Annotated in this window: 34 protein-coding genes and 2 pseudogenes; 11 read left to right on the plus strand and 25 right to left on the minus strand. The window is 70.7% G+C overall.

Features of this window, described 5'->3' with window-relative positions; translation table 11 throughout:
- Positions 1-45: 45 nt before the first annotated feature.
- The 4 genes from ACWIF2_RS21985 to ACWIF2_RS22000 form a co-directional block, all read right to left on the minus strand.
- Positions 46-2664 (minus strand): PA14 domain-containing protein, encoded by a 2619-nt coding sequence (locus ACWIF2_RS21985; RefSeq protein WP_454362323.1) that lies wholly within the window; start codon positions 2662-2664, stop codon positions 46-48.
- Positions 2665-2766: 102 nt separating this feature from the next.
- Positions 2767-3987 (minus strand): glucose-1-phosphate adenylyltransferase, encoded by a 1221-nt coding sequence (gene glgC / locus ACWIF2_RS21990; RefSeq protein WP_454362324.1) that lies wholly within the window; start codon positions 3985-3987, stop codon positions 2767-2769.
- Between the two features lie 51 nt (positions 3988-4038).
- The gene (glgA, locus tag ACWIF2_RS21995; protein ID WP_454362325.1) at positions 4039-5190 is read right to left on the minus strand and encodes a glycogen synthase; all 1152 of its coding nucleotides are present in this window, start codon (positions 5188-5190) and stop codon (positions 4039-4041) included.
- Positions 5191-5229: 39 nt separating this feature from the next.
- Entirely contained in the window at positions 5230-5985 is a 756-nt protein-coding gene (locus tag ACWIF2_RS22000; RefSeq protein WP_454362326.1) for a (2Fe-2S)-binding protein, read from the minus strand.
- A gap of 210 nt (positions 5986-6195) precedes the next feature.
- Here ACWIF2_RS22000 and ACWIF2_RS22005 point away from each other — a divergent pair.
- Positions 6196-7021: pseudogene (locus ACWIF2_RS22005) on the plus strand (DMT family transporter); the annotation flags it as partial.
- A gap of 801 nt (positions 7022-7822) precedes the next feature.
- Here the strand turns inward: ACWIF2_RS22005 and ACWIF2_RS22010 are convergent.
- Positions 7823-9115 (minus strand): transglycosylase family protein, encoded by a 1293-nt coding sequence (locus ACWIF2_RS22010; protein WP_454362327.1) that lies wholly within the window; start codon positions 9113-9115, stop codon positions 7823-7825.
- A 348-nt stretch (positions 9116-9463) separates the two neighbouring features.
- Between ACWIF2_RS22010 and gndA the strand changes: the two genes are divergently transcribed.
- Positions 9464-10903 carry an NADP-dependent phosphogluconate dehydrogenase gene (gndA, locus tag ACWIF2_RS22015; RefSeq protein WP_454362328.1) on the plus strand — a complete coding sequence of 480 codons (1440 nt, stop codon included), beginning with the start codon at positions 9464-9466 and terminating at the stop codon, positions 10901-10903.
- Between the two features lie 451 nt (positions 10904-11354).
- Here gndA and ACWIF2_RS22020 read toward each other — a convergent pair whose 3' ends face one another.
- Both ACWIF2_RS22020 and panD read right to left on the minus strand, forming a co-directional pair.
- Complete coding sequence (locus ACWIF2_RS22020; RefSeq protein ID WP_454362329.1) at positions 11355-11699, minus strand: GNAT family N-acetyltransferase; 345 nt, start codon at positions 11697-11699, stop codon at positions 11355-11357.
- A gap of 30 nt (positions 11700-11729) precedes the next feature.
- Entirely contained in the window at positions 11730-12149 is a 420-nt protein-coding gene (gene panD / locus ACWIF2_RS22025; RefSeq protein ID WP_454362330.1) for an aspartate 1-decarboxylase, read from the minus strand.
- 301 nt (positions 12150-12450) lie between these two features.
- Here panD and ACWIF2_RS22030 point away from each other — a divergent pair, with 301 nt between their 5' ends.
- Entirely contained in the window at positions 12451-13071 is a 621-nt protein-coding gene (locus ACWIF2_RS22030; RefSeq protein ID WP_454362331.1) for a hypothetical protein, read from the plus strand.
- An 81-nt stretch (positions 13072-13152) separates the two neighbouring features.
- Here ACWIF2_RS22030 and ACWIF2_RS22035 read toward each other — a convergent pair whose 3' ends face one another.
- The 3 genes from ACWIF2_RS22035 to ACWIF2_RS22045 all read right to left on the minus strand — a co-directional run bounded on the left by ACWIF2_RS22035 (position 13153) and on the right by ACWIF2_RS22045 (position 16575).
- A complete protein-coding gene (locus ACWIF2_RS22035) occupies positions 13153-14118 on the minus strand; it encodes an SMP-30/gluconolactonase/LRE family protein (protein WP_454362332.1) in 966 nt (321 codons plus the stop codon).
- A 155-nt stretch (positions 14119-14273) separates the two neighbouring features.
- Positions 14274-14984, minus strand: coding sequence for an MmyB family transcriptional regulator (locus ACWIF2_RS22040; RefSeq protein WP_454362333.1), 711 nt, complete (start codon positions 14982-14984; stop codon positions 14274-14276).
- Positions 14985-15198: 214 nt separating this feature from the next.
- On the minus strand, positions 15199-16575 hold the full coding sequence (locus ACWIF2_RS22045) for a mucin-1 (protein ID WP_454362334.1): 1377 nt from the start codon (positions 16573-16575) through the stop codon (positions 15199-15201).
- A gap of 208 nt (positions 16576-16783) precedes the next feature.
- Here ACWIF2_RS22045 and ACWIF2_RS22050 point away from each other — a divergent pair, with 208 nt between their 5' ends.
- The 4 genes from ACWIF2_RS22050 (at position 16784) to ACWIF2_RS22065 (ending at position 21181) form a co-directional block, all read left to right on the plus strand.
- Positions 16784-17803, plus strand: coding sequence for a LacI family DNA-binding transcriptional regulator (locus tag ACWIF2_RS22050; protein ID WP_454362335.1), 1020 nt, complete (start codon positions 16784-16786; stop codon positions 17801-17803).
- Between the two features lie 97 nt (positions 17804-17900).
- Positions 17901-19244: an ABC transporter substrate-binding protein gene (locus ACWIF2_RS22055; protein WP_454362336.1), complete on the plus strand. Its 1344-nt coding sequence runs from the start codon at positions 17901-17903 to the stop codon at positions 19242-19244.
- A 94-nt stretch (positions 19245-19338) separates the two neighbouring features.
- Positions 19339-20331, plus strand: a complete 993-nt coding sequence (locus ACWIF2_RS22060) for a carbohydrate ABC transporter permease (protein ID WP_454362337.1) — start codon at positions 19339-19341, stop codon at positions 20329-20331.
- A gap of 7 nt (positions 20332-20338) precedes the next feature.
- A complete protein-coding gene (locus ACWIF2_RS22065; RefSeq protein WP_454362338.1) occupies positions 20339-21181 on the plus strand; it encodes a carbohydrate ABC transporter permease in 843 nt (280 codons plus the stop codon).
- A gap of 128 nt (positions 21182-21309) precedes the next feature.
- Here the strand turns inward: ACWIF2_RS22065 and ACWIF2_RS22070 are convergent, their stop codons facing one another.
- The 4 genes and pseudogenes from ACWIF2_RS22070 to ACWIF2_RS22085 form a co-directional block, all read right to left on the minus strand.
- Complete coding sequence (locus ACWIF2_RS22070) at positions 21310-21591, minus strand: hypothetical protein (RefSeq protein WP_454362339.1); 282 nt, start codon at positions 21589-21591, stop codon at positions 21310-21312.
- Positions 21588-22013, minus strand: a complete 426-nt coding sequence (locus ACWIF2_RS22075) for a hypothetical protein (RefSeq protein WP_454362340.1) — start codon at positions 22011-22013, stop codon at positions 21588-21590. Before ACWIF2_RS22075 ends, ACWIF2_RS22070 begins: the two co-directional genes overlap by 4 nt.
- Positions 22014-22019: 6 nt before the next feature.
- Positions 22020-22772, minus strand: coding sequence for a hypothetical protein (locus ACWIF2_RS22080; RefSeq protein WP_454362353.1), 753 nt, complete (start codon positions 22770-22772; stop codon positions 22020-22022).
- Positions 22773-22897: 125 nt separating this feature from the next.
- Positions 22898-23524, minus strand: a pseudogene (locus ACWIF2_RS22085) (glycoside hydrolase domain-containing protein); the annotation flags it as partial.
- A gap of 144 nt (positions 23525-23668) precedes the next feature.
- Between ACWIF2_RS22085 and ACWIF2_RS22090 the strand changes: the two are divergent.
- Both ACWIF2_RS22090 and argB read left to right on the plus strand, forming a co-directional pair.
- Positions 23669-24325, plus strand: coding sequence for an isochorismatase family protein (locus ACWIF2_RS22090; protein WP_454362341.1), 657 nt, complete (start codon positions 23669-23671; stop codon positions 24323-24325).
- A 167-nt stretch (positions 24326-24492) separates the two neighbouring features.
- Positions 24493-25311 (plus strand): acetylglutamate kinase, encoded by an 819-nt coding sequence (argB, locus tag ACWIF2_RS22095; RefSeq protein ID WP_454362352.1) that lies wholly within the window; start codon positions 24493-24495, stop codon positions 25309-25311.
- Here argB and ACWIF2_RS22100 read toward each other — a convergent pair.
- The 3 genes from ACWIF2_RS22100 to ACWIF2_RS22110 are packed head-to-tail and all read right to left on the minus strand — an operon-like array spanning position 25298 to position 27648.
- Positions 25298-25816 (minus strand): GNAT family N-acetyltransferase, encoded by a 519-nt coding sequence (locus ACWIF2_RS22100; RefSeq protein WP_454362342.1) that lies wholly within the window; start codon positions 25814-25816, stop codon positions 25298-25300. The two genes, argB and ACWIF2_RS22100, sit on opposite strands and share 14 nt — an antisense overlap.
- A gap of 36 nt (positions 25817-25852) precedes the next feature.
- Positions 25853-27427 carry an amidohydrolase gene (locus ACWIF2_RS22105; protein ID WP_454362343.1) on the minus strand — a complete coding sequence of 525 codons (1575 nt, stop codon included), beginning with the start codon at positions 27425-27427 and terminating at the stop codon, positions 25853-25855.
- Between the two features lie 8 nt (positions 27428-27435).
- Positions 27436-27648 (minus strand): MbtH family protein, encoded by a 213-nt coding sequence (locus tag ACWIF2_RS22110; protein WP_382486091.1) that lies wholly within the window; start codon positions 27646-27648, stop codon positions 27436-27438.
- A 94-nt stretch (positions 27649-27742) separates the two neighbouring features.
- Here ACWIF2_RS22110 and ACWIF2_RS22115 point away from each other — a divergent pair, with 94 nt between their 5' ends.
- Entirely contained in the window at positions 27743-28852 is a 1110-nt protein-coding gene (locus ACWIF2_RS22115; protein WP_454362344.1) for an alpha/beta hydrolase-fold protein, read from the plus strand.
- A gap of 76 nt (positions 28853-28928) precedes the next feature.
- Here ACWIF2_RS22115 and ACWIF2_RS22120 read toward each other — a convergent pair whose 3' ends face one another.
- The 8 genes from ACWIF2_RS22120 to ACWIF2_RS22155 all read right to left on the minus strand — a co-directional run bounded on the left by ACWIF2_RS22120 (position 28929) and on the right by ACWIF2_RS22155 (position 48967).
- A complete protein-coding gene (locus ACWIF2_RS22120) occupies positions 28929-30629 on the minus strand; it encodes an ABC transporter ATP-binding protein (protein WP_454362345.1) in 1701 nt (566 codons plus the stop codon).
- Complete coding sequence (locus ACWIF2_RS22125) at positions 30619-41529, minus strand: amino acid adenylation domain-containing protein (RefSeq protein ID WP_454362346.1); 10911 nt, start codon at positions 41527-41529, stop codon at positions 30619-30621. The genes ACWIF2_RS22120 and ACWIF2_RS22125 overlap by 11 nt, the downstream gene beginning before the upstream one ends.
- A 57-nt stretch (positions 41530-41586) precedes the next feature.
- Entirely contained in the window at positions 41587-43374 is a 1788-nt protein-coding gene (locus ACWIF2_RS22130; protein ID WP_454362347.1) for an ABC transporter ATP-binding protein, read from the minus strand.
- The gene (locus ACWIF2_RS22135; RefSeq protein WP_454362348.1) at positions 43375-44436 is read right to left on the minus strand and encodes an iron-siderophore ABC transporter substrate-binding protein; all 1062 of its coding nucleotides are present in this window, start codon (positions 44434-44436) and stop codon (positions 43375-43377) included.
- 102 nt (positions 44437-44538) lie between these two features.
- The gene (locus ACWIF2_RS22140; protein ID WP_454362349.1) at positions 44539-45387 is read right to left on the minus strand and encodes an ABC transporter ATP-binding protein; all 849 of its coding nucleotides are present in this window, start codon (positions 45385-45387) and stop codon (positions 44539-44541) included.
- A 38-nt stretch (positions 45388-45425) separates the two neighbouring features.
- The gene (locus ACWIF2_RS22145) at positions 45426-46487 is read right to left on the minus strand and encodes a FecCD family ABC transporter permease (protein WP_382486105.1); all 1062 of its coding nucleotides are present in this window, start codon (positions 46485-46487) and stop codon (positions 45426-45428) included.
- Positions 46484-47545 (minus strand): FecCD family ABC transporter permease, encoded by a 1062-nt coding sequence (locus tag ACWIF2_RS22150; protein ID WP_454362350.1) that lies wholly within the window; start codon positions 47543-47545, stop codon positions 46484-46486. The genes ACWIF2_RS22145 and ACWIF2_RS22150 overlap by 4 nt, the downstream gene beginning before the upstream one ends.
- 66 nt (positions 47546-47611) lie before the next feature.
- Complete coding sequence (locus ACWIF2_RS22155; RefSeq protein ID WP_454362351.1) at positions 47612-48967, minus strand: lysine N(6)-hydroxylase/L-ornithine N(5)-oxygenase family protein; 1356 nt, start codon at positions 48965-48967, stop codon at positions 47612-47614.
- Positions 48968-49214: 247 nt separating this feature from the next.
- Here ACWIF2_RS22155 and ACWIF2_RS22160 point away from each other — a divergent pair, with 247 nt between their 5' ends.
- Complete coding sequence (locus ACWIF2_RS22160) at positions 49215-50162, plus strand: methionyl-tRNA formyltransferase (protein WP_382486110.1); 948 nt, start codon at positions 49215-49217, stop codon at positions 50160-50162.
- Positions 50163-50204: the final 42 nt, after the last annotated feature.

Here is a 50204-nt window from a genome sequence, read left to right on the forward strand (position 1 = left end):
GATCAGGGCGCTCATGGTGAAAGGACCCCTATGGTGCATGTGCCGTCAGTCCAGCACAGGTTGCGGCGCCGGGCATCCCGTGGGAGTCACCCGGGAGGCGTCACGTATCAACGCCTGGTGCGCCGCCTTGAGCCGGGCCGTGTCCGGTTTCAGGACGGCTCGGTCGTAGGTGAGGAAGCCGTTCAGCTCACCCTCGACGTCCGCGATCTGGGTGTACACGGCACCGTTGCCGCCCTTGCAGACCAGGGCCCGGACCTCGTCGAGCTTCGTCAGGTAGTCCTCGGTGTAGGTGGCCGGGTCGACATCGACGTAGGACTGCTGCACCGACCAGGCGTGGCCGGGCACCGCAAGGCCGAGGCCGCCGTACTCGCCGCTGACCAGGGCACGCTCGCCGTCCGGGCGCGGCGGCAGGGCCGGGCTCGGATAGCCGTGCTCGTCCATGAGGTCCCCGGTGCCGCCGTCGGCGCCGAGGTTCAGCCCGGACTGGCCGTTGACCAGCCGGGTGGGGTCCCACGCCTTGGCCTGCTCGGCGACCCGGCCCACGTCGTACTGGCCCCAGCCCTCGTTGAAGGTCACCCACATGACGACCGACGGGCTGCTGATGTGCTCGTCGATCATCTCCTTCATCTCGCGCTCGTACCGCGCGCGGGAGGTCGCGCTCGGGTTCACCCCGGCCGTCATCGCGGGCATGTCCTGCCACACCAGCAGCCCGAGCCGGTCCGCCCAGTAGAACCAGCGGTCCGGCTCGACCTTGATGTGCTTGCGGACGGAGTTGAAGCCGAGCCGCTTGTGCGCCTTCAGGTCGTAGGCGAGGGCCTCGTCGGTGGGCGCGGTGTGCAGGCCGTCCGGCCAGAAACCCTGGTCGAGGGTGGCCATCATGAAGACCGGCTCGCCGTTGAGCACCGTGCGCGGGACGCCGTTCACCTTCTCGACGGCGATGGAGCGCATCCCGAAGTAGCTCCCGACCCGGTCGGCGCCGACCTTCACCTTGAGCTTGTAGAGGAACGGGTCGTCGGGCGACCAGAGTCGCGGGTCGCGGACGGACAGCGTCAGCGGGCCGCCGGTGCGGCCGCTCGCCGTGGCCACCTCGCGCTTCCCGTCGTACGCCGTCGCCGTGATCGGTACGCCGTCCCGGACACCGCGGGCCTCCACGGTCAGCTTCTCGCCGGCCACGTCCGGGGTGAGCTTGAGGGAGTCCGCGTGGTCGCGGGCCACCGGCTCCATCCAGACCGACTGCCAGATGCCGGAGGAGGGGGTGTACCAGATGCCGCTGGGGTCCAGGCGCTGCTTGCCGAGCGGCGGGTTCTCGCCGGATGCCGCGTCGGTCGGGTCGTAGACGCCGACGATGAGCTCCTGGGTGCGGCCGGGCTTCAGCGCGTCGGTGACGTCGGCGCTGAACTTGTCGTAGCCGCCCTCGTGCTCGGCGACCTTCCTGCCGTTGACGTACACCTCGGACCGCCAGTCGACGCCGCCGAAGTTGAGCTTGAGCCGCTTGCCGGAGCCGATGTCCCAGTCGCGCGGGACCGTGAAGGTGCGGCGGTACCACATGCGGTCCTCGTGCCGTTCGATGCCGGAGAGCTGGGACTCCACCGGGTACGGGACGAGGATGCGCTCCTTCAGGTTCTTGCCGACGGGCGGCTGCTCGCCGGGCTCGGCGGCGGCGAACTGCCAGCGGCCGTTGAGGCCCTGCCAGGCGTCCCGGGTCAGCTGCGGGCGCGGGTACTCGGGGTGGGCGTTGTCCGGCCCGACCTCGTCGGCCCAGCGGGTGCTCAGCTGATGCGTGGAGCGGTTGGGGCCGCTGCTCCAGAACTCACTGACAACGTTGCCGTCGGTGTCGGAGAGGCCGCCCTGACCGTCGTAGCGGATGTCGGCGGTGCCGCGGGCCGTGCCGGTCTTGTTGCCGACGACCGGCTCGTCGAGGGCGACCAGGAGGGACGTGGGGTCGGACGGGTCCGGTCGGGCCGCGCCCACGGGCCACTCGGCGCCGCCGATCACCGCCTTGAGGTGGTCGGTGAAGCCCGCCGGGGGTGCGGCGAGGGGCTGGGCGAAGTCGAGCTTCAGGGTGCGTCCGGTGGACTGGACGGTGGCCGCGAGCGCTCCGTCGTAGTCGAAGCCGTCGGGGAGGCGGAACGCCGACTGCGGGACCGGCTCCTTGGCGCCGCCGGGCTGGGTCCAGCGGAGGTGGAGGTTGGAGCCGCCGTAGTGCTCGAAGTACTCGACCTTGATGTCGTAGGCCTTGCCCGCGGTCAGGTCGACGGGCTGGGCGGTCTGTTCGCGGTCCCAGTCGTCCACCCAGTGGTCGATGACGGGCTTTCCGTCGATCCAGAGGCGGAAGCCGTTGTCGCCGATGACCGAGAAGGTATGGGGGCCGGTCTTCTCCGGGACGATCTTTCCGGTCCAGCGGACGCTGACGTCGTCCGACCGGCCGGTGGTGAAGTTCAGGCGCGGTTCCAGGTTGTCGAAGTCGAGGTCCTGGTCGAAGGTCGTCGCCTTGAGGGTGTGGAAGTCGAAGGTGCCGGGGGCGGAGTGGGTGAAGTACTCGCCCTTGAGGCCGTGGATCTCTGCGGGGTCGTCCGCCAGGGCGGGGGCCGCGGTCAGGCCGGTGAGGCCGAGGAACGCGGCGAGCAGTAACGCGAGCCGGTTTCTGAGGGGTCCGGTACGCACGGAACCTCCGTTTACAACGATGTCATATCCGGGCGCAGGCATGACAACACGGATTCCGCTCTTCGTCCAGAGGCAGGACAAAGTCCCCCGGCAGAGACCGCCTCAGGTGACCAACTGGTCCTTCCCCAGGGCGATGACGCCGCCCTTGGACACCGTGTACAGCTCGGCGTCCCGCTCCGGGTTGACGCCGATCGTCGCGCCCGGCGGCACCTCTACGTTCTTGTCGAGGACGGCGCCGCGCACCACCGCACCCCGGCCGATGTGCACGTTGTCGTGCAGCACGGAGCCCTGCACCACCGCCCCCGGGTCCACCACGACACCCGGCGACAGCACGGACCGCGTGACCTGGCCGCGCACCAGGCAGCCCGCGCTGATGATGGACTCGCTGGCGATGCCGCCGGCGTTGAAGCGGGCCGGCGAGAGCTGGTACGAGTGCGTGTAGATCGGCCAGTCGCGGTTGAACAGGTTGAAGGCGGGGCGCTCGGCGATCAGGTCCATGTGGGCCTCGTAGTAGGCGTCCAGCGTGCCGACGTCCCGCCAGTAGCCCTGGTCGCGGGTGGTCTCGCCCGGCACGTGGTTGGCGCTGAAGTCGTACAGCGCCGCCTCGCCCCGGTCGGTGAGCTGGGGCAGGATCGAGCCGCCCATGTCGTGCACGGAGGCCTCGTCCTCCGCGTCCCGCCGGAGCGCCTCGATGAGGGACTTGGTGGTGAAGATGTAGTTGCCCATGGAGGCGAAGACCATGTCGGGGTCGTCCGGCAGACCGGGCGGATCCGTCGGCTTCTCCAGGAAGCGCTCCACCGTCTGGCCGTCCGAGCCCGGCGTGATCACACCGAAGGACGAGGACTCGGTGCGCGGCACCCGGATCCCGGCCACCGTCACGCCAGCGCCGCTGTCGATGTGCTGGGCGAGCATCTGGCGGGGGTCCATGCGGTAGACGTGGTCGGCGCCGAAGACGGCGACGTACTCGGGGCGCTCGTCGTAGATCAGGTTCAGCGACTGCAGGATCGCGTCGGCGCTGCCCAGGTACCAGCGCGGGCCGAGGCGCTGCTGGGCGGGCACGGGCGTGACGTAGTTGCCGAGCAGGTTGGACATCCGCCAGGTGGTCGTGATGTGCCGGTCCAGCGAGTGCGACTTGTACTGCGTCAGGACGCAGATGCGCAGGATGTCGCCGTTGACGAGATTGGACAGCACGAAGTCGACCAGGCGGTAGGTACCGCCGAAGGTGACCGCGGGTTTGGCGCGGTCCGTGGTCAGGGGCATCAGGCGTTTGCCCTCGCCGCCGGCCAGCACGATTCCCAGGACCGAAGGACCACCACGACGCATGGCCGCTCCCCTCACGCCGATTTCCCGATGCCTGCCCCTGTGCGGGACGCGCTAAGCCTGTTTCTGGATCTCCTCGTAGAGCCGGACCGTACGGCGGGCCACCGCGTCCCAGCCGAACTCGCCGACCGCCCGCTCCCGCCCGGCCACGCCCATCCGCCCGGCGGTCTCCGGGTCGCCCAGGACGGTGTCCATGGCCCGGGCGAGACCCGCCTCGAAGTCGTCACCGGCCGGGACGAGCAGACCGGTCCTGCCGTCGTCCACGACCTCGGGGATGCCGCCGACCGCCGAGGCCACCACGGGCGTGCCGCAGGCCATCGCCTCCAGGTTCACGATGCCGAGCGGCTCGTACACCGAGGGGCAGACGAACAGCGCGGCGTGCGTGAGGAGCTGGATCACCTCCGGGCGCGGCAGCATCCGCGGAATCCAGAACACTCCGTCGCGTACCCGGCTCAGCTCCCCGAACAGCTCGCGGAACTCCTGGTCGATCTCCGGCGTGTCCGGTGCTCCCGCGCACAGCACGACCTGCGCGGCCGGGTCGATGTCCCGCACCGCGCGCAGCAGGTGGGGCACGCCCTTCTGCCGGGTGATCCGGCCGACGAACAGCACGTACGGACGGGAGCGGTCGAGTCCGATCCGGTCCAGGGCGTCCGTGCCGTGGTCGGGCCGGTAGAGGGCCGTGTCGATGCCGTTGTGCACGACGTGGACCCGCTCCGGGTCCAGTGCGGGGTAGCAGCCGAGGATGTCCTCGCGCATGGCCCCGGACACCGCGATCACCGCGTCCGCCGCCTCGATCGCGGTGCGTTCGGCCCAGCTGGACAGCTCGTAGCCGCCGCCGAGCTGCTCGGCCTTCCAGGGGCGCAGCGGCTCCAGGGAGTGGGCGGTCATCACGTGCGGGATGCCGTACAGCAGCTTGGCGAGGTGGCCGCCGAGGTTGGCGTACCAGGTGTGGGAGTGGACCAGTTCCCGGCCCTCCAGGGCGGCGGCCATGGCGAGGTCCACGGAGAAGGTGCGCAGCGCGTCGTTGGCGCCGTCGAGCGTGGACCAGGGCCGGTGGCGCCGCACGCCGTCGGCGCGGCCCTCGCCCCAGCAGTGCACGTCCAGGTCGACCAGGGCTCTGAGCTCCCGGGCGAGGAACTCCACATGGACGCCCGCACCGCCGTACACATCCGGCGGGTACTCCCGGGTCAGCAGTCCCACTCGCACCCGCAACTCCCTGCTCTCAGCGGCCGTTCCCTTTCATGGTCACCCAGATGGGGCGTGTGGGGAAGACCGAGGCGGCTGCGTGAAGCAACAGTCGCCGCAGACGCCCCCGCCGGGCACCCGGTAGTACAGACAGCAGCTGCGGCGCCGGAAGGCCGTGCCGGTGAGGGTTCCGGAGCCCGCCAGCAGGGGGTGCGCGAGGAGTTCGGCGGCCAGGGAGCGGGCCCGGGCGGCGGTGTCCGTACGGTCGTGCCGCCGGGCCCAGCGGTCGAGTTCGCGGGCGGCGCCGGCCAGCGCGGAGGCGGCGTTGCCGCGCAGCAGGCCGGGTGCGAGGCGGTAGTGGGCGCGCAGGGCCGCCGCCAGGGGTTCGAGGTGGCCGAGCAGGACGGTGTCCGCTACGGTCGCCGCGTCCCCGGGGAGCGGTCGTACGCCGGTCAGCCACAGGTCGTCGGGGGCGCTGCCGTCGGCGTCCCAGCGCAGCAGCCGGGCGTCGAGGTCGGGGGCGCTGCCGTGGAGGACGGCGCAGCCCAGCGCGACGGACCACAGGCGGGCCGCGAGCCCCTGGTGCGTGATGGACGCCGCGACGCGCAACTCCGGGGCGTGCAGGGCGCCGGCCACCTTGTGGACGCGAAAAATCAGGGGATTTCCGCACACGTCCGGTGACGTTTCGCGGTAGGCCTGTGCGAGAGTGGGAAGAGGCCTGGCCGCCGCTCCTTCCGTGCGCAGCACGAAGAAGCCGCCGAGCGGGCGGAGCGCGGCGAGGGCGGGGTCGAGGTCCACGAAGACCAGTAGTACCAAGGCCCCTAGGGGATGCGACCCGGTGGCCCCCGACCATGGTCGCCCACCCTGGGGATGACGGTGCTCCCCTCGTACTCCATCGGCAGTAGGACCCAATGAGTGCTCAGGGACGACGACGGGAAGACCTGGACACGGCAGGGTGTTGGACATGAAAGCCGACCTTTCGCCGCGCCGGGTATATAGCCCCCGCCTGACGCAGAGGAGCAGCCGATGAGCGCCCTCGCGTTGTCCGTCCTGCTGTCCCTCGTGTCCGCCGTCGCGTACGCGGGCGGGGCGATCGTGCAGGAGCGGGTGGCGGAGTCCTCGCCGGGCGAGGAGTACGCGCCGCTGCGCCGGCCGGGCTGGTGGGCGGCGGTCGGGCTCAACGGTCTCGGCGGAGTGCTGCACGTGGTGGCGCTGGCATACGGTCCGCTGAGCCTGGTGCAGCCGCTGGGCGCGCTGACCATCGTGGTGGCCCTGCCGATGGCGGCGCTGTTCGTCGGCCGCAAGGCGGGCGCCACGGCCTGGCGGGGCGCGATCATGGCGACGGTGGGTCTCGCCGGTCTGCTGTCCCTGGTCGCCGCGTCCGACGCGCGGTCGCTGGACACGGCCCAGCGGGTGGCCGTGGCCGTCGTCACCGCGGGTGCGGTCGTGGCGCTGATGATCGCCGCCCGGGCCGCGCACCGGCACCCGGCGGTCCGCAGCATGCTGCTGGCGACGGCCTCCGGTATCGCGTTCGGCATGTCCTCGGTGTTCACCAAGACCGTCGCGGTCGACTGGACCGGCGGTGTGTCGGCGGCCGACGTGCCCTCGCTGGCCGTGATCGGTGTCCTCGCCACGGCGGGCATGCTGCTGTCGCAGGCCGCGTACCGGGGCGGCGGCCTCACGGCCCCGCTGGCCACGCTGACGGTCGTGAACCCGGTGGTGGCGGCCGCGGTCGGCATCACGATGTTCGGAGAAACCTTCCGCTACGGCACGACGGGTACGGCGCTCGCCCTGAGCTGTGGCGTGGTGGCGGCGGGCGGCCTGATCCTCCTGACGACGGAACGGCTCGCGCAGGCCCAGCCGGAGAGCCCGGGGACGGGCCTGGAGGTCGCGGGCACGGGCCTGGTCCCCGTCGACACGGGCCTCGGGACGTCGGGGACGGTGCCCCAGCCTGCCCGGAGCGGACAGGGCCGGCCGGAGCCGGTGGGTGCCGGGTCCGCGAGCACGAGCGCTCCGGTCGGGGCGGTGGGCAGTCTGCCCGGAAGCAGGGGCGCGCTGCCCGAGACCGTGAAGGCGTCGCCTGTCGAAGTGGGCGGCCTGGCCGGGGCGGTGAACGGATTGCCGGAGCCCCGAAACGCGCCGCCCGAGACGGTGCGGGCCGCGCCCGCCGGCGTGGGCGCCCTGGCCGAGGTGGCGTGCGGCGCGCCCGGGCCCCGGAGCGCATCGGCCGAGATCGGCGCACCGCCCGAGGCCGTGCGGGCGTCGCCCGTCGGCGTCGGCGTGGGCGTGGGCGTGAGCAGCCTGGCCGACGCGGTGAACAGTTCGGAGGAGCCCCTGGGCGCACTGACCGGGACCGTGGGGGCCCCGCCTGTGGCCGTGGGTGTGCTGCCCAAGGCGCATGCCGGGGCAGGGGACCGTGGCGCGGTCGAGCGTGGCCGGTCCGGGGACCGTGGCGCGGTCGGGCGTGGCCGGTCCGGGGACGAAGCGATGCCCCTGGCCGCCGCCGAACCCGAGGCCGCGCCGGACGTGGTGTACGAGAGCGGGGCACCGTCGGTGGCCTCAGGCCCCGGCGAACGCCGCCCGCTCTCCTACGTGCCCTTCTACGCCATCCCGTACGTCCCGCTGCCCACGGTCGACCGGCACCGCACGCGCGTCAGATCGTGACGCCGCCGGCCCTGAGATAGGCCACCGGGTCGACGTCCGAACCGAAACCGGGCCCCGTCCGCACCTCGAAGTGCAGATGCGGGCCCGAGCTGTTGCCGGTGGAGCCGGAGCGGCCGATGCGCTGGCCTGCGGTCACCGTCTGCCCGTCCCGCACGGAGATCGCCGACAGGTGGGCGTACTGGCTGTAGCGGCCGTCCCCGTGCCGGACCACGACCTGGTAGCCGAACGAGCCGCCCCAGCCCGCGCTGACGACACTGCCCGCCGCGACCGACCTGATGGACGTGCCCGTGGGCACCGGGAAGTCGACGCCGGTGTGGTAACCCTTCGACCAGGACGAGCCCGCCTTGCGGTAGGGCGTTCCCAGGGAGCCGCTGACGGGAGCGACAAGGCCCTGCCGGGCGGACGTGGACCTTCCGGCGCGTTCCTTGCCCTCGTCCTTGGAGCGGTCCTTGGTGTGGTCCTTCGCCTGTTCCTTCGCCTGTTCCTTCGCCCGTTCCTTCGCCCGTTCCTTCGCGCGGTCAGGCTTCTTGGGCGACGGCTTGGCCGCCGGGGCCGGCTTGTGCGCGGGACGCGTCTTCGTGGCGCCCTCACCGCTCAGCGCGAGCCGCTGACCGGGCACGATCAGGTCGGGGTCGGCTCCTATGGCCGAGCGGTTCGCGGCGTACAGCCCCCGCCAGCCGCCCCTGACCTCCTGGTCGGACGCGATACCGGAGAGGGTGTCGCCGCGGACCACGGTGTACATCTCGGCGCTGCCCGCCCGGGACTGCGGCGTGGACTGCGGCCGCACGTCCTCGATGGACGTCTTCGCCCTCTTCCTCGTGTCCTTCTTCGCGTCCTTCTTCGCGTCCTTCTTCGCGTCCTTCTTCGTGCTCTCGGCGGCCGGCCGGATGTCGGGCTCGCCTCCGCCCCTGGTCAGTCCGGCCCGTACCGAGCAGACCGGCCAGGCGCCCGGGCCCTGCCCGTCGAGCACCTTCTCGGCGACGGCGATCTGCTGGTCCTTGGTGGCCAGGTCCGCGCGTGCCGCGTAGGTCCGGCCGCCGTACGCCTCCCAGGTGGACTGGGTGAACTGCAGACCGCCGTAGAACCCGTTTCCGGTGTTGATGCTCCAGTTGCTGGTGGACTCGCAGGCGGCGACCTTGTTCCAGGTGTCCACGTCCGCCGCCTGGGCGGCGCCGGTGCCCATGAACGGCAGTGCCATGCCCGCGCCACCCGCCGTGACGGTGAGTGAGGCGCGGTTGATCCTGTTCGGCTGATACCGGCGGTGCCGGCCGCGTACGGCCATCGATTGCCCCCCTAGACATGCGTCAGGAGGGGCAAAAGTAAGCGCTGCGAACCGGCCAGAACAAGACGGCTATCGGCCGCCCGGGAGTCCAAATGGCCGGTATGAGGCCCCTGTTGCGCGACGTGCGCCACGGAGGTGCACCGTGTACGCCACCCGGTGCGCGTGTGCGACGTGCGCGGGGACGCGTACATCGACTGAGCGCGAAGGGGCTTTCGTGCGTATCACGCTGCGCGACGTCGTACGACCCGCGCGTGCGGACGAAGTAGGGGCACGTCAGGATGGTCGACGGGGGCATGCTGGTGGACACCACCCGCAGCACCGATACCGAGGTCTTTAGGAGCCAACCGAATGAGCAGTACAGCGCAGATCGGCGTCACGGGTCTCGCGGTCATGGGCCGCAACCTCGCCCGCAACTTCGCCCGCAACGGCTACGCGGTGGCGGTGCACAACCGGACGCCCGCGCGCACGCACGCCCTGGTGGAGGAGTTCGGCGGCGAGGGGGAGTTCGTCGCGTGCGAGAGTGCCAAGGACTTCGTCGCGGCGCTGGAGCGGCCGAGGCGCCTGGTCGTGATGGTGAAGGCCGGTGACCCGACGGACGCGGTGATCCAGGAGTTCGCCCCGCTGCTGGAGCCCGGCGACATGATCATCGACGGCGGCAACGCGCACTTCGCGGACACCCGGCGCCGGGAGCGGGAGCTGCGCGAGCAGGGCATCCACTTCGTCGGCATGGGTGTCTCCGGTGGCGAGGAGGGCGCGCTCAACGGGCCGAGCATCATGCCGGGCGGCCCGAAGGAGTCGTACGACTCGCTGGGCCCGATGCTGGAGAAGATCTCGGCGAAGGCGGCCGACGGTTCGCCGTGTGTCTCTCACGTCGGTCCGGACGGTGCCGGGCACTTCGTGAAGATGGTGCACAACGGCATCGAGTACGCGGACATGCAGCTCATCGGCGAGGCGTACCAGCTGCTGCGTGATGTCGCCGGCTACTCCCCCGCGCAGATCGCGGAGATCTTCCGCACCTGGAACCAGGGCCGTCTCGACTCCTACCTGATCGAGATCACGGCCGAGGTGCTGTCGCACGTCGACGCGGAGACGGGCAAGCCGTTCGTGGACGTGGTGGTGGACCAGGCCGAGCAGAAGGGCACCGGCCGCTGGACGGTCCAGATCGCCCTCGACCTGGGCGTTCCGGTGTCCGGCATCGCCGAGGCCGTCTTCGCCCGCTCCCTCTCCGGCCACGCGGCGCTGCGGGAGGCCTCGCGCGGGCTGGCCGGCCCGAAGGCCAAGGCGCTCAGCGAGTCCGAGGCGCAGGCCTTCGCCGACCGGGTGGAGCAGGCGCTGTACGCGTCGAAGATCGTGTCGTACACGCAGGGCTTCCACGAGATCGACGCGGCCCGCGACGAGTACGGCTGGGACATCGACCTCGGCGCGGTCTCCGCGCTGTGGCGTGGCGGCTGCATCATCCGCGCGGCGTTCCTGGACCGGATCCGCTCCGCCTACGACACCCGCCCGGACCTGCCGAGCCTGCTGTCGGACGCGACGTTCGCCCAGGAGATCGCGGACGCCCAGGACGACTGGCGCGAGGTGCTGATCGCCGCGACCCGCGAGGGCGTGCCGACCCCCGGCTTCGCCGCGGCGCTCGCCTACTACGACGCCCTGCGCGCGGAGCGGCTGCCGGCGGCGCTGACGCAGGGGCAGCGGGACTACTTCGGCGCGCACACGTACCGCAGGGTGGACCGGGACGGGTCGTTCCACACGCTGTGGGGCGGGGACCGGTCGGAGGTCGAGGCGTAGGCGCTCGCCGCTGAGGGAATGGTGAGGGGCCGGTGGACTGTCTGTCCACCGGCCCCTTCTCGTTCCCGTTCTGGTGTGGTTCCCGTTCTGGTGTCCTTCAGGACAGCGGCGGGCCCGGCTCGGGGTTCGGTACGGGTTCCGGGCCCGGGGGGATCGGTGACGGGTCGGGACCCGGCACGGGGTCCGGCCCCGGGGGCGGGGTCGGGGACGGGGGCGGCGGGGTCGGCTCCGGGCCAGGCGGTGGCTGCGGATCCGGCACCGGGTCGGGGCGCGGCTCCGGTTGCTGGGGATCCGGGCCCGGTGTCGGCCCCGGGTGCACGGGGTCGGGAAACGGATTCGTCATGAGGCCCTCCAGCCAGTCGATCGACTCCGGCTCTGGACTACTCCCCCGCCTACCCGGCACCTGCTTCCCCAGTCACTCCGGCGCGGGACGGGAAGGGGGCCAGGTGGGTCAGAAGCGGCCGGGGTGGGCGGACAGCCAGTCCTTTGCCGCCGTCAGCAGTTCTGGATCGGCCGGGCGGGCCTCGTCGGGGTGGCGTTCGGCCCATCGGGTGACATAGGGGCACAGCGAGGCGACCGCGCTGTGCTCGCGGCCGGCGACGGCGTACAGCTCACGTGCCAGCGACCCCGCGATGCCCTGGCCCTCGTGCGCCGGCTCGACGATCGTGTGCACGGGCACGATCGCTCGCTCGGGGCTCTCGAGGACGAAGTACTCGACGCGGCCGACGACTTCACCGCCGGTCAGCGCCTCCAGGCGGCCGGCGGCCCGGTCGTCGCGGATCTCCAGGTCCTTCATACGGACGTGCTCCTGTCCCGTTGAGTCCGGTCAGGCCCCGACGGCCTGCGGGCTGCGCTGCTGGTCCGAGCCCGGCACCGGCTCGGACGGGTCGGCTCCCAGGGCCACGATCCTGTTGTCGCGGTCCACGTGCACGACCCTGGGGGTGAGTGCCCGCGCCTCGGCGTCCGTCACCTGTGCGTAGCTGATGATGATCACGAGATCGCCGGGGTGCACGAGATGCGCGGCGGCCCCGTTGATCCCGACCACCCCGGATCCGCGCTCGCCCTCGATGACGTACGTCTCCAGCCGGGCGCCGTTGGTGACGTCCACGATGTGCACGAGTTCGCCGGGCAGCAGATCGGCGGCGTCGAGCAGGTCGGCGTCGATGGTCACCGATCCCACGTAGTGCAGGTCGGCCTGGGTGACGGTGACGCGGTGGATCTTGGACTTGAACAGAGTACGCAGCATTTGGACTCCTGGAAGACGGCTCCCTGCCTGCTTTGTGCAGGTCAAGGGCGGTATTCACTCTACAACTGGCAAGCGCCCGACTCGAAGAGTGTGAGGAACATCGCTCCATGCCGACGAGCAGGCTCCACCATCACCTGTCCCGGGTTCATGATGATCGTCGGGAGGTGAACTTGGCCGTCAACATCGCCCAGGCCACGCCACGACGGCATGCTGAGGATGATGACCGTCGGCCTCGCGCGGATGACCCTTTGATGGCAGAGCCGAACGCTACGAGAAAAAAGCGGCAGAAGGGCACGACCCCATGGAATTGGAGCCACTTCTGTGGCGCTTGGCCGACAAGTACGCGCCCGCCCCGCCGGCCTACTCCGTCGCGTCCAGGCCCACGTGGTTCGACCACGCTGGTGATCTCGTCGTGGTGAACAGCCCGGTCACCTGGGAGACCCCGTGGCGCACCGAGGGCGGGTTCAGCCATCGAATCCCCGCCGGCAGCCATCCGGTGTACGTGGGCTCCTGCGCCTACGCCCCGCACGGCGAGGACGCCGAGGGACTCTGGCTCACCGTCACCATGCTCGTGATGCCGCTGGCCGAGTCCTCCCGGATCGAGGCGGCTGACTGGAACGTCCCGGGCTACCACGACGTCCACCTGATCGAGGACTACGCCGTCCTGTGGGGTGAAGAGGCCATGCGCGCGTCGCTCCCGCACGTGGACGGCTTGCCTTCCTTCGTCCGCGATGCGCGAAGTGACATTCGAGCCAGAGGGCCGCGTCACCGGCCGGACAACTGGACGAAGACGGTGTTGGACCGGGAAACCGGTGCGAACGCCTTCGTCTTCCCCGTACACGACGCGGAGTACGTCACCGGATACGAGATCGTCGACGACCACAGCAACCTGCTCTGCCTGGTATTGGCCGCGTGCGAATAGAGAACCGGGCAGGGACTCCGAGTTGGCATGCCGCTCCGGGATCGCCGGCGCACGACCGCGGGAATACCGCGCCCGCGCCGCTCAGCTCTCCAGTCGGAGGCGGATCAGATTGGGGTCCTCGGCGGTCAGGTACGCGGCGCTCGTGACATAGACAGTGTCCCCGCGCACGGCGACGGACGTGGGGTTCTGCAGCCCATCGGCCTGGGTCAGCACGACGGAGTGCCCACCGTCGGGCTTGACCAGCGCGACCTGACTCGTGCCGTTCAGAGTGGCAAGCAGCTGCTCGCCGCGGCCGGTGAAGGCGAAGTCGTCGATCCCCTGTAGCCCGGTAGCCTCGGTCCCCACCCGGCCGGCACCACCGTCCGGGCGGATGGGGATGCGCAGGATGGTGCCCTTGTCGAGGTTGGTGGCCCAGACCGCACCGTTGTGGATCTTCAGGCCGTTGACGCCGAGGAAGCCGGTGGAGGCCAGTTCGGGTGCGGCGGACCAGACGGCGGGGGTGCCACCGGTGGTGGGCACGCGCGAGATGGTGCCGAGTACGGAGTCGGTGATGTAGAGCGTGCGCGTGCGCGCGTCCAGGGCCAGGCCGTTGGGCAGCCCGCTCGCGGGGAGCGCGGCGATCCGCTGCGGCTTGCCGCCGGGGCGCAGGCGCCACACGCCGGTCAGGTCGGGCGTGCCGGTGGCGTAGAGGAAGTACAGCGTGCCGTCGTGCGCGCGCACGATGCCGACCGTCAGCGGGAAGCCCAGCACCGGGGTGTGGATGCCACCGTCGGCGGGCTTGGGCAGGGTGGCCAGTATCCGGGTGGTGCCGTCGCGAGAGACCTTGGCGACCTGTCGGCCTGCGGCGAAGGTGACATAGGCGTCCCCGTTGGGTGCCAGGGCTATGTTCTCTGGTGTCTGGCCCTTGGCCAGGTCGAAGTGCACGGACACCCGCGGGACGCTGTGCGGCGGGGTTGTGGTCGAGGCCGAGGCCGCCGGGCTGAGCGCGGCGGTGGCCGCGAGGAGGACGGCTGAGGCCGCCGTGAGAGTGAGAAGCTTCTTGGGCATGGTTCCTTCACTGGATGTGGCCAACGCACGTGTTGGCTGGGCTGGGGAGGGCATGCCGGACCGGACAACCACGCAGCTACGGGTCTCCGGCGGCTGGTGTTCGGTGCCCGCTGGTCCGGACACGCGCGGGTGCGCGGTCGCTGTGTGTGCGGGTCTCAGTCGGTGAGCATCTGAGATCTCGGCTGCGCCGAGCCGCGGAGGGGGTCCGGCGAGGTGGGCCGGGTGGTGGACGGTGCGGTGGCCTGGGCGAGCAGGGTCAGTGCGGCACGCGAGGGTGAGCCCGTCTCCGTGGTGGCAACGACGACGACGGGGCCGGACCCGTGGCTCAGGGTCTGCTGGATGACGGTGAGAGCGCCGACCAGCGGGTGCCGCATCTCGTATGCGGCGACGGTGCACGGCTTGACCCGGTGGTCGGCCCACATCGACGCGAACTCAGTGCTATTCGAGCCCAGTTCGCCCACCAACGCATGCAGCGCGCTGTCCTGCGGGTGCTGCCCGGCCACGAGCCTCAAGTTCCCCACAACGGCCCTGGCCTTACTGGGCCAGTCCACGTACAGCCCGCGGGTGTGATGGTCGAGGAACACCAGTCGGGCCATGTTGGGCCGCCCACCCGCACGCTGCGGGGCATCGGGGTCCAAGTGTCCGGCGAACAACGCGTGGCCCGATCGGTTCCACGCCAGAACGTCACTGCGTCGGCCGAGCACGACCGCGGGAACGTCACCCAAGCCCTCGGCATCCGCCGGGTGATGGCGGACGGTGACCGCCCGGTGCGACACCTCACGGCGGCAGTCGCCTGTCCGGCCGCCGACGTCGCGCGTCGCGTCGCGCCGCGTTCGGTGCCTACCCGGCGGCCAGGTTCTGACCACGGCTTCTCCTCAACCGCTGTTCCCCATAGCGACTCCCTCGCAGGACCGGCGGAAGGGCTGTTGCGGGAGGCGCGCCTTCCGCTCTTCGCGGTCCAGGGGACCATCGAGGACGCAGACACGGCGGATGGCGGACCTGCGACTGGTGAGAAAGCAGCCCGCGCGCATCCCGTGTGTTCGACGCCGTTTCCGCCGCGCTCGGTCATCGGCGCCGTCTTCACCGCCGGGCGGCAGGGGCCGCCGCGGTCGTCGCAGCCGCCCCGGGCCACACGGCCGAGGCGTCGTCCCGGTGCGGGTCGGGCAGGCGGATCGGGCGGACGGGGACCGGTCGGGCGCCGCCGGCGGTGACCGCCGTCCACGGGACGGGCCGACCGGAGTAGCACAGAGCGGTCAGCGTGAAGACGCCGTCGGCGTAGACCTCGACGTACTCGCCGACCGTGAGGACGCGCAACACCGAGGGGAGACTCGGCAGGACGGTCTGTGCCAGTACCCCGCCGCCGGGCCCGGTGACCCGGAGGTCGTTGCCGTCGCAGACCACGGCGAGGGCGGCACGGTCGTCGCCCGGGTCTTCGGCGCGCAGCACGACCTCGGTGGGGCCACTGACATCCACGTCGCCGACCGCGTGCGGCGCGGGGCCGCGGGTCTGCTCCTCGAGCCAGGGCTCCAGGCCGGTCCACCATGCGAGGTGGGGCGCCTCGCCCGGCGGTGCGACCAGCGTCTTGGGCTGGGCGAGCATGCCGCGGCAGCGGTCGCCGGTGTCGGTGAGGCCGACGCGGCGGGGGGTGGTGTGCAGTACGACGCGGGAGCCGTCGGGGGCGGCGACGACACGTGGGGCGTACGCGCCGGTCGGCCCGAGCGGGCCGCGGCGGGTCCAGGGGCCGCGCAGGCGCGGCGCGGTCCACGCCTCGAAGCCTCGGGTGGCGCCGATGGAGCCGAGCAGCAGCCAGCTGCCGTCGTCGAGGCGTTCGAGGACGGGGCACTCCAGCTCGTCGACGTCGCCGGGAGAGATCAGCGGCGGGTGGACGGTCCAGTGCTCCAGGTCGTCGGAGGTCGCCCAGGCCACGCAGCCGCTGACGTCGACCGGCAGGGAGGCGTCGGCGGCGCAGATCACCATGACCCAGCCGTCGGACTCGTCGTCGGGTACGACGAACGGGTCGCGCCAGCCCATGCGTTCACCCGTGCGGTACCACCGCGGGTCGGCCTCGGCGACCGGCCCCGTGCCGTGGCGGCGCCAGCCGGTGCCGTCGGTGCGCTCGGAGTGGGCCAGGCCGACCGACTGCAGGGGCCAGCCGTCCGGGGTGAGTCCGGAGACGGCGGTGTAGAGCATCGCCATGCCGCTGCCGTGCGGGAAGGCGTGCATGGTCCACACCGCCTGCTGGTCGAAGCGGCCCGGCAATCCGTTGCCGAAGGCGGTGCCCTGCGGCTCCCAGTGGACCAGGTCGGCGGAGGTGGCCCGCCCGTAGGAGGTCTCCATGCGCAGATGGTCGAACTCGGCCGTCCACGGGCCCTGCAGGTGCAGCACCGAGTAGGTACCGTCCGCGTGGCGCAGAAGGTCGAAGTCGTTCACGCAGAGGCCGGGCGGCGCGTATCGCATGGACGGGTCCTGTCTGCCGACAGCGGCACTCAAACGTGTGCGCTGTGCTCTTGCTGGTGAGGGTTCCTCTGAGAGTCAGCCGAAGTAAATCCGAACGCAAACGCTTGCGCAACTGGGTGGGCGGGTTTACGGTCTCGTCACTCCCCCCGCACGCCGACGTGCTGCCGGACCCCGGCCACGCGGTGTGCACCCGATCAAGGAGCGTTTCGTGACGGTCAGCATCACCGATGTCGCCGAGGCCACCGGGGTCTCGGCGTCCACCGTGTCCCGCGCCCTGCGCGGCCGTCCCGGAGTGTCGGAGGAGATGCGGGCACGGATCGTCGCGGCCGCCGCCGACCTGGGCTACACCGCGTCCCGTTCCGCCTCCAGCCTCGCCAGCGGGCGCACCTACACCATCGGCGTCGTCGTCCCCTACGTCGGCCGCTGGTTCTTCGGCACCGTGCTGGACGCGGCCGAGAAGGTCTTCAGCACCGCCGGTTACGACGTCCTGCTGTACAACCTCGGCACACCGGAGGCACGCAAGCGCTTCTTCACGAAGCTCCCGATCCGCAAGCGGGTCGACGCCGTGCTGTCCCTGCTGATCCCGGACCCGGAGGAGGCCGCCGCCCTGCGTTCCCTGGACGTGCCGCTGGCGACCACGGTCGGCGGCGCCCGGCCCGGCTTCACCGTTGTCGGCATCGACGACCGGGGCGGGGCGGAGAGCGCCGTACGGCACCTGGTGAACCTCGGCCACCGCCGGGTCGGCATGATCTCCGGCGCCAGCGAACCGCTGCACTGGACCACGCCCCTGGATCGTCGGCAGGGCTATCTGGACGTGCTGGCCGACGCCGGGATCGAGCCCGACCCCGCCCTGGAGGCAGACGGCGGTTACACGGTCGAGGGCGGCGAGCGGGCCATGACCGAGCTGCTGGCGCTGCGCCACCCGCCGACCGCCGTGTTCGCGCAGTCCGACGAGATGGCGATGGGCGCGCTGCGCGCCCTGCGCCGGCACCGGCTGCGGGTACCGGAGGACGTGTCCGTCGTCGGCTTCGACGATCACGAGCTGTCCGAGGTCGTGGGGCTCACCACCGTGGCCCAGCCGGTCGCGGCACAGGGCCGGGAGGCGGCCCGGCTGCTGCTGGCGCAGCTGGACGAGCCGGACGCCGGGCCGCCGCGGCCCGTCGAGATGCCCATCCGCTTCATCCTCCGCGAGACCACCGCTCCGCCGCACAGCCGCCGGCAGCGGTAGCCCACCCATCTCCTCGACACCCACCCCCCGGAGGGCCGTTCCCGCCCTCGGCCCCACCGTCCGCGCACCCACCGCACACCCGCTCGGAGGCACCACCATGATCACCGGAATCGCAAGACACCGTCGTACGGGCCTGACGGCCCTCGCTCTGCTGCCCCTGGCCGCGCTGGCCGCCTGCGGCGGCGGGGGCGGCGGCAGCGACACCTCCGCCGAGGAGGGCAGCGGCAAGGGCACCATCAGCGTCTGGGCCCACCAGGGACAGGCGAGCGAGGCGACCGCGCTGCAGAACGCGGTGAAGTCCTTCAACTCCTCGCAGAGCGCCGTCAAGGCCGAGCTGAAGCTGATCCCCGAGAAGGACTACACGAAGACCATCACCGCCACCGACGCCGCCGAACTGCCGGACGTCCTGGAGTTCGACGGCCCGACGATGGCCAACTTCGTCTACAACAGCAAGCTCGCCCCGGTCGACGGCCACGTCTCCGCCAAGACCCTCGGCAATGCCACCGACGCGATCAAGGCGCAGGGCGAGATCGACGGCAAGCACTACGGGCTGGGCATGTTCGACGCCGGGCTCGGTATGTACGCCAACAAGAAGCTGCTGGACGCGGCCGGCGTGAAGTACCCGACGAGCGTGGACGACGCCTGGACGGCCGAGGAGTTCGGCAAGGCCCTCAAGGCGCTGAAGGGCAAGGACTCCGACGGCAAGGTCCTCGACATATCGGAGCAGTACGGCCTGGCCTCCGAATGGGGCACCTTCGGATTCTCCCCGGTCCTCTGGTCGGCCGGCGGCGGCCTGCTGAAGGACGGCAAGGCCGAGGGCGCCCTGGACAGCCCTGAGACCGTCTCCGCGATGAAGACCTTCCAGTCCTGGAAGCCCTACGTCGACCCCAACACCGACGGCAACGCCTTCGCCCAGGGCAAGGTGGCGCTGAGCTGGGTCGGCCACTGGAACTACCCCGCCTACAGCGAGGCCCTCGGTGACGACCTCGCCGTGCTGCCGCTGCCCGACTTCGGCAACGGTCCCAAGACCGGCCAGGGTTCGTGGGCGTGGGGCATCGGCGCCGACAGCAAGAACGGCAAGGCCGCCGGCGCCTTCCTGGACTACCTGCTGAACGACACCAACGTCGGCGCGATGACCAAGGCCAACGGTGCGGTGCCCGCCACCAGGACCGCGCTGGCCAAAAGCGAGCTGTACAAGAAGGGCGGCCCGCTCCAGCTCTTCGCCGACCAGCTGGCCAAGCCGTGCGGCGACAGCGAGATCACCTCCTCCTGCGTCGCCGTCACCCGCCCGGTGACCGCCGGATACCCCACGGTCACCGCCAAGTTCAACACCGCCCTGAACTCGATCTACGGCGGCGCCGACCCCGAGGAAGCCCTGCAGAAGGCCGCCCGGGCCATCGACCGGGACTTCACCGACAACGCCGGCTACGAGATCCCGTAACCCACAGGACGTATCGGCCGGGGCGGGCCGTCGACGACACGACGACGCAGCGGTGTACCGACCCGCCCGCCCCGCCGGAAAGAAGGACCCTCCCGTGAAAACCGTGGAATCCGCGCCCGCCGCGCCCCCTGGCCGGGCACAGGCCGCCTCGTCCGCACGCCCCGCGAAGCCGTCGCGTCCCTCGCGCGGCAACCGCGACCGGCTGCACGGGCTGCTGATGTCGGCACCGGCCGTCGGCGGGCTGATCGCCTTCGTCGGCATCCCGTTCGGCTACGCCGTTGTGCTCTCCTTCTACAACGTGCGTCTCGGCTCCCCGCTGGAGCCCCGCTTCTTCGGCGTGGAGCACTACCGGCGGCTGTTCACCGACCCCGACCTGTCCGGCCCGTTCCTGCGGGCGCTGCTGAACAACCTGACCTTCGCCGCGGTCGTCGTACCGCTCCAGACGGGTCTGGCGCTGGCGCTGGCGATCCTGCTCAACCGCAAGCTGAAGGCGATCGGGCTGTTCCGGTCCTTCTTCTTCATGCCGGTGGTCTTCCCGATGGCGCTGGTCGCGGTGATCTGGCGGCTGATCCTCGCCCGCAGCGAGCAGGGCATGCTCAACTCCCTGCTGGACACAGTGAGTTTCGGCAACTGGGGCGCCTTCGACTGGCTCGGTGACGGCCTCACCGCGATGGGATCGATCATCGTGCTGTCGGTGTGGCAGGGCGTCGGCTTCCAGATGGTCATCCTGCTGGCCGGCCTCCAGCAGATCCCGGGCGAGCTCTACGAGGCCTCCGAGCTGGACCGGGCCTCGCGCTGGCAGCAGTTCCGGCACGTCACCCTGCCCGGCATCCGCGGCACCCTGGTGTTCGTCGCGATGCTGACCTCGGTGCTGTCCTTCCGGGTGTTCGACCAGGTGTACATCCTCATCCGGGGCGGCGGTCTGGACGAGGACGCCACCCGCACCGTGATGTACCAGGCCGTCACCACGGCCTTCGACCAGAACGACATCGGGCAGGCCTCGGCCGTCACGGTGGTGTTCTTCCTGATCGTCGTCGCCCTGACGATCGTCCAACGCCGCGTCGTCCGGCCCGACAACGAGGACTGACTCCACCATGGCCATGACCCGCACGCCCGTACGCCGCGTCCTCGACTACACCGTCCTGAGCGTCCTCGCGTTCGTCTTCGCCCTCCCCGCGCTCTACCTCTTCCTCGGCAGCCTCAAGCCGTCGGACGAGGTCCTGAACGGCCTGTCCGGCTTCCTGCCCACCCACCTCTCCTTCGACAACTACGCAGCCGTCCTCGACAGCCTGAACTCCGACAGCACCGGCTACTTCTGGCAGTTCATGGGCGTGTCGGTGCTGCTGTCGTTCGTGGTGGTGACGGGCGGGTTGATCGTCAACTCGATGGCGGCGTACGGGCTGACGCGGCTGAAGTGGCGGGGGCAGAACGCGGTGTTCACCCTCGTCCTGCTGCTGATGCTGATCCCGTTCGAGTCGGTGGCGGTGCCGCTGTTCTACATGTTCAACGGCCAGCGCAACACCCTGTTCATCCAGGCCCTGCCGTTCGTCGCCAACGCCTTCGCGATCTACCAGTTCCACACGTTCTTCAAGAAGATCCCGACGAGCATCGAGGAGGCGGCCCGGCTGGACGGCGCGGGTCCCTGGCGCACCTTCTTCGCGATCATCGTGCCGATGTCCAGGCCGGTGTTCGCCTCGGTCGCGATCCTCACCTTCCTCATCCAGTGGGGCTCCTTCCTGTGGCCGGTGCTGATGGTGTCCGACCCGTCGGTGCGTCCCCTCCCCCTGGAGATGAGTGTCTTCCAAGGACAGCAGCCCCCGGACTGGGGACAGATCCTCGCCTTCGGAGTCCTGCTCGTCCTGCCCGTCCTGGTCGTCTTCGCCTTCTTCCAGCGCTGGTTCGTCGAAGGGGTCGCCAGTTCCGCCGTCAAGGGCTGATCACGGGGCGATCGGGGTGTCGGGCGAGGGCATGCCGGTGGGCACGCCCAGCGGGAAATCCAGGGGCAGGTCCGGACAGGTCGCAGGTGACCGAGAAAGGGGCTCGGCCACCTGCCTGTGCCGTGTGATCAGGCCGCCTGCTTGCCGGCCAGTTTCTTCGCCGCTGTGATGCGCTTGGGGTCTTCGATGTTCTGGGTCCCGGCTCCCTTGCCGGGAGTGAGTCTCCATTGCCGGAGGGTCTCCGCGACCTGGGCGAGCTTTGTCGAGCCCGGTGAGACGTTCCACGAGTTGTCAGCGGCTTGGGCGGCGAGAGGGGTGAGAAGGCCTTCCCCGGTGGTGAGCAGTGCCGCTCCGGCCATGACACCGGTGAATCGCTTGAGCACGGTGCGGCGCGAGAACTTGGCGTTCATGAAGGAGCTCCAGGAGATTGTCCGACACGCTTGCGCAGGAATACGGAGGTGCCGGCCGAGACGACGGCGGAACACGCCAACAGGCACACCACCACGTTGACCGACATCGAGACGTACTCCACGGTGGTTCCGTCGGAGTACAGGCAGGCACTGCGAAGGGGCCAGTACTGTTGCTTGATGGCTGCCAGTTCGGCTCCGGCGTCGTTCTTGCTCTCGCACAGTTCGGGAAAGGGGCCTCCCAAGCTGACCGAGAACCAGCCGTAGCAGTACAGCGCCACCGCCAGGGAAAACAGGATCAGAGCGATGAGCGCGTAGATCTTCGGCAGAGGCAGCGGCGGATGGCTCAGCAGTATGAGGATCACTACGACGCCCACTGCCGCGGTGACCCCGCTCACCACAAGCAACGCGCCCATCAAAATCATGTGAAACTACCCCTTCTCCGCCTTCTGCGCGGCGAGGAACTTCGCTCGGCGGGCCACCTGCTGATCGATGAGGTTCTGCAGCGTCTCGGTGAAACCCGCGTAGAACTCGCTCATGACGGAGTCGGACTCGTTCCACGGTTCCTTGCCCAGCGGGCAGTTCCTCTGGATCAGGAGCGCACGGGTGGAGGACAGCAGCGTGTCATCGATCTGGTCCACCAGGAACGCCTTCGCCGTCGTGCCGATGTTGCTCGTGACACCGCCGAACCGGTAGAGCTTGAAGTCGCTGAACCGTGTGAGATGGCCCGTTCCGATGAGGATTCTCTTCAGTTCGTCGACGATATTCGTGCTGCCATTGTTCTTCAGACGCTCAGCGACCAGGAAGCCGTCGATGTCCTCGATGAGGTCGCCCAGCGCGAAGGTCGACGCCACATCGGGCCGGCACAGCGTCTTGCGGCAGAAGTCCAGTGGGGACGCGTTGTCCGAGCGACTCCACTCGCCGTAGAACGTGAGCAGATCACCGCCCCAGCTCGCCAGTTCGGCGCGGTTCGCCTTGCCCACTCCGGCGTTCCCCTTGAGGAAGTACCCACTGGCGCTCGCCACCAGGTGGTCCGGATTGACGATGACACCCATCGACGGGTCCGCGTACGCCATGTCCCTCGACCGGCCGATCCCCCGGCCGGAGGCATAGGTGATGAACGCGTCGTCGACCTCACCGAACAGCGCTCTCCACCGGGAGTCGGTGTACTTGTCCCAGCGCATGAACTGCAACGAGAGTTCGTTCGGATCGCCCTTACCGTAGGAGACTCTTCGACCGGTGAGGTGCCCGTGTCGTTGACCGACTTCTGCCCGAAGTCGGATCCGGGGCGGTGCGCCACCCGGTCCAGCCCGAAGGAGTCCGAACCACTGGTGAAGTCGAACTCCTTGATCTGGTTGAACGTCCAGTTCTGGGGCAGCGGGAAGCCGAGGTTGCCGGAGAAGCCGTAGGACATGCCGGAGACGTACGCGTACGGCACGTAGGCGCCACCGGAAACGCCGGCGCACACGTTTCGTGAGCCGTAGACGCCGACTATGTACTTGCTTCCGTTGCTCTTGAACGCGTCGTTCACACCGGAGAAGTAGTCGATGATCCGGTCCATGTCCGCCGCGGTGGCGTCGTAGTCGACCTCGAAGTAGATGACCGTGCTCCTGTTGAAGCCGTACCCCTCGGCCCGGCCGTGCGCCAGGCTGCCGTGCAGATAGCCGTTGGTGTACTTGAAGTCCGCGAGACGCCCGGCTGGATCTCCTTGTTCAGGGTGCTTCCGGCCGGCTCGTCCAGGTAGCGGCCCACGGCGCGATATCCCGCGTCGTAGAGGGCCGCTGCCCGCTGGGCGGTGATGGTGAACCGGGTGTCGCAGGCGTTGACCGGGCGATCCGGGTTCCCGTAGGAGACGAGCAGCTGCGCCCAGGTGTCGAAGTCGGCCTTGCCGGTCTGGCTGATCGCGGAGAAGCGAGAGTGTCATGACCATGAACATTGCTTGATCTAGACCGGCATGCCGTGCGGCCAGGGGCGCGTGTGCGTCAACTCCAGCCCCACAGAGCTCAATTTAGGTTAGGCTAAGCTAAATTTCTCGTGTTGGGTCCGGACCGCGTCGCGTGATCGGGGGGAGAGAATCACCATGGGCTTGCCGGCCATCGGCTCCTATCCCATGCCGGATCGCTCCGCGATCCCCCGGTCGCACGTCTCCTGGCGGATCGACCCGGCGCGTGCCGCGCTTCTGGTCCACGACATGCAGAACCACTTCGTCCGGGCCTTCCCCGCCGACCGTGCCCCCGTGGTGGAACTCGTCGACAACATCGCGGCGCTCAGGGAACTCGCCGACACCCTGGACATGCCGGTCGTCTTCAGCGCGGAGCCCGCCGGGCAGCCGCCCGCGCAGCGGGGGCTGGTCGGTGACATGTGGGGGCCGGGGATAGGGGACGAGCCGGATGCCGCGGCGATCATCGCGCCCCTCACCCCCCGGCCCGGCGAGCATCTGCTGGCGAACGTGCGCCACAACGCCTTTCTGCGCAGCCATCTCGGCAGGCTGCTGCGCTCGCAGAACCGGGACCAGCTGATCATCTGCGGGGTGCACGCGCACCTCGGTGTCCTGCTGACCGCGGCGGACGCCTTCATGAACGACATCCAGCCGTTCGTCGTCGCCGACGCGGTCGCCGACTTCTCCGCCGAGGAGCACACCCTGGCGCTCCGGTGGGCCGCGCGGACCGGCGTGGTCTGTACGACGGACGGTCTGCTGCGCGCCCTGCTCCTGCACCGGGAGCGGAGGAACGCGTGACGCCCGCGGCGCGGAGCACCGGTGCCTTCCTCGACACACCCTCGAATTGGAGTGACTCCGTGAGCGTGACCCAGGCCGACCCGGTCGCGACAGGCTCTCCCCGCCTTCCCCAGCCCTCGGGGGAACTCCTGGGCAGCGCGGTCGTCGTCAAGTTCGGCGGCAACGCCATGGTGGACGCGAGTCTGCAACGGGCCTTCGCCCAGGACATGGTGGAGCTGTGGCACGCGGGGCTGCGCCCGGTCGTCGTGCACGGCGGCGGGCCGCAGATCAGCGCGATGCTCGACCAGCTGGGCCTGGAGACCCGTTTCGAGGCGGGTCTCAGGGTCACCACCCCGGAGGCCATGGACGTGGTGCGCATGGTGCTGACGGGCCGGGTCCAGCGGGAGCTGGTCGGCCACATCAACGCCCATGGTCCCTTCGCGGTGGGCCTGACCGGCGAGGACGCTCACACGATGACCGCCGTACGACGACCGGCCCTGGTCGACGGCAAGCCGGTGGACATCGGGCTCGTCGGCGACATCGTGGACGTGAACCCGGCGATGGTGCGCGCCCTGCTGGAGCAGGGGCACATCCCGGTCGTCTCCCCCGTGGCGCGCGGCACGGACGGGGAGGTCTACAACGTCAACGCCGATCTCGCGGCGTCGGCCCTCGCCGTCGCCCTAGACGCCGAGCGCCTGGTGATGCTCACGGATGTCGAGGGGCTGTACGCGGACTGGCCGCGCAGCACCGAGGTGATCGGACGGCTGACAGCCGGTGCGCTGGACGCGCTGCTGCCGGGGCTGGCGAGCGGGATGCTGCCGAAGATGGAGGGCTGTCTGCGAGCCGTTCGCGGCGGCGTGCGCAAGGCACATGTACTGGACGGCCGGGTGCCGCACGCGGTGCTGCGTGGCGTTCTCGCCGAGACCAGCCCGGGAACGACCGTGGTTCCGGATGTGGTTCCGGCCGTGGTTCCCGAGGCGGTTCCCGGCGTTGTCACCAAGTCCTGACCAGCACCCGGGCGTTACGCCGCGGGTCCAGGGACTGCGCCCAGGCCCGCGGCGCCAGTCGGGGGGTCGTGGGCGTGAAGCCGTAGCGGAGGAACAGTCCGCCACCGCCGGTGGTCGCCGTGTACAGGGCGTCGAGTGATCGGGCGCGGGCCATGGCCAGGACCGCGCGCAGCAGCCCTGCTCCCGCTCCGCTGCCCTGCTGGTGCTCCGCCACGCAGAAGTTGTAGACGACACCCGCGGGTCCGACGCCCTCACTCCCTTCGGGATATGCCCGCATGCCCACGCAGCCCTCCAGGGTGCCGTCCCGTGCCTCCAGCACGAGGAAGTCCGCGGCCTGGGCGGTGTAGAGGGAGACGGGGCGTTCGCGCAGCGCGCCGGAGCGTACGAAGGGCAGGGACAGGGCGGCGAGCGCGGCGGCGTCGTCCGGGCGGGCGGTGCGCACCGAGGGCGACGGCGCGAGAAGTGCGTGCGGCAGCGCGGCAGGGCGCGGCGTAGCCGTGGTCAAGGGATTCCTTCCTCGGTACCGGGCGCGGGCCCGGGATCAGACGCGCGGGCGGCTCGGGCGGCCGTCGACGTAGGTCTCGACCACCTCGATGTCGCCTATACGGGAGGTGTCGACGCGCCGGGGGTCGTCGCCGAGCACGACCAGGTCGGCGCGTTTGCCGGGGGTGAGACTCCCCAGGCTGTCCTCCCAGTGGCAGGCGTGGGCGCCGGCGACGGTGTACGCGTGCAGGGCCTCGTCGACGGTGATGGCCTCGTCCGGGCCGATGAGCTGTCCCGAGGTCGAGGCGCGTTCGACCATGAACTGGACGGCCCGCAGGGGCGATCCGTTGGCGACGGGCCGGTCGGAGCTGCCCACCAGCGGAATGCCGTGGTCGAGGAACGCCCTGCCCCGGTACAGCCACGGGGCGCGTTCCGCTCCCATGATCGACGCGTAGTCGTCGCCGAAGTACCGCAGGAAGTTGGGCTGGATCACCGCGCTGACGCCGAGTCGCGCGAAGTGCGGGAGCTGGTCGGGCCGGATCAGCCCGGCGTGTTCGATGCGGTGACGGGCCTCGGGCCGGGGCCGGAGGCGCTGAGCGCGGTCGAGGGCGTCCAGGGCCACGTCGGCCGCTCGGTCGCCGATCGCGTGCACTGCGAGCTGCCAGCCGGCGAGGTGGCCGTCCACGATGAGGTCCGTGAGCGCCTGCGGGTCGTCCTGCAACTGCCCGGTGTGGTCGAGCCCTTCGTACGGGTGGCTCAGCGCGGCCGTACGGGCCATCATGCCGCCGTCGGTGTAGATCTTCAGCGCGCCCACGGAGAGCCGGTCGTCGCCGAAGCCGGTGCGCAGGCCGAGGTCGAGGGCCCTGGGGATGCCGTCGGTCTCGTGTGCCGACACCGGGCGCAGCCGGTCCCCGGACACCATGAGCTGTACGCGCAGGGGCAGCAGCCCCTTGTTCCGGGCGAGTTGGTAGGCGCCGAGTTCGACGGGGCTGTGGCCGAAGAGCGTGCCGCCGATGCCCGCTTCGGCGCAGGCGGTGACGCCCTCCGCGAGGCAGGTGCGGGCCGCCCTGCCGACCGCCTCGGCCAGGTCCTCCTGGGAGTGCGGCAGACGCAGGGCGCGGGCGGCGCCCATGGCCCGCTCGGCGAGGAAGCCGTTCTCGTGCGGGATGTCGGCGGGCAGCAGGTCCAGGACGGCGGTGTTGACGACGCAGCCGTGGCCGGAGTCGTGCAGCAGGAAGATCTTGCGTCCGTCGCTGACTTTGTCGAGGTCGGCGGCGGTCAGATGGCGGCCGAGAGCCCGCTGGTCGTAGCCGGCGATGCTCACCCAGTCGCCGGGCGCGCGGGTGCGAGTGACGGCTTCCGCCACGACCTCGAGTACGTCGTCGATCCGGGTGCGGCCGGCGATGCTCGGGGTGTTCTGCTTGAACCCGGTCCAGGCGAGGTGCACATGGGCGTCGATGAACCCGGGGAGCACGGTGGCGCCCTGCAGGTCGATCACCTCGCGGGCGGGCAGAGAGGTCACCGCCTCGTCGAGGCCCGCGATCCGGCCCTGCCAGATGCCCACGTCATGGGCGACCGGATGGTCCGGGTCCATGGTGAGGAAGCGGGCGTTGGTCAGCCTGGTGCACAGCATCGGTGAGGTCAGGCGTCCATCGTCGCGGCGAGGGACCGGGGGCGCAGGTCCGTCCAGTGGGTCTCGACGTACTCCAGGCACGCTTCCCGGGTGTTCTCGGCGAAGGCGATCGTCCAGCCCCCGGGCACCTCGGCGAACGACGGCCAGAGTGAGTGCTGGCCCTCGTCGTTCACCAGGACCAGGAAACGGCCTTCGTTGTCGTCGAAGGGGTTGGTGCTCATGCTCGATGCCTCCTTGGAGGGCCAAGATTAGGTTAGGCTCGCCTAATTGACTGGAGCTTAGCCTTTGTCCCTTCCCTCTCACAAGGAGACGTTCATGCGCCTGGTCGCGGCCGACATGGAGGACGCCGACGCCTTCGCCGGATTCGGGCTGCCCGGCGCACCCGGCACCGAGGAGTTCTGGGCCGCCGTGGGCGCACCCGCCTCGAAACCCGCCGAGGGCGGCGGTTGGACGACCCTGTTCCTGTGGCGCGGGTCGCAGGCGAGGGTGGGCTTCGAGAGCTGGTCGGAGCCGGTCCCCCTGAGCCGTTGGGCCGACTCGGACTGCTGGTATGCCGAGGTGCGCATGCCCGAGCGGCTGCGGGTGACCTACCAGTTTCTGGTGGACGACGCGGCGTACGCCGACCCGTTCAACCCGGCGGGTGCGGGCGGTGACCGGTCCATCGCGGCGACGCCGGACGCACCGGAGCAGCCGCACTGGCCGGTTGTCGGTGCCGACGAGGTGCTGCCCCTGCCGCTCACGCGGATTCGCTGGGCCAGTCAACGGCTCGGGGGGCGGCGGACCGTGCGGGTCCATCCGGTGGGCGGCGGCGGGCCCGTGGTGCTGCTGCTCGACGGGGACGACTGGCTGTATCTGCACCCGGCCATGACCGCGTTCGAATCGGCCGTGGCCGCGGGTGAGTTGCCGCCGGTGACGCTGGTCTTCCTGCCGGCCAAGGACCGGGCCGAGGAGTTCACGTGCCGGGCCGGGTTGTGGGAGGCGGTGCGGGACGAACTGCTGCCGCTGGTGGCGGAGTCGGGGGTGCGTGCCGATCTCGGTCGGCTGGTGGTCGCCGGGCAGAGCCTCGGTGGGCTGAGCGCGGTGTACGCGGCGCTGGAGTTTCCCGAGTTGGTGTCGCGGGTTGCTTGTCAGTCGGGGTCGTTCTGGTGGCAGCCGGGTGCGATGGGGGCGGCTGATCCGTTGGGAGGACCGGTCGGGGGTGTGATCGCCGAGCGGTTGCGGGAACAGCCTGATCTGTCGGGGCTGCGGGTCGCGTTCGATGTCGGGGAGCATGAGGCGCGGATGTTGCCCCACTGCGAGCTGGTCGAGGCCTTGGCTGCGCAGGGTGGTGCGAGTGTGCGGGTTTCCCGGGCGGCTTCCGGGCATGACCGGGCCGGGTGGCGCCATGCCCTGCTTCGGGATGTGGGCTGGGCCCTCGGTGAGTAGTCGTCCGCGGGGCGGTGGGGGCTGGTCGCGCAGTTCCCCGCGCCCCTAAAAGCCAGCCCCCGGGCCCCTCAGAGGGTCACCGCGCCACCGCCAGGCAGTACGCCTCGTCGTTGGCCAGCAGGTTTCGGTGGGTGTCCTCCGCCGTGATGACGCCGTCGGCCAGGACCAGAACTCGGTCGGCGGCGTCCAGGAAGGCCGGGCTGCTGGTGATCACTACCGTCGTGCGGCCCCGGCGCAGTTTCGCCACGTTGCGGGCGATGAGCTGTTCGGTGACCGCGTCGACGGCCGTCGTCGGGTCGTGCAGGACCAGGACGTCCGTGTCGGCCGCCAGCGCCCGGGCCAGGGACAGGCGTTGGCGCTGGCCTCCGGAGAGGTTGGCGCCGCGGTCCCGGACGCCGTAGTCGAGGCCGTCGCGGTGCAGGGCGACGACGTCGGTCAGCATGGACGCCTCGACGGCCTCGGGGACCGAACCGCTGGTGCCCGTGGGGTCGATGTTGGTGCGCAGGGTGCCCGCGAAGATCTCCCCGTCGTACGGGTTCACGAGGATGTGCTCGCGGACCGCCTCGACCGACAGGTCCGCCAGCTCCTGCCCGCCGACCCGGACGGCTCCCTCGTACGCGTCGGGCGGGACGTTCACGGCGAGGACGGCCGCCAGGTCGGCCGCGGCGCGCGGCTGGTAGGCGGCGATGGCGACGAACTCGCCGGCCGCCACCTGGAACCTCACCTTGTTCAGGGTCCCGTGGCGGACGCAGTCGATGTCCAGGTCCGAGCCCGGCGCCGGTCGCCCGGAGCCCGGGGTCGTGACCGGCGGAGCCGACAGCACCAGAGCCATCCGCTCGGCCGACGCGCGCGCGATCATCACGTACTTGGGCATCTCAGAGAACAGCTTGAGCGGTTCCATGATGAACTGCGCCAGGCCCACGGCCATGACGAGTTCCCCGATGGTGATCCGGCCGTCGAAGGCCAGCCAGCCGGCCGTCAGGGTCACGGCCCCGGCCAGGACCGCGTTGAGGGCCAGCGCGGTGCCCGCGTACACGCCGTTCACCTTGGCGACGACGATGGACTGGTGCCGCGCCTCGGTGCTGACCTTGCGGTAGGAGCCGAACGCCGCGTGGTTGCCGCCGAATCCGTGCAGCGGGCGCAGGCCGGTGATCAGGTCGGCGACCTTCGCGCCGGCCCGCGCCACCCTGGCCTGCTGTTCCTGGGTGCTGCTGCCGATCCGCCGGGACATCACGCTCAGGATCGACAGGATCGCGACGGTGCCCACGATCACCAGCAGGCCGAGCCGGATGTCGGCGAGGCCCAGCGCGACCGCCGCGACCAGCACCGCGACCAGTGAGCTGATCAGCAGCGGCACCACTTCGATGATGTCGGCGGTCTGGTCGGCGTCCTCGGTGGCGATGGTCAGGACCTCGCCGGACTTGAGGTCGACGTCCCTGGCCACCGGTTGCAGGCCGCAGGCCGCGACCTTGACCCGCCAGCGGTGTGCCTCGGTCGTGTTGGCCTTCTGCAGGATCCGCATGCCGAACCGCCATGACAGCGACACGGTCGTGATGATCACGGCCAGCGCGGCGATCGACAGGGCGAGCGCGCCGAGGCTCCGGTCGCCCCGCATCGTGTGCTCGACGATCATGCCGAGCGCGATGGGGAAGGCCGTCTCGCCGGCCTGGTAGAGGCCCATGAGGACGGTGCCGCCGGCCATGGCGCCGAGGTTGCGGCGCAGGGCCGTGCGGAGGATGGCGGCCCCAGGGCGGGGCCGCTGCGTGTCAGTTGTCATCGAGGTGGCGGGCAATCGCTTCGGGGGTTCGCAGGGTGAACAGGTCTCGGATGGTGATCATGGGGCCGAACTCGCGGCGGAGCAGCCCGATCAGGCGTACCGCCAGCATGGAGTGTCCCCCGAGGGACACGAAGTCACTCACCGCGCTCACCTCGTCGTCGTCCAGGTCCAGTGCCTCGGCGAAGTACTCGCAGACCACGGTCTCGGTCTCGGTCTGCGGGCCACGCTCCCCCACCGTGGTCAGCGCGCCGAGCGGTTTGGCCTCGGGCAGCGCCTTGGTGTCTGCCTTCCCGTTCACCGTCAGCGGGATGCTGTCGACCTGGGCGTAGTGCGTCGGCCGCAGGAAGTCCGGCAGTCCGGCGCCCACGTCGGCGGCGACCGCCGCCAGATCGGCACCGTCCAGCACGAGGTAGGCGGCCAGCCGGTAGGCGCCGTCGACCTGCGGGTCGGGCTGGGCGACGGCGGCGGCGAACCGGACCGCCGGGTGCGCGGCGAACACGGCCTCGACCTCGCCGAGTTCGACCCGGTGCCCCCGGATCTTGACCTGCTGGTCGGTGCGGCCCAGGTACATCAGGTTGCCGTCGGGCCGGCGGACCACCAGGTCACCGGTGCGGTACATGCGCTCCCCGGGCTCGCCGAACGGGCAGGCGACGAAGCGGTGCGCGCTCTGGGCGGGCTGCCCGAGATAGCCGCGCGCGATGCCGATGCCGGACACGTACAGCTCGCCGGGAACCCCGTCGGGCAGCGGTCGCAGCCACGGATCCAGCACATACACGTCCGTGTTGTCGATCGCGACGCCCACCACCGGGTCCTCGCACTCGAAGGTGCCGACGCCCAGGGTGTTGATGGTGTACTCGGTGGGCCCGTACAGGTTGTAGCCGACCGTGCCCTCGGTCTCCGCGAGGCGCTGCCACAGCGTGGGGGTGACGGCCTCGCCGCCCAGCAGCACCAGCGCCGGCCGGCGTTCCGGATTGTCCAGCAGACCCTCGGCCACCAGCTGCTGCGCGTATGTAGGGGTCACGTTGATGACGTCGATCCCGTGCTCCAGGCAGTACTCCACCAAGGCGGGCGCGTCGCGGCGCAGCTCCTCGTCGCAGATGTGCACCTCATGGCCGTCGGCGAGCCACAGCAGCTCCTCCCACGACATGTCGAACGCGAACGACACGGTGTGCGCGATCCGGAAGATCCGGTGGCCGTGCTCCGCCAGCACCGGCTCGAAGATCCGGCGCTGATGGTTGATCAGCATGTTGGTGAGCCCGGCGTACTCGGTGACCACGCCCTTGGGCTTTCCGGTCGACCCTGAGGTGTAGATCGTGTATGCGGGGTGCCGCAGCCGGTCCGGGTCGTCCGGCGCGAACGTCACGTACGGCTCGGCCTCGGGAAGAGGCCGGTCCAGTTCGATGAGGTCGCCGGTCAGCCGGGGCGAGACGGCACTCACGGTGAGGATCACGTCCGGGCGGGCGTCGTCGACGATCGCGGCGATCCGCTCGTCCGGGTGGTCCAGCTCCAGCGGTACATACGCGGCTCCGACGCGCAGGACGGCGAACAGCGCCGCGATCCAGTCGAGGGAGCGGGGGATCGCGAGACCCACGGTCGTCTCGGGCCCGATGCCGCGTCCCGCGAGCACACCGGCGACCGCGCGGCTGCGGTCCCGGAGCTCGGCGAACGTCATCGTCGCTCCGTGCGCGACGAGCGCCACCCGCTGCGGATCGCGGTCAGCGGCCTGGTCGAACCGGTCGACGACGGTGTCCGTGCCGACGTCGGTACGCTCCTCCCGCACCGGCGCCGGTCCGAGCCCCCGCAGCGCGCCCACCGGCCCGGTCGACCGGGCCAGGTCCTGGAGCACGCTGAGGTAGTCGTCGAGGAGACGACGGGCACCCGCGGTGTCGCCGTCGCGGTACTCGAGCTTGACCGTGAGGCGGTCGCCGGGGGTGACGACCCAGGTGAACGGGTAGTGCGTGGAGTCGTCGGCCTTCACCGAGGTGATGCCGTGCCGGGCGTTCATCTCGGCGAACGCTTCCATGTCCAGGAAGTTCTGCAGCACGAACAGGTTGTCGAACAGGGTGTCGTGCCCGCTGGCCCGCTGGATCTCGCCGAGCCCCAGGTGCTCGTGCTCCATCGCCTCGACCCGTGCCGTCTGTACGGCCGACAGGTACTCACGGACCGACTGCTCGGGCCGGGCCCGCGTCCACGTGGGCACGGTGTTGAGCAGCACGCCGACGATGTCGTCCAGGCCCTCGCCGTCACGGCCGGAGACGGTCACGCCGAACACTGCGTCGCTGCGGCCGGTGTACGCGCCGAGCAGCAGGCCGAACGCGCCGGTCAGCACCGAGTTCAGCGTGACACCGTGCACCCTGGCCGCTTCCCGCAGCCTCTCCGAGTGCTCGGCGGACAGCGTGTGCACGAGTGCGCGCGGCAGGTCGTCCGAGAGGGCCGGCGCCGGTCCGGCGAGCAGCGTCGGGCCGGGGAGGGCCGCCAGGTGCTCCGCCCAGAAGCGTTCCGATACGGCGGGGTCCTTGGCGTCGAGCGCCCGGGCGTACTCCTCGAAGCTCGGCGTGGCCGGCACCGGGTCGAGCGGCTCGCCGGCGAGGACGGCACGGTAGGCGTCGAACAGGTCCCGCAGGACGATCTCGCGGGACCAGCCGTCCCACAGCAGCAGGTGATAGCTGAGCAGCAGGCCGTCGCGGTCGTCGGGCAGCCGCACCACGGTCAGCCTGATCAGCGGCGGCTCCCCCGGGTCGAATCCGGTGTCGCGGTCCCGGGCGCGCAGGGCGTCGACCTCCGCGTCCGTCGACAGGGCGACCGTACGGACATCGACCCGCCGGCCGGCCTTGAGGACCTGGACGGGGTTTCCGTCGTCGTCCGTGCCGAAGCCGGCGCCCACGACCGGGTGCCGTGCGATCACGTACGCCATCGCCTCGGCCAGCGCGTCGGTGTCCAGGCGCCGGTCGAAGGTGAACCAGCTCTGCGCGACGTAGTGTCCGGCCGTGCCCGCCAGCTGGGCCTGGAAGAACAGGCCGCGCTGGAGCGGGGTGACCGGTGCGGTGCGCTCGGCTGTCGTGGCGGCGTCGGCGATGTGCTCCAGCGCTCCGCGCCAGTGCGCGGTGATCTCGTCGGGGATGCCCTCGGCGAGGGTGAACTCGGCGAGCAGGCTGCCGGTCGCCTCGTCGGTCCAGGCGTTGACCTCGACGGCGTACGGGCTGCCCTGGTCGCCGCCGGTGAGGTGCAGCGCCTGGGACTCGCTGCCCCGGCCGAGGTAGTTGAACAGCACCTGCGGGCGGGCGGTGAGCAGCGGGGCCGTCTGCGGTTCGAGGTACCTGAGCTGACCGTAGGCGACGTGGGCGCGCTCGTCCGGCTGGCGTTCGGCGACCTCGCGGGCAGCGGCGACCGGGTCGGTGTGCGCGGTGAGCCGTACGGGTGCGATGGAGGTGAACCAGCCGACGGTACGGGTGTAGTCGTGCTGTTCGAGGACCGGGACCCGGCCGTGCCGCTCCAGTTCGATCGCGAGATCGGTGGGCGACGGCTGGACGCGGGTCAACGCGGTGCGCAGGGCGCCGCACAGCAGCTCGGTGAGACCGACGCCGAGTGCGGCGGGTGCGGTGCGGATGAGGCGGTCGCTCACGTCGGGGGCGAGCACGACGGTGGTCTCGCGCAGTCCGCCGACCGTGGGCAGCAGTTCGGGTGCCTGGAGCGTGGTGGTCCAGTGGCCGAGGTCGTCGAGTGCGTGGGTGGAGTGGAGCGTCAGTGCGTCCGCGTACTCGGCGTACGACGTGGTCGGCGGGGCCAGGGACTCGCCGCGGAGGGCCGCGGCCAGGTCGTCCAGCAGGATCAGCCAGGAGACCGAGTCGACGGCGAGGTGGTGCACGGTGACCACGAGGGTCCGGCTCGCCTCCAGCCACGCGAAGGCGATGACGTTGCCGGACTCGGGGTCGAGCTGTGCGGCGGCCTTGTTCGCCACGGCCGTGGCGTCGGTGGTGTCCGGGCGTACGACGGTGACTTCGTGGGGCGGTTCGGTGCGCAGGGCCCATACGCCGTGCGTGGTGCGGAGGCGCAGTCGCAGGGTCGGGTGTGCTGCGACGACCGCGTTCGCTGCGCGCCGGGCGTCCGTGAAGGTCGTGCCTTCCGGGGCCTGGAGGGTTCTGGCCTGGGCGAATCGGGTGAGGGAGCCGCCTAGTTCGCGCTGGCGCAGGATGATCGGGGTGGGGGTGAGGGGGCCGTCCTCGCGGTGGGTGGGGGCTGCTGTCTGCGGTGTGCTCGTCGGCAGGTTGTCGGCCAGTGCGCGGGGGGTTTTGAGGAGGAAGACGTCCCGGGGTGAGATCTGCAGGCCGAGGGTTCGGGCGCGGTTCACGACCGAGATGGCGACGATGCTGTCGCCTCCGGCGTGGAAGAAGTCGGTGTCGGGGTCTATTTCCGAGCCGGGCAGTGTTTGGGTGAAGATCTCGATGAGGGTGGTGACTGCTGAGTTCTTGTCTGCGGGTGCGTGGGGGCTGGTCGCGCAGTTCCCCGCGCCCCTGAGGGGCATAGCCGCACGCTCGGTCAGGATCTTCCGGTCCAGCTTGCCGTTTACCGTCAGCGGGAGGGCGTCGGTCGTGAGGAACCGGCCCGGGACCATGTGCACGGGCAGCTTCCTGGACAGCAACTCGACGAAGTTGCCCGGCACTTCGCCCACCACATGGGCGACCAAGTGATCGCCGGTGTCCGCCACCGTGACGGCCACGTCCACCACACCGTCGAGTTCCCGTACGGCGGACTCGACCTCGCCCAGCTCGATGCGGAAGCCCTTCAGCTGTACCTGGTCGTCGGCGCGGCCGGTGAACTGCAGTTCGCCGTCGAGGGTGCGGATGGCCAGGTCGCCCGTGTGGTACATGCGGGAGCCGTCGTCCGCGAACGGGTTCGCCACGAAGCGGCCGGCGGTGAGGCCGGGCCTGCCGAGGTAGCCGAGCGACACCTGGTCGCCCGCGACGTAGATGGCGCCGACCTTGCCGGGCGGCACCGGGCGGAGGCGGTCGTCGAGCAGGTAGGTGACCAGGCCGGGGATCGGGCCGCCGATCGGGCTGACGTCGTCGCCGGGTCCGAAGTCCTCGTCGGTGAGCACCCGGTGGGTGACGTGCACGGTCGTCTCGGTGATGCCGTACATGTTGACCAGCTCGGGCACGCCCGTGCCGTGCCGCTCGACCCAGCCGCGCAGCCGCCCGAGGTCCAGGGCCTCGCCGCCGAAAATGATCCGGCGCAGTGCGGGCAGCGGCTCGCCTGCGATTCGGTCGGCCTCGATGAACTGGTAGAACGCCGACGGGGTCTGGTTGAGCACGGTGACTCCGCGCTCGCGGACGAGCCGGTGGAAGTCGACCGGGGAGCGCGTCAGCCCGTACTCGGGCACCAGCAGCTCACCGCCGTACGCCAGCGCGCCCCACAGCTCCCAGACCGCGAAATCGAAGGAGAAGGAGTGGAACTGGACCCACACGTCCCGCGGGCCGAAGTCCATGTCGGGCTGGGTGTTGGCGAGCAGCGAGACCACGCTGGAGTGCGGGACGGCGACGCCCTTGGGCCTGCCGGTCGATCCGGACGTGTAGATCACGTAGGCGGGGTTGTGCCAGCTCACCTCGGGCTCGGTGGCGACATCGGCCACCGGCAGCTCGTCGCCCTGGACGAGCACCCGTGCCGGTACGTCCGCCCTGGCCAGCAGCCGTGTGAAGCGGTCGCGCTGCTCGCTGTCCACCAGTACGACCTGGGGGGCCGCGTCGGCGAGGATGTACTCCAGCCGGTCGTCCGGGTACGCCAGGTCGAGCGGGACGTACGCGCCGCCCGCGCTGACGATCGCGACCAGGGCCACGACCTGCTCCAGGGAGCGCGGGACAGCGACCGCGACCCGCTTACCCGGGCCGACGCCGACCGCACGCAGGGCGGAGGCCAATTGGTTCTTGGTGTCGGCCAGTTCGCCGTAGGTCAGGGACCGGGTGCCGCCGTCGAGGCCGCACTGGGTGACGGCGGTGGCGGCGGGGTCGCGGCGGGCGGCGGCGTCGAACAGTCCGCCCAGCGTGGTCGGGGTGATCGGTGCGGGGCGCCGCTCGCTCTCGGGTGCCAGGTCTCCGACCGGGGTGTCCGGCCGGGTGAGCAGGCCGGTGAGGGTGCGGGTGAACGTGTGCAGGATCGCCCTGGCGGTCGTCTCCCGCAGCAGTTCGGCGTCGTAGATCAGGTTGAAGCGCGGTCGTCCGTCGAGCGCGCGCTCGACCACCAGCGTCAACGGGTAGTGCGGGGCGCCCTCGTTGACGAGGTCGTAGATGACCAGTGTGTCGCCGGGGCGTCGCAGGGCGGCGACGTCGGTCGCGACGTCGAAGACCACGAGGGTGTCGAACAGGGAGCCCGCGCCGGCCTGTCGGCCGATCCTCGCCAGGGAGACGTGCTGGTGCGGCAGCACCGCGCTCTGGTGCTCCCGTACCGAGGCGAGCAGGTCGGAAGAGGTGGTTCCGGCGGCCCAACGGGCGCGTACGGGGATGGTGTTGATGAACAGGCCCACCATGTCCCCGATGCCGGGCACCTCGGCGTCCCGGCCCGAGACGGTGGAGCCGAACACGACGTCGCTGCCGTGCAGGATGCCGCCGAGCGTCACGGCCCAAGCGCTGTGCACGGCCACGCTGAGCGGCACGCCGGCCTCGCGGACGGCGGCGTCGAGGTCGCCCTCCGGCTCCACGGCGGTGTCGGCGAACCGGTCGGACGGGGTGTGGTCCTCGGCGACCAGTGAGGGGCCGGGCAGGTCGGCGAGTTCGGTGCGCCAGACGCGGTCGCTCTCGTCGTCGTCCCGTCCGGCGAGCCAGTGCACATAGTCGGCGAAGCCGCCGATCGGGTAGACGGTCCCCGGGGCGTGGTACTCGGCCAGCAGTGCGCGGAGCATCGGCGGCACCGACCAGCCGTCGGCGATGATGTGGTGCACGGTCTGCACCAGGACGTTCCGGCCGGATCCCGCGCGGACGAGCGTGTACCGCATCAGCGGGCCGGTGGCCAGGTCGAAGCCGGCGCGGCGGTCCCGCTCGGCGAGGTCGCGTATCTCCTCGTCGGTGATGCCGGGCCGGTCCAGCGTGGTGAAGGGGGCCCGCACTCCGCTTTCCAGCACGGAGACCACACGGCCGTCGGCGAGGGCGGTGAACCGCGCGGCCAGGTTCGGGAACAGGGTGAGCAGCCGGGTGGCCGCCGCGGCGAGCCGGTCGGTGTCCACCTCGCCGTCCAGGGTGAGGAGTTGCTGCTCGACGTAGGCGCCAGCCGAGTCGTCGTCGAAGACCGAGTGGAAGTAGAGGCCTTCCTGGAGCGGGGTCAGCGGCAGGATGTCCCGCAGCTCCGGGCCGTCGAGGGCGTCGACGTCGGTCTGGGTGAGCGGCACCAGGGGGAAGTCGCTGGGCGAGTGGCCGCCCTGGTCGAGAGCGGCCAGTCCGGCGAGGGCCACCCGGAAGTGGTCGCCGATGGCCGTGATGTCCGCGTCGGTGAACATCCCGTCGGGCCAGGAGATCGTGGTGACCAGCTCGTAGTCGCCGGTGGAGGCGGCGGGTTCGGCGATCGCGTTGAACTCCAGGGCGCGGGGCAGGCGCATCTCCGGGTCGCGCTTCTCGCCCAACTGGCCGGTGGTGCCGGCGAGCTGCCAGTCGCCGGGGGCGCCGGCGGCGAAGCGGCCCAGGTAGTTGAAGAGCACCTGCGGCGCGGGGGCGTCGAATTCGCTGCCGGCGAGGTAGCGCAGGGCGCCGTAGGAGACGCCGTTGTCCGGTACCCGGGCGAGGTCTTCCTTGACGGCCTTGAGGGCGGCGGTCAGATACGCGGGGGTGGTGAGGTCGTCCGCCGTGCCGGGGTCGACGGTCACCGGGAAGAGGGTGGTGAACCAGCCGACGGTCCGGGACAGTTCCGGTTCGAAGCCGGCGGAGCCCGCAACGAACTGCCCTTCGCGGCCGTGGCCTTCGAGTTCGATGTGCGCGAACGTCTGGTCCTGGCCGAGGTCGCGGCGCCAGCGGGCGAGGGCGACGGAGAGCGCGGTCAGCAGGACGTCGTTGACGCCCGCGTGGAACTTCGCCGGGATCTCGCCCAGCAGGGCGGCCGTGATCTCGGGGCCGACCGAGACGGTCCGCAGCCGCTCGTGCGCGACGGTGTCGGCCTCGGACAGGGCGCGCCTGCCGATCGGCTGGTCCTGTCCCGGCAGGGGGCGCCGGTAGTAGGCGCTGTCCGCGTCGAACGCGGCGCGTTCCAGCAGCTGGGTCCAGCGCCGGAACGACGTGCCCACCGGGGGCAGTTCGATCGGCGTGCCGGAGGTGAACTGCCGCCAGGCGGTGGCCAGGTCCTCCATCAGGACGCGCCAGGACACGCCGTCGATCACCACGTGGTGGGCGACCAGGACCAGTTGCCGTGCCGCGCGGCGCCAGACGGCGCGCAGCATGGCGCCGCCGTCGGGGTCCAGCCCCTCGGTGGCGAGGGCGACGCACTCCTCGACCGGCAGATCACTCTCCTGCCAGGTCACGGACGCCCCGTCCGCGTCCGGGATGTCGAAGCTCCAGTCGTCGCCGCGGACCAGCTTGGCGCGCAGCATGTCGTGGTGCCGGACGAGGGCCGAGAGGGTTTCGTCGAGGGCGTCCGCCGTCAGGTCGGCCGGGGTGTTGAGCACCACGGACTGGACGAAGCCGTCGACGGCGTCGGTGGTCTCGCCGAGCCACTGCACGATGGGCGATCCGACGACGGTTCCGGTGGCGATGTCGCCGTGGTCCGTGGCGGAGACGTCCTCGCGGCTCGCGACCGCCGCCAGTGCGCCCACGGTGGTGTGGGTGAAGATCTGCCGTGCCGTGACATGGAGGCCCTCGTCGCGCAGGGCGCTCAGCAGGGAGATGGCCAGGATGCTGTCGCCGCCGAGCTGGAAGAAGTCCTGGTCGACACCGACCTCGTCGAGCCGCAGCACCTGCGCGACCGCTGCGCACACGGCGCGCTCGTCGTCGGTGGTGGGGCGGACGAGGGAGCCCGTGTCGATCGTGGGCTCGGGCAGGGCGTTGCGGTCGAGCTTGCCGTTGGCGGTGAGCGGGAACGCGTCCATCACGACGAGGTGGGTCGGCACCATGTACTCGACCATGTGCTCGGTCGCCCACGCCTTGACCTCGTCCGCCCGGAGGTCCTCGCTGCCGGCGGCCGGGATGACGTAGCCGACGAGGTAGGTGCCGCCCGCCGAGTTCTTCTTCGCGACGACGCAGGTGTGCCGGACCCGGGGGTGTTCGGCGAGGCCGGCCTCGACGTCCTCTATCTCCAGCCGCATGCCGCGGATCTTGATCTGGTTGTCGGCGCGGCCGAGGAAGTCCAGCGATCCGTCCGGGGCGAAGCGCGCGAGGTCGCCTGTGCGGTACAGCCGGGAGCCGTCGGAGGCGAAGGGGTTGGCCACGAACCGGGAGGCGGTCAGGCCGGGGGCGCCCACGTAGCCGCGGCCCAGGAGGAAGCCGCCTACGTAGAGTTCGCCGCCGACCCCGACGGGGACCGGGCGCAGCTCCTCGTCCAGGACGTACAGCTGGGTGTTGGGGTTGGCCTTGCCGATCGACGTCGACAGGCGTTCCGCGGCGCCCCGGTAGATGACGTGCGAGACGCCGATCGTCGTCTCGGCGGGGCCGTAGCCGTGGTACATGGGGATGTCGAGCTTGGTGCGGAACCGCTCGTACAGCTCGGGGGTGAGCACCTCGCCGCCGCACCACACGTGGCGCAGGCTGTCCAGGCGGCCGGTGTCGCCGGCCATCTCCAGCAGCACGTCCAGCATGGACGACACCAGGTAGGTGAAGGTGACGCGCTGTTCGGCGATGACGCTCAGCAGATGGTGCGGGTCGCGTTCGCCGCCGGTGCGCAGGACCACCAGCCTGCCGCCGGAGACCAGGGGCAGGAAGATCTCGTTGATGGATATGTCGAAGGACAGCGGCGCCTTGAACAGCGAGGCGTCGTCGTGGCCGAAGCCCAGGATCTCGTTCACCTGCCAGAGCAGGCGCTCGCTGATCGCCTCGTGCCGGATCATCGCGCCCTTGGGCCGCCCGGTCGAACCGGACGTGAAGATGACATAGGCCAGGGCGTCGCCGAGGACGGTGACGCCGGTGCCCTCGGCGGGGTAGGAGGCGTAACCCCAGTCGCCGAGGTCGACGGCCACGGCCTCCGGTTCGGCCGGGTCGTGCTCGCCCGAGGCGTTGAGCTGCAGGACGACCCTGGCGTCTTCGATGACGACGGCCCGGCGCGCGGCGGGCCACTGCGGGTCGAGCGGGACGAACGCGCATCCGGCCTGGAGTGCGGCGAGCAGCCCGATCACCATGTCGGCGGAGCGGGTCAGGGAGATACCGACGACCTGTTCGTGGCCCAGTCCGCGGGCGATGAGGTGGTGGGCCAGCTGGCTGGAGAGGTCGGCCGCCTGACGGTAGGTCAGCGACCGGTGCTCGTCGACGATGGCGACGGCGTCCGGTCTGGTGCGCGCCTGCTCCCGGAACATCTCGACGATGGTCGGGCGGACCCGGTCGGCCTCGTTGTCGTTCCACTCGGCCAGGGTGCGGAGCCGGGCGGCCACGCTGGACGGGCCGATGGTGCCGAGGGGCCGGTCGGGGAAGTCGGCCAGGTCGTCGAGCGCGAGCTGCGCGTCGGCCGGCGTGATGTCTTCCGGGACGGTGATGCTCCGGCCGTCCGGGCTCACGTCCCAGCCGCCGGGCGCGGTCCCGCCGTTGTCGACCCATCCGAGGACGTCTGCGAAGAGCGTGCCGGGGGTGAGGTCGATGCCGTCAGGGCTCTGCCCCGTCGCCCAGTACGACAGACCGATGGCGCAGGCTTCGGCGATGGTCCTGTCCGGGTAGTCACCTGTGCGCCGGCGGACATCTGCCAGGCGGGTGGGAGAAAGCAGTGCGAGACGAGCGCGCGGTTCCATCATCGAAGACTCAGCGTCCCTTCCAGAATGTGGAGTTAGGCTAACCTAAATAAGGGTTGCCTAACTACCCTCTCGCCAGGCCCGCCACAGTCGTGCGTACCGGCCGCCCAGAGCCACGAGTTCCTCGTGTGTGCCCTGCTCCACGACGCGTCCCGCGTCCAGCACGGCGATCCGGTCGGCGGCCATCGCCTGGGTCAGCCGGTGCGCCACGAACAGCGTCGTCCGGCCCGCGCAGGCGGCCAGTACGGCCCGCTCCAGCTCGGCGGCTCCCTCGCTGCCGGCCTCCGCGGTCGACTCGTCGAGCACCACCACCGGTGCCCGGCCCAGCACCAGCCGGGCCAGCGCGATCTGGGCGACCTTGGTGACGTCCAGGCGCTCTCCGCCCTCGCCGACCGAGGTGTTCAGACCCTCGGGCAGCGCGTCCACCCAGCCGTCGGCGCCGACGGTGCGCAGGGCGTCCAGCAGTTCGGCGTCGGTCGCCTCCGGCGCGGCCAGCCGCAGGTCCTCGGCGAGCGGACCGGAGAACACATGCGTCTCCTGCGTCAGGATGCTCACCAGGGCCCGCGCCCCGGCCTCGTCCAGGCCGGCGAGGTCGGTGGGCCCGACCCGCACGGACCCGGCTTCCGGGGTCCCTATGCCGGCGATCAGCGCGGCCAGAGTCGTCTTGCCCGCGCCCGTCGCCCCCACCAGGGCGAGCGAACCACCGGCGGGAATGGTCAGGTCGACGTCCCGCAGCACCGGATCCTCGGTGCCGGGATAACGGAACGTCAGCCCCCGCACCACCACCGGGTATGAACCGGCCTCGGCCGCCGGGACGGACTCGTCGCCCACCAGTCGCTCCTCGGCGGCCTCCCCCAGCACCCCGACCAGACGGGTCAGGCTCGCGCCCGACTTCTGCGCCTCGTCGAAGGTGAACATGATGGCGCCCAGCGGGGTGAACAGCCGGTGGAACAGCAGCGGAGCCGCCGACACCTCGCCGAGGCTGGCGGCGTCGGCCTCCAGCAGGGCGTACCCCACGACGAGGATCAGGACGAGCCCGATGAACTCGGCGCGGTTCTCCCGGCCGACGAACCGGCCGAAGAACCGGAACACCTCGATGCCGAGGTCGCGCACCCGCCATGACTCGCTGGTGACCTTCTCGCGGAAGGCGCCCTCGAGGCGGTACGCGCGGACCGTGTCGATGCCGTCCAGACCGCTGATGAACGCCTGCGCCCGGTCGGCCTGGGCCACCCGCTGCTTCTGGTAGAGCGGGGCGGACCGGGGCAGATACCAGCGCAGGGCCAGGGCGTACGCGGGCAGCGCGCCGGCGCCCGCCAGGCCGAGCCGCCAGTCGAGACCGAACATGCCGAGGGTGGCGATGACGACCAGCACGCCCGCCGAGAACACGGTGGGGACGGCCGTGCGGATGCCCTTGGACAGCACGGCCACGTCGTCACCGACCCGGGAGAGCACATCTCCCCGGCCGACCTGTTCGATCCGGGCGCTCGGCATCCCGAGCACCGCCCGGACGGCGCCTTCGCGCAGCCGGGCGAGGAGATCCGCGCCCAGCCGTCCGATCAGATAGGTCGAGACCGCGGTGGCCGCCGCGCCGAGCAGCGCGGCGGCACCGATCAACACACCGATCGTGACCAGGATCGAGCGTTCCTCGCCCCCGACGACCCCGTCGACCACCCGGCCGAGCAGGAGCACCGGGAGCACCTGGAGCGCCGCCCCCGCGACCGTGGTGAGCACGGTCGCGGTGGTCAGCCAGGGCATCTCACGGCAGTGTGCCGTGACCCATCGGGTGGCCTCGCGTCCGGTCGTCGTGCGCAGGGTCGCCGGGGCGGGGCGCGTCGCGGTGGTGCTCACTTACTGATCGACCGACTTGACGAGCTCGTCGATCGCGTACGGCATGGACAGCAGGGTGCCCTGGGAGATGGCCGCGCCGACCGCGGGTCCCTCGCTGTCGAGCAGGTACGACACGTTGCCCTTCTTCACGGCGTCCAGGTTGGCGAAGAGCTTGAACTTCTTCAGCGCCTCGGTGTCGGCCTTGTCGTTGATGACGAAGATGTGGTCGACGTCGACGAGGTCGACGCGCTCCGGCGAGAGCTGAGTGTAGAAGCTGCCGCCCGCGATCTTGTCGATCTCGGTCTGGTACTTGTAGCCGATGCCCGTGACGAGTCGTCCGCGGACGTCGGTGGAGGTGAACGGCGCCACCGAGTCCTTGTACCAGGACAGCGCGACGGCGGTTTCCTTCCCGAGCTCGGGGTGTTCCTTCTTGGCGGTGTCGAGCTGGCCCTGGATGTCCTGGACCATCTTCTCGCCCTCCTTGGCCTTGCCGAGGGCCTTGGCGATGTGGAGCGCGTTGTCCTGCCAGGGGGCGCTGAAGGGCTCCTTCTCGGCCTTGGTGCGCGCCACCGTCGGGGCGATCTTGGACAGCTTGTCGTAGGCGGCCTTGTCGATCTCGGAGTAGACCGCGACGATCAGGTCCGGGCGCAGGGCGGCGATCTTCTCGTAGTTGGGGCCGGAGTCGCCGTTCTTCATGACGACCTCGGGCTTGGTGTCGCCCCACTTGTCCTTCACCCAGGGCCACTGGGTGTTGATGTCAGGGCTCTTGCCCGGGGGGTTCGGGTACTGGTCGACCATGCCGACGGGCTTGATGCCGAACGCGAGGATGGTCTGGTCGTCGGTGTAGCCGACGGAGACGACCCGCTTGGGCGCCTTGTCGACCGTCGTGGATCCGAAGGCGTGCTCCACGGTCACCGGGAAGGCGCCGGCGGCCGCGGCCTGCGTGCCGTCGTTCTGCTGATCCGTCTTGTCCGCCGAGTCGGAACCGCATCCCGCGAGGAGACCGACGCCGAGGGTGGCGGCGGTCAGTATCGCCGCCATGCGCCGCCAGGGCCTGCTGAGCGTCGTTCGGTGGAGGAGCATCCAAAACCCCTTGCTTTCGCGCTAGTTCACTGCACCCTCGCCTAAGGGCAGGCAAACCTTACCGTGAGGGAGTGAGGTTAGCCTAGCCTTACTTCTCCGTCTTTATCGGGATGTGTCCAACTGGACGTGTGTGCGACCGATCGGGACGATGAGCGGCCGGTCACCCACCGGGTCGTCGATGACCCGGGCGCGCAGCCCGAACGCCTCGTGCAGCAGCTCGGCGGTGATCACGTCGCGCGGGTGGCCCTGCGCCAGGACCGAGCCCTCCCGCATCACCACGAGGTTGTCGCTGTAGCGCGTGGCCAGGTTGAGGTCGTGCAGCACCATGACGACCGTGCAGCCCGACTCGTGCAGGTCGTCCACGAGGTCCAGGACGTCGATCGCGTGCGCCAGGTCCAGATAGGTCGTCGGCTCGTCCAGCAGCAGCAGATCGGTGCCCTGAGCCAGCGTCATGGAGATCCAGACGCGCTGGCGCTGCCCGCCGGACAGCGCGTCGACCGGGCGGTCCGCCAGATCGGACACGCCCGTCATGGCCAGCGCGCGCTCCACCACCTCGGCGTCGTCCGAGGACCACTGCCGCAGCCAGCTCTGGTGCGGATGACGGCCCCTGGCGACCAGGTCGGCCACCGTCAGCCCTTCCGGGGCGACCGGCGCCTGCGGCAGCAGACCGAGCTTCTTCGCCACGTCCCGGGTCCTGAGCCGGCCGATGTCCTCGCCGTCCAGGACGACCGAGCCCCCGGTCGGCTTGAGCAGCCGGGACAGCGTCTTCAACAGGGTTGATTTACCACAGCCGTTGGGGCCGATGATCGTGGTGACCACGCCCGGCGGTATCGCCACGTCGAGCCCGTCGATGACGACCCGGCCGCCGTACCCGACCGTGACGCCCCTGGCTGCCAACCGCGAGGCGGCGTCGACCCCGGCCTTCGTCCGGTTGATGGACTGTGCGACCACAAGCCCCCCTTACTTAGGTATGCCTGACTCTTGTACACCTATCTGAGGTTCGCCCGCACCAGCAGATAGACGAGGAAGGGGCCGCCGATCGCGGCGGTGACCACGCCGACCGGGAGCGAGACCGGCAGCGCCGTGCGCGCGACCAGGTCCGAGCCGATCAGCAGCAACGAGCCCACGAGGCCCGAGGCCACCATCGGCGGTGTCGGGCACCGCGCCAGACGCATCGCCACCTGCGGCGCCACCAGCGCGACGAACGGGACCGGACCCGCCGCGCTCACCGCCACACCGGCCAGCAGCACGGCGCACAGCAGCAGGACCGCCCGCACCGCCGCGTACCGGACGCCCAGGCCGGCGGCGACCTCGTCGCCGAAGTGCATCGGCTTGAACTGGAACGCGACGAAGGACACCACGACGAAGAGGACGAGCGAGCACCACAGCGCCACCCACACCTCGCTCCACTCGCGGTCCTCCAGCGAACCGACGAGCCACGCCTGGGCCTTGGCCACGTCCCTGATGTCGGCCGTGACGAGCAGCCACGTCGTGATCGCCTCCATCACGGCGCTCACGGAGATGCCGATGAGGATGAGCCGGAAGCCGTCGACCCCGCGCCGCCAGGCCAGGAAGTACACCAGCAGGCCGGTGCCGAGCCCGCCGGCGAGCGCCGCCGCGGACAGGCCCATGGAGTCCACGACCGCGGCCGCGGTCCCGCCCGACACGGTCACGGCGAACACCGCGACCGCGCTGGCTCCCGGGATGATGCCCAGAACGTCCGGGCTGGCCAGGGGGTTGCGGGCGATGGACTGCGTGATCGCCCCGGACACCCCCAGCGCGATGCCCACGACGAGTCCGGCCAGGGCACGCGGCATCCGCAGGTCCATGATCACGAACTGGTCGACCTGCTCGCCCCGCCCGAGGATCGTCGCGATCACCCGCGACAGGCTGATGGGGAAGTCCCCGACGCCGATGGACAGACAGAACACCAGGAAGGTCGCCGTCGCCAGCAGCAGCGTCACGCACAGGACCCAGGGCCGCCAGACGAACGACACCCGGCCGAGCCGTACGCCCGGCAGCACCGACGGCTTCACATCTGTCACGTTCATGCTTTCCTGAACTTTCCGCGCCACACCAGAACCGCGAAGAACGGGGCGCCCAGGAGCGCCACGAGGACGCCCGCGTCCAACTCGCCCGGCCTCACCACCAGTCGGCCCACGATGTCGCAGACCAGCAGGACGACGGCCCCGAGCAGACCGGCGTAGGGCACCAGCCAGCGGTAGTCCGGCCCGGTCAGGTACCGGGCCACGTGGGCCACCATGAGCCCGAGGAACGCGATGGGCCCGCAGGCCGCCGTCGCCGCGCCCGCCAGCAGGGTGATGGACGCGATGCCGACGGTCCGGCTCAGCGCGATGTTCACGCCCAGTCCCCGCGCCACGTCGTCCCCCAGGTTGAGCAGGTTCAGGGAGGGCAGCGTGGTCAGGGCCAGCACGAGACCGGCGGCGATGAAGGCGGTGACGGGCCAGATGACGTCGAATCCGACCCCGTTCAGGGAGCCCGAGTTCCAGAACCGCAGGGCGTTCAGAGCCTGTTGGTCCGAGAGCGCGACCGCCGTGGTCATCGCCGCCAGGAACACCGTGACCCCTTGTCCGGCCAGGGCGAGCGTCAGCGGGTTGCCGGCGCCCCGGCCGATGCTCGCCAGCCCGAACACGACGACACCGGCGATCCCCGCCCCCAGGAAGGCGAACCAGACGTACTGGAACGGGTTGCCGAGCCCGAACACGGAGATCGCCACCACGACCGCGAACGAGGCTCCCGAGTTCACGCCCAGCAGGCCCGTGTCGGCGATCGGATTGCGCGTGTACCCCTGGATCAACGCCCCGCCGACACCCAGGGCGATACCCGCCACGACCCCGAGGATCGTCCGGGGCACCCGCACGGTCTGCACGATGAGCCGGATCTCGGTGAGCCGCTGGTCGGACTCCGGGGCCGCGAACAGCCCGTGCCACACATCGGTGGGGCTCAACGCGCGCGCTCCGACGGCCAACGACAGCACCGCGGCGATCACCAGGAGCGCCACGAGGGTGCCCAAACCCACGACCCGCCGCCGACGGGCCTTCGACGAGCCCCTGGTCGCGGGGCGCTCAACTGCAGCAGTCGTGCCCATGTCGACGTACGTTATCCCTTGTGCGGTCGGCGACTTGATCCGGACAGAGGTGCGACCACCCGCTCGCTAACGGGCGGGGCTGCCGGTGTCGTCGGCGAGCGTCCGGGCGTCCTCCGGGGCGGGTCCGGAGCCACGGCCGAGGAGCGAGTCCAGTATCTCGCCCACCCTGATGGCCGTGTTGGAGAGCAGGGACGACGTGATGCCGTGCGTGTGCTCGGTGCCGCCCTGGAGGTAGATGCCGCAGCGCAGGTCGGGGTCGGTCGCGATGCGGTAGTCGCGCTCGACGCGCACCCGGCCCTCGTCGTCGCGGGCGCAGCGGTCGGCGACCTCGCCGAGCAGGCCGGTCGGGTCGGCCTGGCTGTAGCCGGTGGCGAAGACCACGACGTCCGCGTCCAGGTCGGTCTCCTCGCCGGTGACGAGGGACGTCACGGTGGCCCGGGCGCCGGCCGGCGTCTCCTTGACCCCGGTGAGCCTGGAGACGTTGAGGAAGCGCAGACGCTCGGTGCCCAGGACCTTCTCCTGGTACGACTGCCGGTAGAGGTCGTCGATGAGGTCGATGTCCACCACGGAGTAGTTGGTGTTGCCGTGGTAGTCCATCAGCCGGCGCTTGACGTCCTCGGGGGCCGAGAAGTACTCGTCGACCGCCTGGGGGTCGAAGATGCGGTTGGCGAAGGCGCTGTCGTCGGCGGGGCTGTAGCCGTAACGGGAGAAGACGGCGCAGACCTCGGCCTCGGGGAAGCGCCGGTGCAGATAGGCGACGTTCTCGGCGGCGCTCTGTCCGGCGCCCACGACGACGAACCGCTCGGGTGACGTGCCCTCCAGCTCGTCGACTTTGGCGAGCAGTTCGGAGTTGTGCCAGACGCGGTCACCGCGCTCCACGCCCTCGGGCATGAGGGGGCGCAGCCCGGTGCCGATGACGAGGTTGCGGGCCCGGTGGACCTCGAGCCCCTCCCCCGACCGGACGGTCACGTCGAGGTACTCCACGACGCCGTCACGGGTCACGGGTGCGACGCCGACGACCTCGTGGCCGTAGGAGACCATGTCGTCGACCTGGGCCGCCGCCCACTCGAAGTAGTCGTGGAACTCCACACGCAGCGGGAAGAGGTTCTTGTGGTTGATGAAGTCGATCAGCCGGCCCTTGCTCTGCAGGTAGCAGAGGAAGCTGTACTCGCTCGACGGGTTCCGCAGCGTCACCAGGTCCTTGAGGAAGGAGACCTGCATGGTGGCGTCGTCGATGAGCATGCCGCGGTGCCAGCCGAAGCGGGGCTGCTGCTCGAAGAAGTGAGCGGTGACCGCCTCCTGCCTGCCGACGCGCGCGTTGTGCTCGCGGAGCGCGATAGCCATGGCCACATTGGACGGTCCGAAGCCGATGCCAATGAGGTCGTGGACCGGTTGTGCGTCACCAGGAAGAACCTGCGACATGTCACTCCCATCGTGCGGGGCAGCCGCGTGTCAGGTGTGGAGGGAACGAAAGGTGGGCATGCCAACGAAGCGGCACGCCACGGAACTTAGGTGAGCCTAAGCTAAACCGGCGAAGCTGTCGACAGGACAAAACGGACTGCCGCCGGACGGGAACTCGCCAACTGGGGCACCACGACCCCCCGTTGCAGACTAAGGTAAGGCTTGCTTTACTTGCCTCGGCCATACCCTTGCTCTGAGGAGGAACCCCATGCGGGTCGTCATGTTCGGTTACCAGACCTGGGGGCATCGCACCCTGCAAGCCCTCCTGGAGTCCGAGCACGACGTCGTGCTGGTCGTGACGCACCCCAAGAGCGAGCACGCGTACGAGAAGATCTGGAGCGACTCGGTCGCCGACCTCGCCGAGGAGCACGGCGTCCCCGTACTGATCCGCAACCGCCCGGACGACGACGAGCTGTTCGAGCGCCTCAAGGAGGCCGACGCGGACATCATCGTGGCCAACAACTGGCGGACGTGGATCCCCCCGCGCATCTTCGACCTCCCGCGCCACGGCACGCTGAACGTGCACGACTCGCTGCTGCCGAAGTACGCCGGCTTCTCCCCGCTGATCTGGGCGCTCATCAACGGCGAGCCCGAGGTGGGCGTCACGGCGCACATGATGAACGACGAGCTCGACGCCGGTGACATCGTCCGGCAGGAGGCGGTGCCGGTCGGCCCGACGGACACCGCCACCGACCTCTTCCACAAGACCGTCGACCTCATCGCCCCGGTCACCATCGGCGCGCTCGGCCTCATCGCCTCCGGCCAGACCGAGTTCACCAAGCAGGACCGCTCCCAGGCGTCGTTCTTCCACAAGCGCGCCGACGAGGACAGCCGCATCGACTGGACCTGGCCGGCGGAGGACCTGGAGCGCCTGGTCCGCGCCCAGTCCGAGCCGTACCCCAGCGCCTACACCTTCCACCGCGGCAAGCGGCTCGACGTCCTGGCCGCGTTCGTGTCCGAGGGCCGCTACGGCGGCACCCCGGGCCGGATCTTCTACCGCGAGGGCGACGGCGTGGTGATCGTCGCCGGCGCCGACGCCCGCACCGGCCGCAACCAGGGCCTCGCCATCACCCGCGTACGCACCGAGGACGGCCGGGAACTGCCCGCCGCCGAGTACTTCACCTCCATGGGCGGCTACCTCACCAACCGCCCCTGACGTGCCGGCCCCGGTACGGTCCCGGGGCCGGCCGCACATCGC

It is taken from the genome of Streptomyces sp. NPDC055506, assembly GCF_053643595.1.

Bases quoted from the DNA above. Each gene is read 5' to 3' on its own strand.
- ACWIF2_RS22120 (WP_454362345.1), bottom strand. From the start codon at position 30,629: ATGACAACTGACACGCAGCGGCCCCGCCCTGGGGCCGCCATCCTCCGC.
- ACWIF2_RS22125 (WP_454362346.1), bottom strand. From the start codon at position 41,529: ATGATGGAACCGCGCGCTCGTCTCGCACTGCTTTCTCCCACCCGCCTG.
- ACWIF2_RS22010 (WP_454362327.1), bottom strand. From the start codon at position 9,115: ATGGCCGTACGCGGCCGGCACCGCCGGTATCAGCCGAACAGGATCAAC.
- ACWIF2_RS22035 (WP_454362332.1), bottom strand. From the start codon at position 14,118: ATGCCCAAGAAGCTTCTCACTCTCACGGCGGCCTCAGCCGTCCTCCTC.
- ACWIF2_RS22150 (WP_454362350.1), bottom strand. From the start codon at position 47,545: ATGGGCACGACTGCTGCAGTTGAGCGCCCCGCGACCAGGGGCTCGTCG.
- ACWIF2_RS22155 (WP_454362351.1), bottom strand. From the start codon at position 48,967: ATGTCGCAGGTTCTTCCTGGTGACGCACAACCGGTCCACGACCTCATT.
- ACWIF2_RS22090 (WP_454362341.1), top strand. From the start codon at position 23,669: ATGGGCTTGCCGGCCATCGGCTCCTATCCCATGCCGGATCGCTCCGCG.
- ACWIF2_RS22105 (WP_454362343.1), bottom strand. From the start codon at position 27,427: ATGCTGTGCACCAGGCTGACCAACGCCCGCTTCCTCACCATGGACCCG.
- ACWIF2_RS22030 (WP_454362331.1), top strand. From the start codon at position 12,451: ATGGAATTGGAGCCACTTCTGTGGCGCTTGGCCGACAAGTACGCGCCC.
- ACWIF2_RS22020 (WP_454362329.1), bottom strand. From the start codon at position 11,699: ATGAAGGACCTGGAGATCCGCGACGACCGGGCCGCCGGCCGCCTGGAG.
- glgC (WP_454362324.1), bottom strand. From the start codon at position 3,987: ATGCGTCGTGGTGGTCCTTCGGTCCTGGGAATCGTGCTGGCCGGCGGC.
- ACWIF2_RS22045 (WP_454362334.1), bottom strand. From the start codon at position 16,575: ATGCGATACGCGCCGCCCGGCCTCTGCGTGAACGACTTCGACCTTCTG.
- ACWIF2_RS22135 (WP_454362348.1), bottom strand. From the start codon at position 44,436: ATGCTCCTCCACCGAACGACGCTCAGCAGGCCCTGGCGGCGCATGGCG.
- gndA (WP_454362328.1), top strand. From the start codon at position 9,464: ATGAGCAGTACAGCGCAGATCGGCGTCACGGGTCTCGCGGTCATGGGC.
- ACWIF2_RS22055 (WP_454362336.1), top strand. From the start codon at position 17,901: ATGATCACCGGAATCGCAAGACACCGTCGTACGGGCCTGACGGCCCTC.
- ACWIF2_RS22115 (WP_454362344.1), top strand. From the start codon at position 27,743: ATGCGCCTGGTCGCGGCCGACATGGAGGACGCCGACGCCTTCGCCGGA.
- ACWIF2_RS22075 (WP_454362340.1), bottom strand. From the start codon at position 22,013: ATGATTTTGATGGGCGCGTTGCTTGTGGTGAGCGGGGTCACCGCGGCA.
- argB (WP_454362352.1), top strand. From the start codon at position 24,493: ATGGTGGACGCGAGTCTGCAACGGGCCTTCGCCCAGGACATGGTGGAG.
- panD (WP_454362330.1), bottom strand. From the start codon at position 12,149: ATGCTGCGTACTCTGTTCAAGTCCAAGATCCACCGCGTCACCGTCACC.
- ACWIF2_RS22070 (WP_454362339.1), bottom strand. From the start codon at position 21,591: ATGAACGCCAAGTTCTCGCGCCGCACCGTGCTCAAGCGATTCACCGGT.
- ACWIF2_RS22080 (WP_454362353.1), bottom strand. From the start codon at position 22,772: ATGCGCTGGGACAAGTACACCGACTCCCGGTGGAGAGCGCTGTTCGGT.
- ACWIF2_RS22145 (WP_382486105.1), bottom strand. From the start codon at position 46,487: ATGAACGTGACAGATGTGAAGCCGTCGGTGCTGCCGGGCGTACGGCTC.
- ACWIF2_RS22160 (WP_382486110.1), top strand. From the start codon at position 49,215: ATGCGGGTCGTCATGTTCGGTTACCAGACCTGGGGGCATCGCACCCTG.
- ACWIF2_RS22065 (WP_454362338.1), top strand. From the start codon at position 20,339: ATGGCCATGACCCGCACGCCCGTACGCCGCGTCCTCGACTACACCGTC.
- ACWIF2_RS22110 (WP_382486091.1), bottom strand. From the start codon at position 27,648: ATGAGCACCAACCCCTTCGACGACAACGAAGGCCGTTTCCTGGTCCTG.